Annotated in this window: 56 protein-coding genes, 1 tRNA gene and 1 pseudogene (1 of these 58 cut by a window edge); 31 read left to right on the top strand and 27 right to left on the bottom strand. The window is 56.2% G+C overall.

The window, feature by feature from the left end; translation table 11 throughout:
- Positions 1-569, top strand: partial view of a serine/threonine phosphatase gene (locus tag H6F57_RS15145; RefSeq protein ID WP_190624585.1) — the 3' portion only. Its footprint begins 1192 nt before the window's first position; 569 of the gene's 1761 nt are visible here — the last part of the coding sequence; its start codon lies off the left edge, out of view; the stop codon is at positions 567-569.
- Between the two features lie 27 nt (positions 570-596).
- On the opposite strand, the gene H6F57_RS15140 is transcribed toward H6F57_RS15145, so the two are convergent.
- Positions 597-833, bottom strand: coding sequence for a DUF4327 family protein (locus tag H6F57_RS15140; protein ID WP_073607135.1), 237 nt, complete (start codon positions 831-833; stop codon positions 597-599).
- A gap of 341 nt (positions 834-1174) precedes the next feature.
- Here H6F57_RS15140 and thrS point away from each other — a divergent pair, with 341 nt between their 5' ends.
- Entirely contained in the window at positions 1175-2998 is a 1824-nt protein-coding gene (thrS, locus tag H6F57_RS15135) for a threonine--tRNA ligase (protein ID WP_190624586.1), read from the top strand.
- Positions 2999-3002: 4 nt separating this feature from the next.
- Here thrS and H6F57_RS15130 read toward each other — a convergent pair whose 3' ends face one another.
- A complete protein-coding gene (locus H6F57_RS15130) occupies positions 3003-3443 on the bottom strand; it encodes an S-layer homology domain-containing protein (protein ID WP_190624587.1) in 441 nt (146 codons plus the stop codon).
- Positions 3444-3571: 128 nt separating this feature from the next.
- On the opposite strand from H6F57_RS15130, the gene thrB reads away from it, so the two are divergent.
- From thrB to H6F57_RS15110, 4 genes are all read left to right on the top strand, one after another.
- Complete coding sequence (thrB, locus tag H6F57_RS15125; RefSeq protein WP_190624588.1) at positions 3572-4498, top strand: homoserine kinase; 927 nt, start codon at positions 3572-3574, stop codon at positions 4496-4498.
- Positions 4499-5070: 572 nt separating this feature from the next.
- Complete coding sequence (locus H6F57_RS15120; RefSeq protein ID WP_190624589.1) at positions 5071-6681, top strand: NAD(P)H-quinone oxidoreductase subunit 4; 1611 nt, start codon at positions 5071-5073, stop codon at positions 6679-6681.
- A gap of 263 nt (positions 6682-6944) precedes the next feature.
- The gene (locus H6F57_RS15115) at positions 6945-7097 is read left to right on the top strand and encodes a hypothetical protein (RefSeq protein ID WP_190624590.1); all 153 of its coding nucleotides are present in this window, start codon (positions 6945-6947) and stop codon (positions 7095-7097) included.
- 48 nt (positions 7098-7145) lie between these two features.
- Positions 7146-7742: a sulfite oxidase-like oxidoreductase gene (locus H6F57_RS15110; protein WP_190624591.1), complete on the top strand. Its 597-nt coding sequence runs from the start codon at positions 7146-7148 to the stop codon at positions 7740-7742.
- Positions 7743-7744: 2 nt separating this feature from the next.
- Here H6F57_RS15110 and H6F57_RS15105 read toward each other — a convergent pair whose 3' ends face one another.
- Positions 7745-8005: a hypothetical protein gene (locus H6F57_RS15105; RefSeq protein WP_199289443.1), complete on the bottom strand. Its 261-nt coding sequence runs from the start codon at positions 8003-8005 to the stop codon at positions 7745-7747.
- 160 nt (positions 8006-8165) lie between these two features.
- Positions 8166-9611, bottom strand: coding sequence for a LuxR C-terminal-related transcriptional regulator (locus H6F57_RS28045; protein WP_199289444.1), 1446 nt, complete (start codon positions 9609-9611; stop codon positions 8166-8168).
- Positions 9612-9954: 343 nt separating this feature from the next.
- Between H6F57_RS28045 and H6F57_RS15095 the strand changes: the two genes are divergently transcribed.
- Positions 9955-10596 (top strand): PTPA-CTERM sorting domain-containing protein, encoded by a 642-nt coding sequence (locus tag H6F57_RS15095; RefSeq protein ID WP_190795017.1) that lies wholly within the window; start codon positions 9955-9957, stop codon positions 10594-10596.
- A gap of 15 nt (positions 10597-10611) precedes the next feature.
- On the opposite strand, the gene H6F57_RS15090 is transcribed toward H6F57_RS15095, so the two are convergent.
- From H6F57_RS15090 to purE, 4 genes are all read right to left on the bottom strand, one after another.
- Entirely contained in the window at positions 10612-11913 is a 1302-nt protein-coding gene (locus tag H6F57_RS15090) for a GTPase (protein WP_190624594.1), read from the bottom strand.
- A 105-nt stretch (positions 11914-12018) separates the two neighbouring features.
- A complete protein-coding gene (locus tag H6F57_RS15085) occupies positions 12019-14040 on the bottom strand; it encodes a DICT sensory domain-containing protein (protein ID WP_190624595.1) in 2022 nt (673 codons plus the stop codon).
- Positions 14041-14322: 282 nt separating this feature from the next.
- On the bottom strand, positions 14323-15822 hold the full coding sequence (locus H6F57_RS15080; RefSeq protein ID WP_190624596.1) for an ammonium transporter: 1500 nt from the start codon (positions 15820-15822) through the stop codon (positions 14323-14325).
- Positions 15823-16256: 434 nt separating this feature from the next.
- The gene (gene purE, locus H6F57_RS15075) at positions 16257-16778 is read right to left on the bottom strand and encodes a 5-(carboxyamino)imidazole ribonucleotide mutase (protein WP_190624636.1); all 522 of its coding nucleotides are present in this window, start codon (positions 16776-16778) and stop codon (positions 16257-16259) included.
- 162 nt (positions 16779-16940) lie between these two features.
- On the opposite strand from purE, the gene bchM reads away from it, so the two are divergent.
- The 3 genes from bchM (at position 16941) to H6F57_RS15060 (ending at position 18404) form a co-directional block, all read left to right on the top strand.
- Complete coding sequence (gene bchM / locus H6F57_RS15070; protein WP_190624597.1) at positions 16941-17630, top strand: magnesium protoporphyrin IX methyltransferase; 690 nt, start codon at positions 16941-16943, stop codon at positions 17628-17630.
- A gap of 20 nt (positions 17631-17650) precedes the next feature.
- On the top strand, positions 17651-18043 hold the full coding sequence (locus H6F57_RS15065; RefSeq protein ID WP_190624598.1) for a DUF423 domain-containing protein: 393 nt from the start codon (positions 17651-17653) through the stop codon (positions 18041-18043).
- A gap of 133 nt (positions 18044-18176) precedes the next feature.
- Positions 18177-18404 carry a hypothetical protein gene (locus tag H6F57_RS15060; RefSeq protein WP_190624599.1) on the top strand — a complete coding sequence of 76 codons (228 nt, stop codon included), beginning with the start codon at positions 18177-18179 and terminating at the stop codon, positions 18402-18404.
- A gap of 46 nt (positions 18405-18450) precedes the next feature.
- On the opposite strand, the gene H6F57_RS15055 is transcribed toward H6F57_RS15060, so the two are convergent.
- A complete protein-coding gene (locus H6F57_RS15055) occupies positions 18451-18687 on the bottom strand; it encodes a ferredoxin-thioredoxin reductase variable chain (RefSeq protein WP_190624600.1) in 237 nt (78 codons plus the stop codon).
- 116 nt (positions 18688-18803) lie between these two features.
- Positions 18804-19241, bottom strand: a complete 438-nt coding sequence (locus tag H6F57_RS15050) for a hypothetical protein (RefSeq protein WP_190624601.1) — start codon at positions 19239-19241, stop codon at positions 18804-18806.
- Between the two features lie 146 nt (positions 19242-19387).
- Between H6F57_RS15050 and H6F57_RS15045 the strand changes: the two genes are divergently transcribed.
- Entirely contained in the window at positions 19388-20095 is a 708-nt protein-coding gene (locus tag H6F57_RS15045; RefSeq protein ID WP_190624602.1) for a transporter substrate-binding domain-containing protein, read from the top strand.
- On the opposite strand, the gene H6F57_RS15040 is transcribed toward H6F57_RS15045, so the two are convergent.
- The 3 genes from H6F57_RS15040 to H6F57_RS15030 form a co-directional block, all read right to left on the bottom strand.
- The gene (locus tag H6F57_RS15040; protein WP_190624603.1) at positions 20049-23477 is read right to left on the bottom strand and encodes an EAL domain-containing protein; all 3429 of its coding nucleotides are present in this window, start codon (positions 23475-23477) and stop codon (positions 20049-20051) included. The genes H6F57_RS15045 and H6F57_RS15040 overlap by 47 nt on opposite strands.
- A gap of 89 nt (positions 23478-23566) precedes the next feature.
- Positions 23567-23767 carry a hypothetical protein gene (locus tag H6F57_RS15035; protein ID WP_190624604.1) on the bottom strand — a complete coding sequence of 67 codons (201 nt, stop codon included), beginning with the start codon at positions 23765-23767 and terminating at the stop codon, positions 23567-23569.
- Positions 23742-24248, bottom strand: a complete 507-nt coding sequence (locus tag H6F57_RS15030; RefSeq protein ID WP_347279972.1) for a lysozyme — start codon at positions 24246-24248, stop codon at positions 23742-23744. Before H6F57_RS15030 ends, H6F57_RS15035 begins: the two co-directional genes overlap by 26 nt.
- Before the next feature lie 622 nt (positions 24249-24870).
- Here H6F57_RS15030 and H6F57_RS15025 point away from each other — a divergent pair.
- Together H6F57_RS15025 and H6F57_RS15020 are read left to right on the top strand one after the other, a co-directional pair.
- On the top strand, positions 24871-26190 hold the full coding sequence (locus tag H6F57_RS15025; protein WP_190624606.1) for a pitrilysin family protein: 1320 nt from the start codon (positions 24871-24873) through the stop codon (positions 26188-26190).
- A 12-nt stretch (positions 26191-26202) separates the two neighbouring features.
- Positions 26203-27066 carry a fructosamine kinase family protein gene (locus H6F57_RS15020; protein ID WP_190624607.1) on the top strand — a complete coding sequence of 288 codons (864 nt, stop codon included), beginning with the start codon at positions 26203-26205 and terminating at the stop codon, positions 27064-27066.
- Between the two features lie 81 nt (positions 27067-27147).
- Here the strand turns inward: H6F57_RS15020 and H6F57_RS15015 are convergent, their stop codons facing one another.
- Positions 27148-27732 carry a DNA-3-methyladenine glycosylase I gene (locus tag H6F57_RS15015; RefSeq protein WP_190624608.1) on the bottom strand — a complete coding sequence of 195 codons (585 nt, stop codon included), beginning with the start codon at positions 27730-27732 and terminating at the stop codon, positions 27148-27150.
- A 167-nt stretch (positions 27733-27899) separates the two neighbouring features.
- On the opposite strand from H6F57_RS15015, the gene H6F57_RS15010 reads away from it, so the two are divergent.
- From H6F57_RS15010 to H6F57_RS14990, 5 genes are all read left to right on the top strand, one after another.
- On the top strand, positions 27900-29051 hold the full coding sequence (locus H6F57_RS15010; RefSeq protein WP_242024725.1) for a GTP-binding protein: 1152 nt from the start codon (positions 27900-27902) through the stop codon (positions 29049-29051).
- A 15-nt stretch (positions 29052-29066) separates the two neighbouring features.
- Complete coding sequence (locus H6F57_RS15005) at positions 29067-29495, top strand: Rieske 2Fe-2S domain-containing protein (RefSeq protein ID WP_190624609.1); 429 nt, start codon at positions 29067-29069, stop codon at positions 29493-29495.
- A gap of 105 nt (positions 29496-29600) precedes the next feature.
- Positions 29601-30101, top strand: coding sequence for a diadenosine tetraphosphate hydrolase (locus H6F57_RS15000; RefSeq protein WP_190624610.1), 501 nt, complete (start codon positions 29601-29603; stop codon positions 30099-30101).
- Positions 30089-30541 carry a D-aminoacyl-tRNA deacylase gene (dtd, locus tag H6F57_RS14995; RefSeq protein WP_190624611.1) on the top strand — a complete coding sequence of 151 codons (453 nt, stop codon included), beginning with the start codon at positions 30089-30091 and terminating at the stop codon, positions 30539-30541. The genes H6F57_RS15000 and dtd overlap by 13 nt, the downstream gene beginning before the upstream one ends.
- 535 nt (positions 30542-31076) lie before the next feature.
- On the top strand, positions 31077-31811 hold the full coding sequence (locus H6F57_RS14990) for an HAD hydrolase-like protein (protein WP_190624612.1): 735 nt from the start codon (positions 31077-31079) through the stop codon (positions 31809-31811).
- Positions 31812-31838: 27 nt separating this feature from the next.
- On the opposite strand, the gene H6F57_RS14985 is transcribed toward H6F57_RS14990, so the two are convergent.
- The 4 genes from H6F57_RS14985 to petC form a co-directional block, all read right to left on the bottom strand.
- Positions 31839-33029: a DUF58 domain-containing protein gene (locus H6F57_RS14985; protein ID WP_199289445.1), complete on the bottom strand. Its 1191-nt coding sequence runs from the start codon at positions 33027-33029 to the stop codon at positions 31839-31841.
- Positions 33030-33263: 234 nt separating this feature from the next.
- Positions 33264-35054 (bottom strand): translational GTPase TypA, encoded by a 1791-nt coding sequence (gene typA, locus H6F57_RS14980; protein WP_190624613.1) that lies wholly within the window; start codon positions 35052-35054, stop codon positions 33264-33266.
- Positions 35055-35294: 240 nt separating this feature from the next.
- On the bottom strand, positions 35295-36260 hold the full coding sequence (gene petA, locus H6F57_RS14975) for a cytochrome f (RefSeq protein ID WP_190624614.1): 966 nt from the start codon (positions 36258-36260) through the stop codon (positions 35295-35297).
- 76 nt (positions 36261-36336) lie between these two features.
- On the bottom strand, positions 36337-36879 hold the full coding sequence (gene petC / locus H6F57_RS14970; RefSeq protein ID WP_190624615.1) for a cytochrome b6-f complex iron-sulfur subunit: 543 nt from the start codon (positions 36877-36879) through the stop codon (positions 36337-36339).
- A 461-nt stretch (positions 36880-37340) separates the two neighbouring features.
- On the opposite strand from petC, the gene H6F57_RS14965 reads away from it, so the two are divergent.
- Positions 37341-37658, top strand: a complete 318-nt coding sequence (locus tag H6F57_RS14965) for a DUF3067 family protein (RefSeq protein ID WP_190624616.1) — start codon at positions 37341-37343, stop codon at positions 37656-37658.
- Here the strand turns inward: H6F57_RS14965 and H6F57_RS14960 are convergent, their stop codons facing one another.
- The gene (locus tag H6F57_RS14960) at positions 37659-38048 is read right to left on the bottom strand and encodes a VOC family protein (RefSeq protein ID WP_190624617.1); all 390 of its coding nucleotides are present in this window, start codon (positions 38046-38048) and stop codon (positions 37659-37661) included. It abuts the gene before it with no gap.
- 204 nt (positions 38049-38252) lie between these two features.
- Here H6F57_RS14960 and H6F57_RS14955 point away from each other — a divergent pair, with 204 nt between their 5' ends.
- On the top strand, positions 38253-39224 hold the full coding sequence (locus H6F57_RS14955; protein ID WP_190624618.1) for a ribose-phosphate pyrophosphokinase: 972 nt from the start codon (positions 38253-38255) through the stop codon (positions 39222-39224).
- 173 nt (positions 39225-39397) lie between these two features.
- Here H6F57_RS14955 and H6F57_RS14950 read toward each other — a convergent pair whose 3' ends face one another.
- Together H6F57_RS14950 and H6F57_RS14945 are read right to left on the bottom strand one after the other, a co-directional pair.
- Positions 39398-39850, bottom strand: coding sequence for a DUF3531 family protein (locus H6F57_RS14950; protein WP_190624619.1), 453 nt, complete (start codon positions 39848-39850; stop codon positions 39398-39400).
- A gap of 59 nt (positions 39851-39909) precedes the next feature.
- Entirely contained in the window at positions 39910-40845 is a 936-nt protein-coding gene (locus H6F57_RS14945) for a Sll0314/Alr1548 family TPR repeat-containing protein (RefSeq protein ID WP_199289447.1), read from the bottom strand.
- A 299-nt stretch (positions 40846-41144) separates the two neighbouring features.
- On the opposite strand from H6F57_RS14945, the gene H6F57_RS14940 reads away from it, so the two are divergent.
- Positions 41145-41801, top strand: a complete 657-nt coding sequence (locus H6F57_RS14940; protein WP_190624620.1) for an energy-coupling factor ABC transporter ATP-binding protein — start codon at positions 41145-41147, stop codon at positions 41799-41801.
- A gap of 15 nt (positions 41802-41816) precedes the next feature.
- Entirely contained in the window at positions 41817-42551 is a 735-nt protein-coding gene (gene rsmG / locus H6F57_RS14935; RefSeq protein WP_190624621.1) for a 16S rRNA (guanine(527)-N(7))-methyltransferase RsmG, read from the top strand.
- Between the two features lie 72 nt (positions 42552-42623).
- Here the strand turns inward: rsmG and hisIE are convergent, their stop codons facing one another.
- Positions 42624-43274 (bottom strand): bifunctional phosphoribosyl-AMP cyclohydrolase/phosphoribosyl-ATP diphosphatase HisIE, encoded by a 651-nt coding sequence (hisIE, locus tag H6F57_RS14930; protein ID WP_190624622.1) that lies wholly within the window; start codon positions 43272-43274, stop codon positions 42624-42626.
- Between the two features lie 296 nt (positions 43275-43570).
- Here hisIE and H6F57_RS14925 point away from each other — a divergent pair, with 296 nt between their 5' ends.
- The 4 genes from H6F57_RS14925 to secG all read left to right on the top strand — a co-directional run bounded on the left by H6F57_RS14925 (position 43571) and on the right by secG (position 48141).
- Entirely contained in the window at positions 43571-43987 is a 417-nt protein-coding gene (locus H6F57_RS14925) for a hypothetical protein (protein WP_190624623.1), read from the top strand.
- Positions 43988-44200: 213 nt separating this feature from the next.
- Positions 44201-45910, top strand: coding sequence for an ATP-binding cassette domain-containing protein (locus H6F57_RS14920; protein ID WP_190624624.1), 1710 nt, complete (start codon positions 44201-44203; stop codon positions 45908-45910).
- Between the two features lie 285 nt (positions 45911-46195).
- On the top strand, positions 46196-47794 hold the full coding sequence (gene gpmI / locus H6F57_RS14915; protein ID WP_190624625.1) for a 2,3-bisphosphoglycerate-independent phosphoglycerate mutase: 1599 nt from the start codon (positions 46196-46198) through the stop codon (positions 47792-47794).
- Between the two features lie 92 nt (positions 47795-47886).
- Complete coding sequence (gene secG, locus H6F57_RS14910; RefSeq protein ID WP_190624626.1) at positions 47887-48141, top strand: preprotein translocase subunit SecG; 255 nt, start codon at positions 47887-47889, stop codon at positions 48139-48141.
- Positions 48142-48363: 222 nt separating this feature from the next.
- On the opposite strand, the gene H6F57_RS14905 is transcribed toward secG, so the two are convergent.
- Positions 48364-49104: a hypothetical protein gene (locus H6F57_RS14905; protein ID WP_190624627.1), complete on the bottom strand. Its 741-nt coding sequence runs from the start codon at positions 49102-49104 to the stop codon at positions 48364-48366.
- Between the two features lie 463 nt (positions 49105-49567).
- Positions 49568-51061 carry a DEAD/DEAH box helicase family protein gene (locus H6F57_RS14900; RefSeq protein WP_190624628.1) on the bottom strand — a complete coding sequence of 498 codons (1494 nt, stop codon included), beginning with the start codon at positions 51059-51061 and terminating at the stop codon, positions 49568-49570.
- Between the two features lie 100 nt (positions 51062-51161).
- Here H6F57_RS14900 and H6F57_RS14895 point away from each other — a divergent pair, with 100 nt between their 5' ends.
- Positions 51162-51731: a Uma2 family endonuclease gene (locus tag H6F57_RS14895; RefSeq protein ID WP_190624629.1), complete on the top strand. Its 570-nt coding sequence runs from the start codon at positions 51162-51164 to the stop codon at positions 51729-51731.
- Positions 51732-51767: 36 nt separating this feature from the next.
- Here H6F57_RS14895 and H6F57_RS28390 read toward each other — a convergent pair.
- From H6F57_RS28390 to H6F57_RS14880, 3 genes and pseudogenes are all read right to left on the bottom strand, one after another.
- Positions 51768-52089, bottom strand: a pseudogene (locus H6F57_RS28390) (potassium channel protein); the annotation flags it as partial.
- A 71-nt stretch (positions 52090-52160) separates the two neighbouring features.
- Positions 52161-52391: a hypothetical protein gene (locus tag H6F57_RS14885; RefSeq protein WP_190624631.1), complete on the bottom strand. Its 231-nt coding sequence runs from the start codon at positions 52389-52391 to the stop codon at positions 52161-52163.
- A 9-nt stretch (positions 52392-52400) separates the two neighbouring features.
- Positions 52401-53483 (bottom strand): RuBisCO accumulation factor 1, encoded by a 1083-nt coding sequence (locus H6F57_RS14880; RefSeq protein ID WP_242024726.1) that lies wholly within the window; start codon positions 53481-53483, stop codon positions 52401-52403.
- A 154-nt stretch (positions 53484-53637) separates the two neighbouring features.
- Here H6F57_RS14880 and H6F57_RS14875 point away from each other — a divergent pair.
- The 4 genes from H6F57_RS14875 to H6F57_RS14860 all read left to right on the top strand — a co-directional run bounded on the left by H6F57_RS14875 (position 53638) and on the right by H6F57_RS14860 (position 55884).
- Positions 53638-53710: transfer RNA gene (locus H6F57_RS14875), tRNA-Ala, on the top strand.
- 223 nt (positions 53711-53933) lie between these two features.
- The gene (locus H6F57_RS14870) at positions 53934-54179 is read left to right on the top strand and encodes a hypothetical protein (RefSeq protein ID WP_199289448.1); all 246 of its coding nucleotides are present in this window, start codon (positions 53934-53936) and stop codon (positions 54177-54179) included.
- 247 nt (positions 54180-54426) lie between these two features.
- Positions 54427-54606, top strand: coding sequence for a hypothetical protein (locus tag H6F57_RS14865; protein WP_190624632.1), 180 nt, complete (start codon positions 54427-54429; stop codon positions 54604-54606).
- 591 nt (positions 54607-55197) lie between these two features.
- Positions 55198-55884: a restriction endonuclease subunit S gene (locus H6F57_RS14860; RefSeq protein ID WP_190624633.1), complete on the top strand. Its 687-nt coding sequence runs from the start codon at positions 55198-55200 to the stop codon at positions 55882-55884.
- Positions 55885-55981: the final 97 nt, after the last annotated feature.

Below are 55981 nucleotides of genomic sequence, written 5' to 3'. Positions count from 1 at the left end.
CCCTGGCGCAGGCTGTGCTCACCGCCAACCAAACTATCTTCGACATTAATCAAACCAACGCCACATCTGGAGTGGGGCGCATGGGCACTACCCTTGTCATGGTGCTGCTGCACAATCTCGACATCGCCGTTGTTCATGTGGGTGACAGCCGCCTATACAGCTACAATAAGCGCCTGGGACTACGACAGCTCACTCTCGACCATGAGGTCGGTCAACGCGAAATTAATCGAGGCGTAGAGCCGGCTCTAGCCTATGCTCGCCCTGATGCCTACCAACTAACCCAGGCCTTAGGCCCTAGGGGAAAAGAAGACCTCGTCCCCGGCATTGCCTACCACGAGCTGACAGAAGACACTCTACTGATCCTGTGCTCCGACGGTCTCAGCGACAATGACTTACTGGAGCGCCATGCCGATACCCATATTGCTAGTCTATTGCGATCAAGAGCCAATTTAGACAGTGGCGCAGCTCAGCTTATTGATTTGGCCAACGAAAAAAATGGTCATGACAACATCACGACCATTCTTGTGCGGGTTAAGCTACAGCCCGATATGCTGTCGATGGCGAGTTAACCAACTCGTCATCAACTGGCTATTTCACTAGTCCTCTTCCCAGGATTGCACTGACAGCAAATCTTCAATGGGATCTTGGGTAGAAAAGTCGAATTCTTCCAGTTCTTGCTTCCAATGGGCCCAGTCATCCCCAAACAAGAAGGCAATTTTCCAAATTGGATCGCTGGGGCGAACAACTTTGGACTTTTTCACTAAAGACTCAACTTGGCGCTGAAATTTCACCATTGGGTGAGCGACAACTAAGTCGGCAATTGCTTCAGTCATATTTTCGATTTAAAAAGCTCTTCAGAACGTTGAACTGGGGAAATTCTGCACACCCTTGAAACTTGCGCAGACATTAACCCGAGATTCAGGAACACAGCATAACACAAGACTGCAAGAACGCAATTCTGTCTCAGCTTAATTTCTCTCAAGTGGCTATGGGCCTTGCCCATGCCCCAGAGTGGTGCCCTTGCATCCCATCATAAACCCCAAGCAGATGGATTGCGAAGCTAGATAGTCTCCCCTTGGGGTGAGATAACCGTACCTCATGGACCATCGCTTTGGGTTTACCCAATAGTCGCTAAACTAGAGGCTACATTCTTTTTTGCCTTCAGCGTTGACCAATGGCTCAAACTGATTTGTCTGCACCCGAGTCTACTGTACCCATGCTTCTGCCCCGCACCAGCGAGTCAGAGGCGCTTCAGCGCATTCGCCACACCTTTTCCCACGTTATGGCCATGGCGGTACAGACGTTGTTTCCCAAGACGCAGGTGACCATTGGCCCCTCGATCGACTACGGCTTTTACTACGACTTTGACAGCCCTGAGCCCTTCACTGACCAAGACCTGAAGGCGATTAAAAAGGAGATGATTAAAATCATCAATAAAGGGTTGCCGGTAACTCAGGAAACTGTCACCCGCGAAGAAGCCCAGCGCCGCATTGAGGCCCTGGGCGAACCCTACAAGCTCGAAATCCTACAAGATTTAAAAGACCCGATCACGCTTTATCATCTGGGCGACCAGTGGTGGGATCTCTGCGCGGGGCCTCACGTGGCTAGCACCGCTGACCTGAATCCTAAGGCCTTTGAGCTAGAGAGTGTGGCCGGAGCCTACTGGCGCGGCGATGAAAACCGGGCTCAGCTCCAGCGCATCTACGGCACCGCTTGGGAAAACCCTGAGCAGCTTCAGGAGTACAAGCGCCGCCGCGAGGAAGCCAAGCGCCGCGACCACCGCAAACTGGGTAAAGAGCTGGGGCTGTTTATTTTTGCCGATGATGTTGGGCCGGGTCTGCCTCTATGGACACCTAAGGGCACAGTGCTGCGCTCTACACTAGAAACCTTCCTTAAAGAGGAGCAAACTAAACGGGGATATCTGGGTGTGGTGACCCCCCACATTGCCCGGGTAGACCTATTCAAAACGTCGGGGCACTGGCAGAACTACCGGGAGGACATGTTTCCGCTGATGGCGGACGACGATGCGGCTCGCCTGGCGGAGGAGGGCTTTGTGATGAAGCCGATGAACTGCCCCTTCCATATTCAGATCTATAAGAGTGAGCTCAGGTCGTACCGAGAGTTGCCCCTGCGTCTGGCGGAGTTTGGCACGGTGTATCGCTATGAGCAGTCTGGAGAACTGGGGGGGCTCACTCGCGTGCGGGGCTTTACAGTAGATGATTCGCACCTGTTTGTGCGTCCTGAGCAGCTCGATGACGAGTTCCTCAAGGTGGTGGATCTGATTTTGACCGTGTTCGGTAGCCTAAAGTTAAAGAACTTTAAGGCGCGACTCAGCTTCCGCGACCCCGAGTCGACCAAATATATTGGTGGCGACGATGTGTGGGAAACCTCTCAAAACGCGATTCGCCGAGCTGTGCAGACCCTTGGGATGGACTATTTTGAGGCTCCGGGAGAGGCGGCTTTCTATGGTCCTAAGCTCGACTTTATCTTCCGAGATGCCCTAGAGCGGGAGTGGCAGCTGGGCACGGTGCAGGTTGATTACAACCTACCCGAGCGATTTGATTTGGAGTATGTAGCCGAAGATGGCTCGCGCCAGCGCCCGGTGATGATTCACCGCGCTCCTTTTGGTTCTCTAGAGCGACTGATTGGCATTTTGATTGAGGAATATGCGGGTGACTTTCCGCTGTGGCTGGCTCCGGTGCAGATGCGCCTGCTGCCTGTCACCGAGGAACAGCTGGGTTTTGCTCAGTCTCTAGCTGACCAGCTCTTGGCCAAAGGGGTACGGGTAGAGGTCGATGCCAGCGGCGATCGCCTCGGTAAGATGGTGCGCAACGCCGAAAAGGCCAAGGTGCCGATCATGGCCGTAGTCGGCGCGAAGGAGCTGGAGGCCAACGCCCTCAGTATTCGCACCCGCGCCCAGGGAGAGTTAGGCGCTCTGCCCGTGGCTGAGGTGGTTGATCGGGTGGCGGCGGCGATCGCCGCCCGCGAAGATTTTTAGCCCCCTAGGGAGCTGCGGGTAGATCGGACTCAATTTCGCGCAGGTCGCTGAGCGATTGCTCCATGGCATCGATCAGCGATCGCACCTCTTGGTCGCGGGTCTGCTGCTGTTGCTGCGCCAGATTGGTTAGCACACTTAGGCAGGAGTCCATACCGGCGGCGAACTCGTGGCGGGTGACGGTGTCTTCGCCCCGGAAGGTGCCGTCGGGGTAGCCACTCACGCAGCCGTAGACCCCAGCTAGATTTAACAGAGCCTCGTAGGCCCAGTGGTCGGGCGATACATCGCTAAAGGGTAGAACTAGCTGCTGTTCAGTGCCTTGGGCAACGGGCTCAACAACTGCATCCATGGCGGCGGGTTTTGCCTGGGCAGGGGCGATCGCCGTTAAAATCCCCATGCCAAGTCCTAAAGCCACTACGCCACGTTTAATTCCTGAGTTTGCGTTCATAACAAAAATCTTGGATTCCCCATACTCACGACCTGTTCACCCCCCGGCCTTACTTTCAGTCTGACAGAGGCTTCCCAAAAAGTGATAGTATCCTTGGCCTAAATGTTCCGCGCCTGCCGGAGGCTTTTGTGGTGTCAACGCCTATCTCTGTTACTGTGCCTGCCACCACCGCCAACATTGGCCCCGGCTTCGACTGTCTGGGGGCAGCGCTGAGTCTTTACAACCGCTTTCGCTTTACGGCTCTCGATGAGGCAGCGGGAACAGTTGCGATCGCGGTGAGCGGGTCAGAGGCCGACCGGGTGGTGACGGACGGGTCTAATCTGGTCTACAAAGCTTTTGCCCACTTTTATCAGGAGCAGGGGCTGGCGGTACCAGCGGTAGAGATTGCCATTGAGCTGGCTGTTCCTCTGGCGCGCGGGCTGGGCAGCTCGTCTACCGCAATTGTGGGCGGGTTGCTGGGAGCCAATGCACTGTGCGAACGGCCCCTCGATCAGTCGGCCGTAGTGGAAATGGCGATCGCCCTGGAGGGTCACCCTGACAACGTCGTACCCGCTTTAGTGGGGGGGTGCCAACTAGCAGTCGGCAATGCTGACGGTGCCGCTACCCTATGCCCCATTCCCTGGCACTCCGACATTGTGCCGGTGGTGATTGTGCCCGACTTTGAGCTCTCAACCGCTGCCGCACGCCAAGTCTTACCCACCAGCTACAGCCGGGCCGACGCCATTTTCAATACTGCTCACCTGGGACTCCTGCTGCGAGGGCTAGAGAGTGGTCGGGGTGACTGGCTGAGGGTGGCCTTGGGCGATCGCATTCACCAGCCCTATCGACAATCTCTGATTCCCGGCTATGAGGCTGTCTCTGCCGCCGCTGTTGAGGCCGGAGCCTACGGTCTAGTCATCAGTGGGGCTGGCCCCACGCTGCTAGCCCTCACGCCTGTTGCTCAAAGCGCCGCAGTGGGCGACGCCATGGCCTCTGCCTGGGCCAATGCCGGGCAGTCAACCACGACCCATGTGCTGAGCCTAGAAACCACTGGAGCAAAAGTCAGCCCTGCTTAGCCGCTCTAAACCCTACACTTTCCGGCAGATGGCTTAGTGCTGGGCGACATCCCGACGGACAGCCCAAAAATTAAGACTTCTTGGTGCGCAGGCTCCTAACCATCAGGCTGTGGCAATTCCTGAAACCTGCCCCAAACAGGCAAATGTAACGTTTTAGGTATTGACATATATAAATGTGAGCAATCACTCTAATTAATCCATGCACGTAAAGTGCCTGAAATGCTTGTGCAGTCTTCACTACAAGCCCTTAGATATAAATGTTTTGCGACTTTGGTCGGAAATTAATTATCAAATGTTTATTAAGTTTCCTATACTAAGGACGGGCGCAGAGATAGGTATATTTCTCTATCGATCTCGCAGTCCGGTTTGTTACTTCGTCGTGCCTGTTAGGTCACGGCTCGCTCGCTGAAGTCCTCCGACCTCCTCGCCTAGGGTAGGCCGCCGCGAACAGCATTTGTAGCTCGTCTTATCTAGATGGCTACGCCAAGGGGGTGTGTCCGCCTCGAATCAGACACTAAAACCGGAATCTGAATGCGCTGGCTGTTTCTGTAGTACTACTCACGCGAATTGTCATGCTAACCGAGCAGTTTCCGTGGCTAACGACCCTAGTTTTGTTGCCGTTACTGGCGATTTTGCCGATACCGGTGCTGCCCAATCGCAACGGGCAAACTCTGCGCTGGTACGCCCTGGGCATTGGCTTCATCGAGTTTTCGCTAATTCTCTACACGTTTATTAACTTTTACAATCTCAACCAGCCTGGTCTACAGCTAGTAGAACGCTACAACTGGGTACCCCAGGTGGGCATCACTTGGTCACTGGGTGCCGATGGCCTAGCTATGCCCCTGGTAGTGCTGAGTGGCCTGGTGACGACTCTGGCTATTTTGGCTTCGTGGAATATCACCCACCGTCCTCGCCTCTACTTCAGCCTGCTGCTGGTGATGTACAGCGCCCAGGTTGGGGTCTTTTTGGCCCAGGATTTGGTTATGTTCTTCTTAATGTGGGAATTAGAGCTGGTGCCGGTTTACCTGCTGATTTCCATCTGGGGCGGCAAAAAACGCCTCTACGCCGCAACTAAATTTATTCTCTACACGGCCATCGGTTCTGTCTTCATTTTAGTGGCAGCCCTAGCCATGGCGTTCTATGGCGATACTGTTACCTTTAACCTGACGGAGCTGGCCCAAAAGGACTACAGCCTGACCTTCCAGCTCCTAGTCTACGCGGCCTTTTTGGTTGCCTTCGCAGTTAAGTTGCCGATTTTCCCGCTGCACACCTGGCTGCCCGATGCCCACAGCGAAGCCCCCGCCGCCGTGTCGATGATCCTGGCTGGGGTGCTGCTAAAGATGGCTGGCTATGGTCTGATTCGCATGAATATTGAGATGCTGCCCGAGGCGCATCTCTACTTTGCCCCCGTGCTGGCTATCCTCGGCGTAGTCAACGTAATTTATGCCTCAATGACTGCCTTCGGCCAAGATAACCTCAAGCGCCGCATGGCCTATTCATCGGTAGCCCACATGGGCTTTGTGCTGATTGGCTGCTCGGCTTTCACTACCCTAGGGATGAGCGGCGCTATGCTGCAAATGATTTCCCACGGGCTGATTGCAGCGGTGATGTTCTTTTTGTCTGGGGTGACCTACGAGCGCACCCACACCCTCGACATGGATGAGATGGGTGGTATAGCCCGCAAGATGCCCACGAGCTTCGCGTTCTTTACTGCTGCCTCAATGGCGTCTCTGGCCCTGCCCGGCATGAGCGGGTTTGTCAGCGAGATCGCGGTGTTCCTCGGTATGGCTACCAGCGATGTCTACAGCACGACCTTTAAGACCGTGATCATTGTCGGTGCTGCTGTCGGGGTGGTGCTGTCGCCCATTTATCTGCTCTCTATGCTGCGCCGCATTTTCTACGGTGATGCGGGTAAGGTGGTGGCTAAGGTACCCAACATCATTGATATTCGCCCCCGCGAGGCCTTTGTAGCGGCCTGTCTGCTGGTGCCGATCATTGGGATTGGTCTCTATCCCAAGCTGGCCACCCAGGTTTACGACGCGAAAACGGTTGAGGTAGCGGGCCGCGTGCAGCACACTCGGATAGCATCTGCCCCAACTTCGCCGCTCTACGCCCATGTGCTAGTGGCTCCTCAGGTGACAGTAGCTGAACTGCCCACTGTTCTGTCCTCTCAAATCGACTAGACCAAGACGGGTTAGTGAGTCAATTAGTCGCTGCACTCTGGCCTTAGGGCTAGGGTGCAGCGTTTTTTTGGGGCAATGCAGTTACCAAAGTAGACCCATAGACAATTCAGGCTCTGTCTCTGGGCACTCTGACTGACAAGGGCAAACCGTCACAATAACAACAGGGCGATGGCGCTCCGGGTCAGTCTGTGACCAACGCACCTCCCAGACAAAATCAGTGACCGAATAGACCCACTTTGGTGCAGTTCTTCTCTCAATAAGTTATGGCTCAGCAACACCCCTGTCCTCACTGCAACAATCGCCACCTACTGCGCATTGGGGTGCGCGGTATTCGCCAGTGCTCTAGGTGTAACGCTTACGTAGACGTGCGATCGCGCCACTGGCTGAAGCGCCTGATTCGCGATCGGGCGGCTTAGGTACTCCGATCTGGGTAACAATAGAAGTGCCCTAATTGGCGAGGCACTATGGCCGGCAAGTTTTTCCACAAACCAGGCGCGGAGCTAGCCGATCGCGTCCCCCCCGGACAGCATTTGGCCAAGGGGTTTCCGGTACTCACCTATGGTGAGACGCCCCACGTTGCTCAGAACGACTGGACCTTGAGCATCACGGGCCTGGCCCAGGCTAAAACCTTTACTTGGGACGACATGATGTCGCTGCCCCAGGTAGAGATCACTGCTGATTTTCATTGCGTGACTACCTGGTCAAAGCTGGATGTGACCTGGCGAGGCGTGCGCGTCACCGACTTGATGGCGCAACTGGCGGTGGAGCCTGAGGTGACCCATGTCATGCTGCACTGCTACGGCGGCTACACCACCAACCTAACCCTGGCTGATTTTGTTCGACCCGAAAACTTTTTTGCCCACACCTTAGAAGGTGAACCTTTGCCCGCTGAGCATGGTGGTCCCATGCGCCTAGTGGTACCCCACCTCTACGCCTGGAAAAGCGCCAAATGGATTAACGACGTGGAATTTCTGGCTGCCCCCGCCCTGGGTTTTTGGGAGCGCAATGGCTACCACGAGCGGGGCGAACCTTGGGCGGAGGAGCGCTACAGCGATCGCTAGCCCTACCGATTGCCGTAGCGACCCCAGCTTAAAAACGCTGTGACTATATAGAGCACAATGGTCGAGCCGATGATGGACGGCACCAGCGGTACGCCCTGAAAGCTCCAGGTCAGCCACGGGAGGCTGAAGCTATATTGCTGCAACAGGTAGTCGGCGACCCACTGCCCGACAAACACACCGATCAGGCCAATTAGCACCAGGCCCAATAGCTTGCCGGGCACTTGTCTAGGCACTAGGATGTTGGCTGCAAAGGCGCAGGTCATGGCAATGAGAACTTGAACGAGAAGGCTAATCAGATCATCCACGGGGATCGTGCTCCTATAGCTAGGTATCTGGATCGCTGGTAGAGGTTGTGTAGAGTTACTGTACCCATTTCGCAGCCGCCAAAACCTTTGAAACGTAGGCTTTGGCTACTGTTTGGGGTTAAATCCATCCCTGAATAGCGGCTTGATAGACGGCCTGGTAGCGGTTTTTAGCCTGTAGCTTGGTGAGGCTATTGTTGATGTGGAATTTTACTGTGCTCTCGCTGATGTAGAGGCGGTTGGCAATGTCGCGATCGCGCAGCCCTTGAGCCAGCAGAGCCATGATCTCTCGCTCTCGCTCGGACGGACGCGGGCAGCTAGGGTCGCTGGAGGTTGATTCTGCTGGCTGCCCCTGACTAACCCGCTGAACAATCTGACGCAGCTGGTCAACGTCTATAGTCCAGTCGATCACGGCTTGGGCTGACGGTGGGGGCGAGGCTTTAACCCGCACCCAAATGGCGCGGGCCGCGCTTTGGGCAATGGGTTCGCTGTCAGTAATCACGATCGCGTCTAGATCAAAGGGGTCGCACACCGTCAGCCGAGCTTTGTAGGCCATGCAGGTAAGGGCCACCTGCACCAGGGCCGTGGAACACTGAAGACTGACCTTGGCCCCGAGCAGCCCGCTGGTATAGGGTGTTTGCAGGGTAATTTGCACCATCTGCTGCTGGGGTCCGGGCTGGGTTTGCAGGCTGCCCCCCAGGCAGGTAGCCATAAACCGCAGTTGGTGACAGCGCGATCGCCACTGGGCCGCCGCATCAAAAGCAGCTTGAGCACCATCGGGGGGCGGTATCGCCACGATCGCTTCTAGCACCACATCGGTTGCCCCGTAGACCAGCCGAGCATAATCGCAGTTAAACTCGTCTAGTAGCTCAGCTAACTGCACAAAGACGTGGCTCATCGAAACCGGTAGCGCCGTTTCGGTACCCACCAACGCCATCGTAGTGGTCTTCAAAATTGTCGCTAGTTGGTCAGACAGGGCTGAGCGCTGAGCCGAGCCGACTGTTGGACTCATGGATTTGGCTTCAACGCTCAGCGCCGCGTCAAGGGCAATGGTGGCGGTCATGCAGAGCACCTGCAACACCTCTAAAAACTCTGCGGCCATGGGGCTGCGGCTAAAGGTGGCCAGCACGCCAATGACGCGATCGCCGGTCATCAGTGGGTAGCCTGCAAACCCCTGAATATTGTTGGCGATCGCCCAGTCTCGATCTTTAACCCAGACTTCTTCGGCCAGGCGATTGCTGAGAAAGGGGACTCGGTTTTGGGCAATCTTACCGACCTTGTAGGCCCCCATGGGTACCCGCGCAAAGAAGCCGTTGGTGTGGGTATATAACCCCGAAGAGGCTACTAAACGGAGGGCGGTTTGCTCCGGTTCTACCACCCAGATGCGAGCAAATGCACAGCCAAATTGATCGACCAACCCATTGGTAATAAATCGGGCAATGGTCTCGACCTCAAGGCATCCTGACAGCCGCTGAGCAATTTTATTGACCCGCTGCAAATCGAGCAGCAGCCGAGTTTGGCTGGGCAAATCAACGCTAGGGCTTTCCGACACCTGCGGGAGCAGCACTCACGGGCCTTCTGACATTTTCTGTCTATAGGTTGAATGGAACTCGGTTGATACACTGTATCGGTTGACACGCCTGAGAGTTTTTGTGTCCCATTGCCCAGCCCGATTTCTGACACCTTCGGTTGACTGCCATGGTTTCGCTTTGGGGCGATCGCCGCTAAATACTGATGGGTCTGTCAAGAAACGGTAAACTTTCTGACTTGGCCTCAGTCACGTCTCCGTATTTCTTGCTAGAACGTGAGCAGAGGATGAACCGTGCTAAAGCCGCAGGTTTGCCCGCGAGTCACCCGGATTGTGCATCTGCCTCTCGTAGTTGTTTAAAGCCCCCGTTCTGGAGAAGCAGATGAAGGAGAGACTCATAGGCGTTGGCCTTGGGGTCGGTGTCGCTTTGACTCTAGGTATCTCGTGGACAGACTCTGCTCAAGCGTTCTCACTGAATAGCCAAGTCACTGTCGAGAACTTTCTCGTATTCCCTGGGACATCAACAAAGATTCCCTATGGAGGAAGTGTGCCTATTGAGCAGGGACCTATCGATGTTGTGGTTAGCTCAGATACCACTAACCCTGAATTAAGCCGATTCGGTGGCATTTGGGATATTAATCTGGGTAATAACTCGATCTCGTTTACCCTAAATTCTCTATTTAGCAATGTCACTTCTGGGGATGACATCTATAGATTTAAGGCACCCAGCTTTGGTCTGCCAGGCCAGAACAGAGTGACTGGCTTTACGGTTACGCCTCTCGCAGGCAGCTTGGCTTTTGGTAACAAACCGGTGATTACACGGATGGCAGGCAACTGGATCGATGTGGTTTTTCCAGTGGGTTTTGCCCCAGAGAATCAGCCCAACCTCACCCTAATTCCTGGGCAGCTAGGTTTCAAAATCGATTTGGCGGTGGAACCAACCCCTGTACCGACCCCGGCGCTGCTGCCCGGGCTGGTCGGCCTAGGTTTGGCAGCTCTGCGCCAGCGACGTGAGAACAGTTGAGCAGATTAAACCCAGTTAAGCCTTGGGGTCAGATGAACTGGTTTCTGAAGCGCTGTCCTTGAAGCGATCTTTGGCCGCAGTGAAGGCCTCTTTCATAGCAGACTGAATCTTTTTAGGGTCAGGCTTTTTGCCCCCCATCAAGTCGCCAAAATAGACGCAGGCTCCTTCGCCTAGAGCCCAGGTGTAGGCAAAGGCCCAGGAGGCCGCAATCACGCTGCCAAAGCCGGGGACAAATTTGATCAGCTCGCGCCCGACGGCTTGGGCAAAAAAGCCGCCTGCGATCGCGCTAATTAGCCCTCCGGCCTGGGAAGGGCTCAGGGTTTGGCCGTAGAGCTTGCCCAACAGCACCACCATGGAAACCTGAAGCGCCGTCAGCACCGGCATAGTGGCAAAGGGCAGGGGCACCGCCGCTAGGGTAGCGGCCATGACGGCAAAGGCTGACATGTAGTGCCGTCCAACGTCGCGGTAGAGATTACCCAGCTGGTTGGTGGCCTCGGCCTGCTCGTCCAGCAGTTGGTAAAGCGCCTGGGCCTCAGCCTCGGGCAGCAGGTCGGCCAGGGCGTCACGCATCGCGTCAAGGCCATAGAACACCTGGTCAAAGCCGTCTTCGTCCAGGGTGAAGTCAATCAGCACAGTGCGATCGGCCAATCCCTCAAAATTGGCTTGCACAGCCTGAAAGGGACGCTGCACGGCCTCTAGCTCGGGTGGGTAGGGCGGGTGATTGTCTTGTTCTGGCGGATAGACCTCATGGCTGGAGGTGATCACCAGCAGGCAGGGCACGGCGGGAAACTGCTGACGCAGGCGGGCGGCGATCTGGCGCAGGGTATCGGTGGCAAAATCGTTGATTTTGACCGTTAAAACCAAAATGCGGGCTGTACGAGTTTCACTGTTGAGATCGTTGACCAACTCAGTAATGATGGTCTCGGTGGACTGGGTCACATCCCCTAGCCCTACGGTATCGGTAAAGATCAGCAGGGGCAGATCTTCGGAGGGGTAGGCGTAGCGCTGGGTGTTTTGGGTGTGGGGCTTGAAACCCTGACCGATAATATCGGCTGAAACTCCGGTTAGGCCCCGCACGATGGAGCTTTTGCCGGCCTGGGGTTTGCCAATCAGCAAGGCTTCGGTGGTGGGCAGCTGCTCGCGCACCGCCGCCAAAATTTCGACTACTTTGTCATCGTCGATGTTAAACCAGCGGCTAAGCTGCTGGTCAGGCCGGAGCTGGCCGAGGCGATCGCGTAGCAGCTGCCAAGCCTCCAGTGCTGGAGAGACCCAGGACGAGCTGCCCTTGGAGGGATTAGGTTGTGGAGAGTCGCCCATACCCAGGCTCTAATTTTGCTGATCAGATATGGCCATCATGCCATGCCTTGCCCCCTCAGCTGCCTCAGTGGCTCAATAGCAAGGTACTGAGACCACTGTTCAGCTCTAGTCATCGAGCAGTACAGAGGGGTTGCCCGGTAGGGTGGCGGGCTGCTTTTTGACCCCGGTGGAGCGGTTGCTGCGGCTGTCGAGCTTACCTTGAGCAATGGGGACGGTGAAGTGAAACTGACTGCCCTTGTCTTTGCCCTCTGATTCGGCCCAGATTGTGCCCCCCAGCCCCTCCACGATCTGACGGCACATGGCTAGCCCCAGCCCCGTACCGCCGGTAGTCCGCCGCAGTGCCCCTTCTTCTTGATAAAAGCGATCGAACACCACATGCAGGCGGCTGGGCTCGATGCCGCGCCCAGTGTCGGCCACGGTCACTTGCAGGTGGGTAGGGTTAGAGCGGGTCACCTGAATGGTAATTTTGCCGGTGGTAGGGGTAAATTTTTGGGCGTTGTCGAGCAGTTTAGCCAGCACCTCGACCAGCCACTCGCCGTCGGCACGCACCAGCGGCACCTGCTTAGGAATCTTGACTTTGATGGTGGGCGTTTTGTCGCTGTCTTGGCTGCCGTGGATGCTGCTGAGGGCCAAATCGACACACTCTTGAATAGAGAGCGACTCCAGGTTCCACTCGACGCGACCGCTTTCGAGCCGTGACAGGGTAAGAAAGTCTTGCACCAGCTTGCGCATGCGCTCGGCGTCTTCGAGGGCCGATTGCAGCATAATCTGGCGCAGCTCGTTGGGCATGTCGGGTTCGGTGGCCAGACTTTCGAGGCAGACCTGAATCGTCGAGAGGGGCGTGCGCAGTTCGTGACCGGTGATAGCGATCAGATTGGCCCGGGTGCGATCGAGGGCTTCGAGCTGCTGGTTGAGGTCCTGCAGGTTAGCGTAGGCCTCGGCCTGAATGATGGCTACGCTGAGCTGGGTAGCGATCGCATCCACCAGGGCCGTGTCGTCTTCGCTCCATTCGTAGGGCTGGGGCCGGCAGTGGTGCAGCTCGATCAGGCCCACCAGGCGGTCTTGGTAGGTGAGGGGCACAATCAGCCACGACTGAATCTGCCACCGCTCGATCAGGGGCCGAATGGCCTCTAGCTCATAGTGAAAGGGCGACTCGCGGTCTTGGGTATCGGCGATGGCGACAATTTCTTTCGTGTCTTGAATGTAGTCAAACAGGGGATTCGTTGCCAGGGGCCAGGTTTCGCCCAGCAACGACTCGACCTTGCTGTTGAGGTGCTGGTGAGCAATCACCACCGTGGCATCGGTGGCGCTACAGGGGTAGATCAGGCAGCGGCACACATGCAGGGCCTGACCCAGCTCCTGGGCCGCTTTAGCAAAAATTTCGTCGGCGTTGAGGGACTGCCGCACCACTGAGGTAATGGAATTAACTAAACGCTCGCGTCGCTCTTGAGCGGTAATGGCTTTGTAGGCTTTGAGCAGCTTGTACTGCCCTGCCTGAAGGTAGGTGACCAGACGCTGGGTGAAGGGATCAGGCCCGCCGCTGCCGTCAAGGCGTTCGGTGGGCATCAGAGATGGGTCGATGTAGCGCTGGCGGGCGATCGCCAGTTTGGCAGCCAGATCGGGTCGATATTCAGCAATGCGATCGAGCAGCAGCACCGCTGCCGTTTGACTGACATAGCGATCCTGGGTCCAAATGCCTTCAAAGCGGCGGGTTTGATCCAGGGGCGGACCGTCAATGGCCGGTACGGGCGATCGCTCTCGACAGATCAAGCAGGCGCTGTAGTCGGCTCCCACCACCACCAGATGCCACTCCTGGGTGAGGGCATCGTCGGGTTCAAAGGCAACGGTTTCATAGTTTTCAGAGCGGCTGACAAAACTAGTGCCCAGGGCCGACAGCACATAGACCTGATCGGTTAGCTCGGCAATGCGCAGATAGCGGTTAGCCTCCTGCAAATAAAACCGCTCCTGCTGAAAGCTGGCGATCACTAAAAACTTCGCCGTCCCCGCCAGCACGTGATCTTCCATCGCGTGGGACAACGCGGTCAGAGAGGTCTTGAAGTAGAGGCTAGGTCTCAACTGGGGAATTGCGGTCAGCAATTCTTCCACTACAGACGTGGAATGGCTCATGGTGCAGTTCAGGGAACCGTCGATTCAAAGGTTCTGCCCTGGCGCTCTCTAAAGAACCCCCAGGAGACCCGGTCGCATCGGCAGCAGTTACTCCCACCTAGACTACCAGCTGCCCCCTTTCCCGATAGATATATTGTAACCATTTGCCAAAAACGGCCCTTGTCAGGTCAGAATGCCGGTTCAATCCGCCGTATCAGCAACAAAAAAACACCTGCGCAAGCTGCGCAGGTGCCCTCAATATATGGTTCTAACCCACGGCAAAAACCAACGCTTTAGTGAAAGCTACATCACACCAGTCATATCGCTGGTGTCTTTGAGAAAGCCACTGTAGGCCTCCATGCCGTGCTCGCCGATGTCCAGCCCTTTCATCTCTTCTTCGGCACTCACCCGCAGGCCTAGAACAGATTTAACAACCAACCAGAATATGGTGGACAGCACTACTGTAAACAGACCAATGGTCAAAACGCCTAGGATTTGAACCCCTAGCTGACCTAAGCCGCCACCGTAGAACAGCCCAGCAATGCCCTCACCCCCCTGGGTGAAGTTATTAGGGTTGGCAAACAAGCCTACGGCTAGAGTGCCCCAGATGCCGCAGACCAGGTGCACAGAGGTAGCGCCCACCGGATCGTCAATTTTGATGCTATCAAAGAAGCCGACTGCAAACACCACAATGATGCCGCCAATCAAACCGGCAAAGAAAGCCCCCGCATAACCAAAGACAAAGCAGCCAGCGGTGACCGATACCAGACCAGCCAGAATACCGTTGATAGTCATCGACAGGTCAGGCTTGCCGCTCATTGCCCAAGAGACAGCGGTAGCGGCTACGCCACCGGCAGCAGCACCCAGGTTAGTCGTAACGGCAATGTAGGCTACCGCTGAATCAGCTGCTAGCTGAGAACCGGGGTTAAACCCAAACCAGCCTAGCCAAAGAATTAAGCAACCCAGGGTTGCAATGCTCAGGTTGTGACCCGGCAGAGCATTTACCCGGCCATCGGCGTTGTACTTACCCATGCGAGGGCCGAGAAATGCCGCCCCCATAAGAGCTGCCCAGCCGCCTACAGAGTGAACAATGGTAGACCCAGCAAAGTCATGGAAGCCAAGCTCAGCGAGCCAGCCACCACCCCAGAGCCAGTGGCCTGTGATGGGGTAGGCAACGGCGGTCAACAACACGCTGAAGATGAGGAAGTCGACAAACTTGATGCGCTCGGCCACAGCCCCCGACACGATGGTGGCAGCAGTGCCAGCAAAGGCAGCCTGAAATAGGAAGAACGTATCCTTGGTCAGATTGATGCCATCGGGACCTAGACCGTATAGCTCAGGGGCACCACCGAGGAAGAAACTCCCCCAACCTACCCAGCCGTTGCCATTGGTGCCAAACATCAGCGAAAAGCCGATGAACCAATAGGCTAGGGTGGCTAGAGCAAACACAATCAGGTTTTTGGTCAACACGTTGACGGCATTCTTTTGCCGACAAAAGCCAGTCTCCACCATGGCGAAGCCAGCATTCATGAAAATGACCAAGAAGGCACAGACCAACACCCAAATATTGTTGAGGGTGACTTGCACATCGGCAGCAGTTAACTCTTCCTGAGCGTGAACCGCTACTCCCCAGGTGGCCAGAATAATCAACGACAAAGGGACACAGGCTACCCAAGCCCAGCCACCAATGCGGCCAAACAGACGCTTAAACGCCGCGTCAAAGGGTGGCACGCTGGCGTTCCAAAAGCTGGGTTTAGACCGCCTCCGGAACTTAGAACGATTACGCAACACTAAATTAGACATCTCAACAGACGTTCCTTCAACACAATCAGACAGTGAACACGGCCTACCGCTTTTCGGGTCTATGCTCTCAGCCGCCTAGCGCTGAGACAAATCCCCATGGGAGATAGGGCCCACAGAATAGATGCATTCTGCGAGCCACATGCAAAGTTGCAGGTTTCTAATGGCAGCTACGTCAATCGAAAAATACCGTTAGAAACCCACACCGATCTGCCTAAACATTTTTGACATTACGGGCAGAGGAATTTGCGTGTAAATAGAACAAGTTGATTCCATCAATTCTGAGGCAAGCAATCTGTATCAAGCGATACACAACACCCTGCAAGGCTGCTACATTCCTCATGTAGTCCTTAAAACATAGGGTTAATTAACTACAAATTAATTGTTTGTCAAAGACGTTTTAAGGAACATTGCCGTCAAAAAGGTGCTGGCATCTTCTAAAGTTGACTCGCTAAGTAGCCTTGGGGTCCAAGCTGGTCGAGTTTTTGCTGTTTGGCGAGTACCGAAGTTTCAAGATCGCGGCGATATTGGGCGACCTGATCGAGTAGGGCTGGGCGATCGGTGGCCAAAATCTGCACCGCCAGCAGCCCAGCATTCGTGGCGTTGCCGATGGCGACTGTGGCCACCGGAATGCCCGCTGGCATTTGCACAATCGAGTAGAGCGAATCGAGCCCCTGCATGGTGCGGCTGACGACAGGAACGCCAATCACGGGCAGTGGGGTGAGGGCGGCGACCATGCCGGGCAGGTGGGCCGCCCCTCCAGCCCCGGCGATGATCACCTTGAGGCCGCGATCGCGCGCAGTCTGGGCATAGGTAACCATGCGCTCGGGGGTGCGGTGGGCCGACACAATGGCCACTTCATGGGCAACCCCAAACTCAGTACAGACCTCAATGGCAGCGGCCATGGTGGGCAAGTCTGAGTCGCTGCCCATAATGATGCCAATTTCAGGAGTAGTCATCGCCTTTGCTGCCGTCGAAAAGTGCCTTCCCATCATGCCACTGGCGGGTTCTAGCCATTGCTCTCTGGACGTTGAGGAAGGTTGAGTTTCGTTGCGGGCCGTTTTGGCGCAGCAAAACATCATAGAATTTTACAGAAATTAGCAAACCCCAAAGCTCTCCCCATGACTGCCACTGACGATAAAACCGTAGTTCGCGAATACTTTAATGCCACCGGCTTTGACCGCTGGCAGCGTATCTACGGCGATGGCGAGGTCAATAAGGTGCAGCTCGACATTCGCAAGGGGCACCAGCGCACGGTAGACACGCTGATGGGCTGGCTAGAGGCCGACGGCAATCTGGACGGGCTCAGCTGCTGCGATGCAGGCTGCGGCGTAGGCAGCCTGACCATTCCCCTAGCTCAGGCAGGGGCTCAAGTCTATGCCAGCGACATCTCCGCCAAAATGGTCGAGGAGGCCCGCCAACGGGCTGAGATCGCTCTAGAGGGCAAAAACTTGCCCACTTTTGAGGTTAAAGACCTGGAGGAATTGGCCGGTCGCTATCACACAGTAGTTTGCTTAGACGTCCTGATTCACTATCCCCAGAACCAGATGCAGAGCATGATCAGCCACCTGGGCTCGCTGGCCGAGTCGCGCCTGATCATGAGTTTTGCACCTAAGACCGTGTTTTATAGCGCTCTGAAGAAGGTGGGCGAATTTTTCCCAGGGCCGAGCAAAGCGACTCGGGCCTACTTGCACCGGGAGGCTGATATTGTGAAGGCTCTAGAGGCCGATGGCTGGCGCATCGAGCGGCGGGCGATGACCAAGTCTCAGTTTTATTTTTCCCGTCTGCTAGAAGCAGTTAAGGACAAGTAAACCGGCAACATCAGGCAGTTATGACCGTGGAACGGCTATTCATTGCGATCGCAGCGGTGCTGGGCGGCACTGCTGTAACTGCTGGGGCCTTTGCTACCCACGCCCTTAAACCTCAGCTCAGCGATCGCCTGCTGACGGTGTTTGAAACCGCAGCCCGCTACCAGATGTATCATGCCCTAGCTCTGCTGCTGGTGGCCCTGGTGCGTCACCAACAGCTAGGGGCTCCTGGTTTGCTCACCGCCTCGGGGTGGGCCTTGATCGCCGGTACGGTCGTGTTTTCGGGCAGCCTCTACGCCCTGGCTCTGACGGGTCAGAGCATGCTGGGAGCCGTGGCCCCCATCGGCGGCGCGGCTCTGATGGTGGGCTGGGGTTGTTTGGCCGCTGCTGGGATGCTGGGGACTGGCGAGGGTTAGGGGGAAGAAGGTGTAGGGAATGGATGACTTGCTGCGCTGACCATGCTCCCGCTGGAGCGCTATCTCTATCCAGAGTCCACCCACTCACCCCAGGTAGGCAGGCTATGATAACCCTGTGTCATGCCGGGCCGCTATGTTTGAATACCTATCGCCGCGATCGCTGGCTACGCCCCAGGAGGTAATTGAGTACCTGGAACTCCAGCAGGCTGCCCAAGACTTTCGCCTGGAGGTCGAGCATCGGGTCAATCTGGACGCCTACTATCAGTGGTATGACCAGGTAGCCGCAGAGAACCGGCGCGATCTAGAGCAGATGCGATCGGAGGTCAATGTATTGGCCTGGCTGAGCCGTCGCTCTACTTAAAAAAATAGCCAAGCAGTAATTCAATCGATTTTGAGAAACCCTAGGGCTAAAGGGCTTCGAGCTCATCTTGCTTTAGGTGGGCGCGCATGGGCCGTTTTGCTCCCTCAACCTCAAACTCTACCTGAACCGGGAAGTTTGGGCTGATGGGGCGACCTTTGTAGTCGCTAAGAATATTCAAAACGACCCCCTCCAGACCTTTGCCGTCGAAGGCTTCGTTGCGGTGCAGCGGGTGGTGATAAAAGATAACTGATTCTTTGATTCGGACGCGATCGCCAATATTCATAACACACACTCGCTCTTACTCAATCCGCCCTAACGCCTGGCACCCAGGCGGGAACCTGCTTTTTGCAGTCTTATTATCTTTGCACAGGATGGGCGCTTGCACGTAGACGCTGCCGATTAGGTCGGGCTGTTGTCTGGCTGAGGGCCGTAGGGCTGCATGATTTCATCCAGGCGCTGGGCCATGGCGGCCATTTCGGGGTCGTGGCGGGCGACCAGCTGGGTGCGATCTTGAAACGCCTGGCCAATCTCGGTGTCGTGCAGCAGGTGGCGGGCCTGGCTGAGCAGCTCGGGGGCGCGCTCTAGGGGCTGGGGCTGTTTTGACATCAGCACCTCGTCGATCTGCACAATCAGCTGGGAGATGGGCCGCAGCCAGCTAAACTGCTCATGGTTGAGCACCAGGCGCAGGTAGTCGCCTTTGTTGGCGATCGCACCGTGTTTGGCCTCGTAGCGGTCTTTCTCAGCATCCATCAAAATTTTGTGGGCCTTCAGCAGCAGCGGGCGAAACTGGCGCAGGGGTTCAAAGGCCGGATCAGAAGCAGGATTACCAACAGTCATGGGACTCTCGCGCAGGCGTGCAGTACTCCCTATCACCATTCCACGAATAGAGAGCGATTTCAAGCGCTATAGCTCTGGGGGGCGAGCGCCCTTATGGGGCGACTGGGTTTGGTGTCACAATAGCCCTACATTCCTTTTACATGGTCATGGACTTTACCACCGTTCAGCCGGGGCAGCTTTCCATTATTGCCAACGATTTTGATGCCCGGCCGATGAGCTTTGTGCAAGATGGCGATCGCCAGGGCTACGAACCTGCCGTGGCACGGGCTGTGGGCGAGCTGCTGGGGCTAGAGCTGGTGTGGTTTGACTGCCCACCCGAAGCGTTTTATCCCACCCTCAGCACCGGCGATTATGACGTGGTGTGGTTTAGCCAGGCCATTACCCAAGATCGCCGAGCATGGGCCGATTTCACCCGCCCCTACGGTCGCTTCGACGAGGCTGTGCTGGTGCGCGAAGATAGCTCTATCCAAACGCTGGAAGACCTGGCGGGCAAGCGGCTCGGCTCTCTGGCGGGCAGCAGTCCCCTGATTCTCACCGAGGCTTTGCCGGATCTGGAATGGGTGCCATTTGAAGGGGCAGACCACAATCGGCCCGCCCTGCTAACGGCCCTGGCTCAGGGTGCGATCGATGCCCTGGTGGGTGATGCCCTGCTGCTGCTCACCGCCGAGGCCGACACCACCAGCCTGCGGGTGGCCTTTCAGCTGCCCACCCAGATTCCCTTTGGTGTTGGGGTGCTGCCAGGCAACCGGGAACTGCTAGAGGCCATCAACCAGGCGATTAATCAGCTGATTATGAACGGCACCCTGGCTAAGCTGTGGGCCCAGTGGATTCCCTACAAGCCGTTTCCGTTTTAGTGGGGCCAGGTCTGGGGGGCGGCAGCTGGGTGATGAACGCTGTTGCCTCCTCCACAGAGAGGGGCCGAGAAAAGTGGTAGCCCTGCCCTCCCTGACACTGATGGGTCTGAAGATAGACGGCCTGCTCGATGGTCTCAATACCCTCGGCCACCACGGTTAGGTTGAGATTGGTGGCCAGGCTGATGATGGCCTTGACGATTTCGTAGTCGCCCGTGCTGGGGCCGACGCGATGCAGGTTGGTAATAAACGACTTGTCGATTTTGAGCACATCGATAGGAAACCGATGTAGGTAGCTGAGGGATGAATAGCCGGTGCCAAAGTCATCCATGCAGATCTGAATCTGGCGCTGGCGCAGCTGCTTAAGCAAGTCAATGGCCATCTGAGCATTTTGAATCAGCACGCTTTCGGTGATTTCGACCTTCAGGTGCTGCCCCCGCAGGCCGTTGCGGCTCAGGGCGTCATCGATTTGCTGAACCAGGTCAGGGCGCACAAATTGCTTGCCGGAAAGGTTGACGCTGACGGTGAGGTTATGACTGTGAGGCAGCTTTTGATGCCAGTCATTCAGCTGACGGCAGGCCTCGTTTAGGGTCCACAGGTCGAGGATAGTAATCAGCCCAGTATTTTCGGCAATGGGAATGAACTCTAGGGGTGGCACTAGCCCCCGGCGGGGATGCTGCCACCGCACCAGCGCCTCAAACCCCTGTAGGGTGCCGGTGGCCAAATTGATGATGGGCTGATAGTAAAGCCGCAGTTCACACCGCTCTAGGGCGCGGCGTAGGTCGTTTTCCAGCTCCATCTGCTGCATCACCAGGGTGTGCATGGGGGCGTCAAAGATGGCGTACTCGCGGTTGCTGCCCTTGGCTTTGTACATGGCGATATCAGCATCGCGCAGCACTTGGTTGGGGTCGGTGTAGGTGGTGGCGCTGAGGGCGATACCGATGCTGGCGTGGATAAAGACCTCGTGCCCTTCAAGCAGCACCGGGCTTTCGAGAATAGTGTGAATGCGTTGGGTCATGCTGATGGCGACGGCGGCATCGCTGAGGTTAGTCAGCAGCACCACAAATTCGTCACCTCCCAAACGGGCGGCCACATCCGCCGGGCGCAGGCAAGTTTGCAGTCGCTGGGCCACCACCTGAAGCAGCCGATCGCCCATGGCGTGGCCCAGACTGTCGTTGATCACTTTGAAGCGGTCGAGGTCGAGAAACAGCAGGGCAAACTGGCGATTCGCGCAGCGTTCGGGAACCGACTCGGAGCGAATATCCGTCCCGGAATCGCAGCAGCGATCGGGCACACATTCTAAGGTAGATGCCTGAGGTCGGTGGTTGGTGCAGTGGTGCAGCTGATCGAGCGCCTGGGCCAGCTGTTCTAGGAACAACGTTCGGTTGGGCAGCCCAGTGAGGCGATCGTGGGAGGCATCGTAGCGCAGCTGGGCCTCTAAACGTTTGCGCTCAGCCAGCTCGCTCTGGGCCTGGGCGTAGAGCTCGGCCTGGTGAATGGCGATCGCCAAATGGTCGGCCAACCGCTTGATGAGCTTGATCTCGGCCTCGCTCCAGCAGCGGGGGCCAGGGCACTGATGAACGCTCAAGATGCCCTTGACCACGCCCCGATAGCGAATGGAGACCGCCAGAATCGCCCCGATCTTTAGCTTTTGAGCCAGGGCCAAGCTGGGCAGCAGCAGCGGTTCTAGGCTGATATCGTCTACAACCACCGGCTGCTCCTCGGCTAGCACCCGCTGGGCGTGGGGGTTGCCCTCAAGGGGAATGATCTGCCCCTGTAAACTATCAAAACCGGGCGTACTGGCAGTGTTGGTATGCACCAGTACCGAGTCGGTCGCCTGACAGAGCACCACCAAGCCGCGACTGACCTTGAAAGTGTGCAGCATTTCAGTCGCCGCCCGCTGAAGCAGCGTCTCTAGCTCCAGACTGTCGCTAATGGCACTGATGATGTTGTTGAGCAACGTTTCTTGCTGGGCCAGGGTGCTGGTCTGAGCCAGCAGCTGGCTCTGCTGAAGGGCGATCGCCACCTGGTCAGCCAGCTGCGCCAGCAGGGCGCGCTCCCTGGGCTGCCAATCGCGCGGCCCTCGGCAGTGATGCACGCACAGCAGCCCCCACAGGTGGCTGCCACAGTTGATCGGCACTACTAGATTGGCCTGCACCTGAAAGCGCGTCAGCAGCGCACGGTAGCAGGGGGCAATGTCGGCCTCAGCCACATTGTCGATGTGGTGGGTGCGGCCTCGACGGTAGCGGCGGGCCAAACCTGGCTTGGCAAAGCAGGTGTCTTTGACGGTGATGCCCAGGGTTGCATCCCAAGGGGGCAGCACCGCTTCGACCACCATCGTGCCGCTGAGGTCAGGATTGAAGCGGTAGATGAGCACCCGGTCGGTCTGCAAAAACTGCCGCACCTCGGTGACTGTGGTCTGCAAGATCTGCTCGACCTCTAGCGATTGGTGAATGTGTTGGGTAATTGTGCGAATCAGGCGCTCTTCTTCGGCCTGGCGGCGCAGCGCCTCCTGGGCCCGGGCTAGGGGCGTAATGTCGGTGGCCATAGCCCCCAGAATGGGGGTGCCATCGGCCTCCAGACTAACGGGGAATAGCACCGAGCTAAACACCCGCTGCTCCCCCTCCAGGTGCAGTGTATCTTCTACGGTCAGGGGGGTTTGGGTGGTGACGATCTGCTGCACCCGCTTCATAAAAACACTTAGCACCGAGGGCGGCAGCAGATCGGCAAAGGAACGCCCTACCACCTCCTCAGGACGCAGCCCAAATTGGGCTGCGGTGGCCTGATGGACCCGCCGATAGTGCCCGGTGGCGTCAAAGATGCTGACCAGAGCCGGAGAATTGTCGATAAACGCCTGCATCTGCTGGTTAGCGATGTCGAGCGCCTCTTCAGTTTGCTGGCGTTCAGCGTCAAGCTGCGCCCTTTCGCTGATATCGACCACCACAATATCCCAGGCAATGTCACCGTTGGCCAGGCGTTCTGGGCAACCCATGCCCTGGAGCCAGGTCTGATGCCCCGAGGGAGTCAGCAGACGCCACTCGCCAACCCACGGAGTGAGGGTAGCGCCAGACTGCTGGAGCAGCCCCTGCACAGTGCTGCGATCGTTGGGATGAATGGTCAGCCACAGCTGCTGGGGCTGGCCGCGCAGCTGATCGGGCTCTAGCTCCCAGATTTCGATACAGCCGGGGCTGACGTAGGTGATAGCGTCGGTTCCAGCGGGGTGGCGCACGTAGCGCAGCACACATCCCGCCAGGGCCATGGTTTCGATCACCGCCTGAAAATGCCGCTCTGACGCCTGTAGATCGCCGGCTTGGCCAACTCCTGATCGGGCATCGGGGGTACCCATTGGGGGATTGAGGTCAGGCACAGTGCAATCATCGGTCATATAAGACGTGTTTAGGGGCGAAAGCAGCCCACAAGGGGGTTAAGCAAACTAGAGGCATTCCCAGCTCATTTTGCCCACCCCGCAACCATTTACTGGGGTAACCGTTCATAGGTCTTAACGGTTATATGGTAGCTAACCCCAGATGACTCTGGTGGCCCCAGGGTTGGGCCACCGTCAGCATAGAGCAGCCCTGGGTGCGATCGCACCCAGGGCCACAATCCCACTACCTTTACCGATGGCTGGGGCAGACCGCCCAGGTGCAGGCTAGAGAAACTGCTGCCAGTTCTCACTGCGAAACAGGGCACGCTCAGCCTTGCGGCGGCGCTCCAGGCCCGGCATCACATTGCCTCCGGCATAGATCCACTTAGCAAACTCCTCCGATGCTCCGGCCACGTCTCCGGCGTTGAGCTTCTTTAGCAGAGTAGACGACTGCAAATTGCCGGGGCCGACGTTAAAAGTAAATGACACCAGCGCCGAAAACTGGTCGCTGGTCAGCGTCCGAGTTACGGCATCGGAAACGGCCTTTTCATACTTTTTGAGGTCGCGCCTGAGAATCTCTTCGGCCTCGGCACGGGTGATGGTGAGCCCTCGGGAGACCTGCGGTGCCCCTGCCGAGGAGGTGTGGCCGTAGCCAATAGTCCAAGGTTCGCCCCCGGTGCCGGGGTCGGGGTAGGCGCTGAGGCTGAGGCCCTCGAACCCTTTGACAATCGCTAGACCCGCCGCGTTGATGGCGTTCCCTGGCGGCGGTGGGGGTGGCGGCGCAGGCGGCATGGGCTGGGGCTCCGGCCCTCCAGCACCAGTCGACACCGTCATGGCACGGGGGTAATCATCCCGCTGAAACCATGTCTTGATGCTGCCGATGTTGACCACCTGCTCCTTTGGGTTATTACTCGACGGGTATTTGGTAATACGAGAAATCCAGTAGCCCCCCTGCATCAGGTAGATTGCAATGTCTGTTTCTTTAATCCAGGTTCCCATTTGACCTCCCCGGAGCAGTCCGCATAGCAGGAATTTACAATACTTTCGGAAGAATGGGCCATTGAGTTTTGACCAAGTTCTACCATTTTGCCCGCCAGGGGACGTAATTTAACCCGGCAGCCCTGCCGACCTACCATAGCTGAGTTCGAGATTAGCGAGAAACCGGATGGAGCGGTTTGAGGCGGCACACCTGAACGTCTTAACTGGTAGAGGTCTCAACCTGTGACCCAGCCCGCTAACTCGCAAGTTGCCGTCACTACGAGCTGACGTTGCAATTTGCCATTGGCGAGGCTGAGCTAACGCAGCCCTGACAAACGCAGCAGAACGTTTTTCGCAGGCGGACAATTCAGTCGTTAAGATATTCAAAGCTTAGTATCGTTAAGCGTAGTGTTTTTTCTGGTGGCTTGTTGTCTCTATGGCTTTGCTCTCAGCAACCGCAGATTTGCCCTCCCGCCTAGTCTCACCCACCATTCGTCGCCTCCCCAACGGGCTGACGGTCATCGCTGAGCAAATGCCCCTAGAGGTTGTCAACCTGAGCCTATGGCTGCGGGTAGGCTCAGCGGTAGAAAGCGACGCCATCAACGGCATGGCCCACTTTTTAGAGCACATGATTTTTAAGGGCACTCAGCAGCTGCAATGCGGTGAGTTTGAGCGCCAGGTGGAAGAGCGCGGGGCCTTGACCAATGCCGCCACTAGCCAAGACTACACCAAGTACTACATCACCACAGCGCCCCAAGACTTCGCCGCTCTAGCCCCGCTGCAAATTCAGATGGTGATGGCCCCGCGCCTCAGCGACCATGATTTTGAGCGCGAGCGCCCGGTAATTTTAGAGGAAATTCGCCGCGCCGACGACAACCCCCGCCGCCGCACCTATTCCCGCACCATGGAGCTGGTCTTTGACCGGCTGCCCTACCGCCGCCCCGTGCTGGGGCCAACCGCTGTGGTCGGGGGGCTCACCCCGGCCCAAATGCGCGAGTTTCACAGCACCTGGTACCAGCCCCAGAACATGACGGCGGTGGCGGTGGGCAATCTACCAGTCGAGACTCTAATCGCTACGGTGGCTGAAGGCTTTGAGCAGGTCATGGCCCAGCGCCATACACCGCTAGATACCGCCAACTCCATCGAGCGGTTTAAGCCGCTGCTGCCCGATGATCTAGAGCCCCCCTTTGCGACCGTGCGGCGGGCGACGCATACCGATCCGGCCATGGCCCAGGCGCGCTTGGTGATGGCCTGGCGCGTGCCGGGGGTAGCCCAGCTAGAGGATACCTACGGCCTCGACATCTTGGCCTCGATTTTGGGGCGGGGGCTAACCTCGCGCCTGGTGCGCGACCTGCGGGAAGAGCGCAAGCTGGTGACCAGCATTAGCTGTAGCAACATGACTTTGGCCCACCAGGGGGCATTTATGATGTCGGCTCAGCTACCCGCTGAAAATTTAGGCTCAGTAGAGGAGGCGATCGCCCAGCACATTGCCACTGTGATGGATGAGCCCGTAAGCTCCGCAGAACTGAGCCGGATGCAAACCCAGGTGGCTAACCGGTTTATTTTTGCCAACGAAACGCCGAGCGATCGCGCTGGGCTTTACGGCTACTACCACACCCTAACGGGCGATATCACTGAAGGGCTTAACTACCCGGCCTACATTCAAAAGCTGGGCGTCAAGGATGTATTGCAGTCGGCCCAGCGCCACCTCTCTAGCGAGGCCTATGGGGTGGTTACTCTCCAGCCAGCGGCTTAGGACGGGCGGCTTATGTGGACTGCGATCGCCCAGCACATTAGCGCTAAAACCGGCACCGCCTTCACCATTGCCGACCGGCGATCGGTGGGGGGCGGCTGCATCAACCAGGCCTATCAGGTCAGCGACGGCAGCCAGTCATATTTTCTCAAGCTCAACCAGGCGTCGCAGGTGGCGATGTTTGAGGCCGAGGCTCTGGGCCTCAAGGATATGTACGACAGCCAGACGATTCGAGTGCCTAAGCCAATCTGTTGGGGCACGGTAGATGGGTCGGCCTACATTGCCATGGAGTGGCTAGAACTGGGCAGTGGCGGCGGCGATGCCTGGAGCCGCATGGGCGAGGCCCTGGCGGCGATGCACCGAGTCACCAGCGAGAAAGGTTTCGGCTGGCACCAGAGCAACACTATTGGTGCGACCCCCCAGCCCAACCCCTGGACGGCGACCTGGCTAGAGTTTTACCGCGAGCACCGGCTGCGTCACCAGTTTCGCCTAGCGGGGCGGCGGGGTGGTCGGTTTCCGCGTCAGCACGAGCTGCTGATGGCGCTGCCAGATTTGCTGGCGGGCTACGACCCAGTCCCCAGTCTGGTACACGGCGATCTGTGGTCGGGCAATGCGGCGGTGACGAAGGACGGCGAGCCGGTGATTTTGGATCCCGCGACGTACTATGGCGATCGCGAGGTCGATATTGCTATGACCGAGTTATTTGGCCGCTTCCCCGCTGCGTTTTATGAGGCGTATAATGCGGCCTATCCCCTAGGCCAGGGCTACAAAACCCGCAAAACGCTCTACAACCTGTACCACATCCTCAACCACTTCACTCTGTTTGGCGGTAGCTATGAATCGCAGGCCAACCGCATGATCGACCAGCTACTGCGGTGAATCATAAGAACCCTGGCGCAGCGAATTTTCCGCAGCCGTTTGCTGTGTGGGAAAGACCTCGAAAACCTCTGACCAGGAATGTTAGGCCAATTCTCGATGGCGAAAACAATCTGTGGTGTGGTCGTTGACCATGCCCGCTGCTTGCATGTAGGCGTAGCAAATGGTGGTGCCGACGAACTTAAAGCCGCGTTGCTTCAGGTCTTTGCTCATCGCATCGGAGACGGTAGTGCGGGTAGGTACCTCGGCCATGGTGGGCCAGGTATTCTGCACGGTTTCGCCATCGACAAACTGCCAGATGTAGCGATCGAAGCTACCGAAGGCCTCCTGCATTTCGAGAAACGCCCGAGCATTGAGGGTGGCGGCGGCAATTTTGAGGCGGTTGCGCACAATGCCCACGTTTTGCAAAAGTTCTTGGTGCTTGGCCTCATCGTAGCCAGCGACGACTTGAGGGTCAAAGTCATCAAAGGCGGCGCGGAAGTTTTCGCGCTTGCGCAGAATAGTAATCCAGCTCAGCCCAGCCTGAAAGCCATCGAGAATGATGAACTCAAAGTGTTTGCGATCGCAGTGCAGTGGCACCCCCCACTCGGTGTCGTGATAGGCAATTTCAATCGGGTCGTTGTGATGCACCCAGCCGCAGCGGGGTAGAGCGTCTGGGATAAAGGGCATGGGCCATGGCCAAGAACAAAATCAATGCAATTGTACTGGTTTGGGCGGCACCATGGTCAAAGACTGGCCGGGGCCATACTTCCTTACCTAAACAATCCCAACCCTAACCGCCACGACTCCAGATTCATCGCTAGTATGGAAAATGTCCTTGCGTTCAGAGAGCACCCATGTCTACCGCTGCGCCCCCCATCCAGCCCCAGGCCATGGATGACATCAAACACGGTCTGCCCGTCACCATCATTACCGGCTTTTTGGGCAGCGGCAAAACCACTCTGCTCAACCACATTTTGGCCAACCAGGAAGGGCTCAAAACCGCCGTGCTGGTGAATGAGTTTGGCGAAATCGGCATCGACAACGACCTGCTGATCGCCACAGAAAACAGCGACGACACCATGGTCGAGCTCAGCAACGGCTGTATCTGCTGCACCATCAACAATGACCTGATGGAAGCAGTGTATAAAGTGCTGGAGCGCCAGGACAAAATTGATTACTTAGTGGTGGAAACCACGGGACTAGCTGATCCGTTGCCCATTGCCCTGACCTTTTTAGGCACCGAACTGCGCGATATGACCCGGCTCGACTCTATTGTCACCGTGGTGGATGCCGAAAACTACAGCCTGGATCTCTTCAACAGCCAGGCGGCCCACAACCAAATTGCCTACGGCGACATTATTCTGCTCAACAAGACCGACCTGGTCGATGACGCTGATCTTGATCTATTGGAGGTCAAAATTCGCGACGTCAAAGAGGGCGCCAGAATTCTCCGCACCACCAAATCGCAGGTGCCCCTACCGCTGATTCTCAGCGTGGGACTGTTTGAGTCGGATAAATACTTTGGCAGCGACAGCGCCGGGGCCGATCACGACCACGATCATCACGGGCACGAGCACCACGACCACGAGGCCCACGACCACGACAATTGTGACCATGACCATGGCCACTGTGAGCACGACCACGATGATCATGGTCATGCCCACGGGCACCACTCTGACCACTTGGCCATCGATGGGTTTACGTCGCTGTCGTTTGCCAGCGATCGCCCCTTTGCCATTCGCAAGTTTCAGAACTTTCTCGACAACCTGCTTCCCGAGTCGGTTTTTCGGGCCAAGGGCATTCTCTGGTTTGACGAAAGCCCCAAGCGCCACATCTTTCACCTCAGCGGCAAGCGCTTTTCGCTAGACGATGACCAGTGGAAGGGCGAGCCCAAAAATCAGCTGGTGCTGATTGGCCAGGGGCTAGACCACGATACTCTGCGCGAACAGCTCAACGCCTGCCTAGGGATTTCTTCGCCAAAGCGGGGCCAGGGGTTTGGCAAATAGAGGAAAACAGAGCCTATGAAGCGTCGAGAGTTTAACAATCTGCTGGCGCTAGGGTTGCTGGCTACCTCGCTGCCAGTGGCGATCGCAGCCTGTCAGTCTGACTTAACCTCTGAAGGGGGTTCGGAAGCCGCCGGTGAATTTGTTCCCCTCGGCTCCGTAGCTGACCTAGATGCCCAGGGCAGCCTTGCCAATGAGAATTTGCAGGGCAAAAATCTGGCGGTCATCCGTGACCCCAACACTCCAGATGCTCTGATTGCCGTGAGTGCGGCCTGCACCCATGCTGGCTGCACCGTGACCTGGAATGGTGAACAAAATTTGTTTGCTTGCCCCTGCCACGGCAGCAACTTTAACTCAGACGGCACCGTTGACTCTGGCCCGGCGCGGGAGCCTCTAGAAACCTTTGAGGCCAAGGTTGAAGGCGACCAGGTGCTAGTAAAGGTCTAGGTCGTCTGGGTGAGGATTTAGGGTTTAGGGTCTAACCCAAACTTTGAACCCTCACCCGCCTTTCTACGTTGCCTCATCGTCCCTCGTCAGCAAGAGGCTTAGGCTATGACCGACAAAGGAATGCAACTACATATCGACTGTCTCGCCTGCCAAATTTTGGCAGGTGCTCAGGCAGTGCCTGGCGGTACCATCGCCGAGAACCCCTGGTGGGTGGCTGACCACTGCGTTGGACCCTACGGTTTGGGGTCGGTGGTGATCAAAACCCGCACCCATCGCGAAAATCTGTGGGATTTGTCGATGGCTGAGTCGGCGTCGATGGGGCCGTTTTTGCAGCAGATGTCGGAGGCGATCGCCCTAGCAATGGAGGCTGAGCGGGTCTACGTCAGCCTTTGGGTTGACCAACCGCCCTATCACGTTCACTTTGTGCTGCAACCCCGCTACCCTGACCACTACAACCCCCAAGAGCTAGGCCTGAAGGGGCTAGAGCTTCAGGTGTTTCGCACCCTGGGCCAGCCGCCCAAAGAAGCAGAGATGGTGGAAGCCGCCGATCGCATTCGCAAAGTGTGGCAGCAAAAATTTGCTCCCCAGGCGTCGTGCGAGTCGTAGTGCAGCGGGTGACGGCCTCTAGCGTCACCGTAGACGGGCAGATAGTGGGGAAAATTGGCCCAGGGCTCAACCTCCTGGTGGGCATTGCGCCTACCGACACCGCTGCCGAACTGACCTGGATGGCACGCAAATGTTTGGATTTACGGCTGTTCCCGTCACCAGGTAGCGAGCGCTGGGATTTGTCCGTTCAAGAGATTCAGGGCGAGATTCTGGTGGTGAGCCAGTTCACCCTCTACGGCGACTGCCGCAAGGGGAGACGGCCCTCTTTTGATGGAGCCGCCCCACCAGCCCAGGCAGAAGCGCTGTACAACGACTTTGTGGCTCTGCTCAAAACCAACAACCTACGGGTAGAAACCGGCGAATTCGGCGCGATGATGCAAGTCGAAATCCACAACGACGGCCCTGTCACCCTAGTCTTGGAACGGGACGCCTCTGGGTAAGCACCCTAGGGATAAATAACGCCTATCCTAATTAGCTCATTGTCTGCAAGAGTAGCGGCTGATGGCGGTGATATTCGAAGCGCCAGCGTTTTTGTATAGGGGAGAGTCAGCGCGTCACTGCCATCTGGTACAGGCATGGCATTGGCATCGCCCATGCTGCTAATCAGCAAGATATCAACCGCTAGCTCAGCACTGCCCAAGACCTAGGCAATCAGCAGATTCCGTTGCTTGTAACCCAGGCCCATGGTGTCGTGGGAATAGAGCACAATCCGCGATCGCTGCCTCCAAGCTAGAGCGGATAGCGCTGAGGTACGCTCCGCGATCGCAGGCGATGCTGATACCAGGGCATAAAGTTCTATGAGACCTTTCTCATGAACGAGAAGACCAACTTTTCCGAGTTAGAGCAGTGGTCGTTTTGAGCCAGGGTTGCTAAAGTAAACATGCTTTGCTTTTTGTAAAGAAATTATTAACAAAACTGATGTCAGGTTGTACTTAACGCGAATTCGCCGGTAGCGGTGAGGAGTCTCTGTAGTCTATGTCTGCGATCACCATTTTTTGCGATTTTGACGGCCCCATTGCCGATGTCTCTGAGCGCTACTACGCTACCTACCGCCAGGGTTTAACGTGGGTGCAGGCGAATGCCCAGGCCCAAGGCAATCCAGTCACCGTGCGTTATTTGTCAAAATCACAGTTTTGGACTTTCAAGCAAAACCGAGTGCCCGATCGGCAGATCGCCCATTGGTCTGGGCTAAATGGGGCCAACATTGACGCTTTTTTGGCGCAGGTGAGCCGCATCGTCAACCAATCTGCTCTGCTCGACCACGACCAGGTGCAACCCCAGGCGCGAGCCGGTTTAGATCTCCTGCGCCAGTTCCAGGTACGGGTGGTGCTCGTTACCCTACGCCCTCCCGATCAGGTGATGGATTTTCTAGACCAGCACGATCTCCGCTGGGCCATTAGCGATCTCTACGGCATGCCCCAAGTCGACGCCGCCTACACCAACCAGGTCAACCACAAGGTAGAACGGCTGCAGGCGGCGATCGCCACCCAGCAGCGCCAGGGCTACGACCTCCGCCAAAGCTGGATGGTTGGCGACACCGAAGCCGACATCATGGCTGGCCAAACCCTTGGCCTAGAGACAGTGGCCGTTACCTGCGGCATTCGCAGCAGCAGCTATCTCCAAGGGTTTCGTCCTACTCATCTGCTGCCTGACCTGTGGACAGCTTGCCAAAAACTCCAGCAGCGAGTCACTCTCGGCGGGCGCGCTTAGGCAATTTATATACAATCTAAGCAGGTTCTATCGAGCTAAATTAGCCTGAAGCTGCGGTTCTAAAGGAAGGCTTGAATCCATTTGAAGCGTGATTGGCATGTCTGCTGAGGTAGGAGGGCCCTCGCCGCTGCTCCAAACCAGTTGTCGACTGCCAGCCGCGAGGGCAACGGACTGGGCACCAGCAGCGGTGAGCCAGATCGTCGCTACTTGGGGTAACGAAAGGGTGCGATTCTGGCCTGGATACTCGTTCCAGGTCGGTTCTTGCAAGCTGCGCAAATCGCGGCCTGGGTCAGGGTTTATCTCAGCCAAAGCGTGCATCACTCGGGCTGAGTCCCGCAGAGTGTCTGCTTGGGAAACCCACAGGGCTGCGGCAAAACCCTGCTTCAGGGCGTAGGTGTAGAGTGACGCCGCCGCCACTACCGCCTGCTCAAAGCTCTCCTCACTCCAGCGCGCGGTGGTATTGAGGGCAATTAGAATTTCTCGACTGGTGGTGATGCTCTCTAGCTCGCGCACTCGCAGTTCGCCGTAGCGGGCGCTGGTGCGCCAGTGGATCAGCCGGGTCGGATCACCCCAGCGATAGGGGCGCAGCGATCGCGTCACCCCCTGAGTATCAGCCTTGGCTAAGGGGCTATAGCGCCAGTGCTGACCCTGACGCTGACCGATGGTATCTAGTAGGGGGCAACGCTTTAGGGGCAACACCTGGGGATAGACCACGGCTGTGGCAGGAGCGGGCATTGTGCGCCGGCACCAGAACAAACCCAGGGGGGCCGCGGTGCGCAGATCGATCGTTGACCAGCGATAGACGCCCCGTCGCGTAGTCGGCACAGGATAGCGCCAGGTGTGGCTTTGCCCTGAGGGCAAAGCGCCCACGGCATGTACCGCTATAGCCCCCAGCCGCGAGGGCACGGGGTCGATGATCTGAAACAGCCCTTTACTCTGACGCTGGGCGTTGCGAACCCGCAGCTCGACATCCAATGGTGCCCCGGCAGTAACTGGTGCAACGGGCGATCGCGTTACCACAAGTCCTTGCAGGTTCCGGGGCGGCAGCACCGCCGCAATCAGCAGCAGCGCCAACATCACTCCGCTAATCACGTATAGCCAGCCTGCTAGGGTGTTAGTCGCCGCCGCAAAAAAGAACAGCGCCAGCCCCAACAGTATCCAACCTACATAGGCTGGGTTAACCCAGCGATGCTCTAGCCACTGCGTAAACCGTTTCAAACCTGTTTCCTCTATAGCGCCGCTGGCGACTCTGCTTCAGCGTACCCAGCCACTGCGACGACCCAGCCAGCGTTTTTACAAACTAAAAGCGTCTACATCCTAGCGCTCTGCCAGAGAGGGCCAGCGAGATGTAGACGCTTTGGCGAGGCTAAGCGAGGACCTAGCTCAGCTAGGGTATCCGTTCAGCTCTCTCAACTTTTAAGCAGCTCCATTGCGAGCTGTCGCAACACCGACTTAGCGCTTAGCCAGCTTCTTAGACAGCTTGCGCAGCCGGATAGACTCGGGCGTGATTTCCACCAGCTCGTCTTGGCCAATGTACTCTAGAGCTCGCTCCAGGCTCATGTCTATGGGGGTTTGCAGCTGCACCAGTTCGTCGCCGCCAGCGGCTCGGTGGTTAGTGAGCTGCTTGCTCTTGCAGATGTTGAGGTCGAGATCCTGGTTGCGGTTGTGTTCGCCGACAATCATGCCCTTGTAAACCTTCGTACCAGGGGTAATGAAAAATATCCCTCGGTCTTCAGCATTCTTAAGGGCATAGAAGGTAGCCACCCCTTCTTCAAAGGCGATCAGCACCCCATTGCGGCGCGCCTCAATCTCACCACAGAGGGGGCGATAGTCTGAGAAGCTGTGGTTCATAATGCCTGCACCGCGAGTCAGACGCATGAACTCACCGCGGAAGCCAATTAGGCCCCGCGCTGGAATCACAAACTCCATCGTGGCGCGACCATCGCCCATGACCCGCATATCTTGCAGCTCACCCCGGCGCTGGCCAATCCGCTCCATGCAGCCGCCCACACCCTCTTCGGGCACGTCGAGCATCAGTAATTCGTAGGGTTCACAGGGCTGGCCGTTGACTTCACGGTAAATCACCTGAGGCTGGGTGACCTGAAACTCATACCCCTCACGGCGCATAGTCTCAATCAAAATGCCCAGGTGTAACTCACCTCGGCCCGCCACTGAAAAGCGATCGGGAGAGTCGGTCGGCTCGACCCGCAGCGCCACGTTAGTCTCAAGCTCACGCATGAGGCGATCGCGCAGCTGCCGTGAGGTGACAAAGGTCCCCTCTTGCCCCGCAAAGGGGGAGTCGTTGACCACAAAGGTCATCTGTAGGGTCGGCTCGTCGACCTTGATTAGCGGCAGTGCCTGGGGGTTGGTGGGGCAAGTGATGGTCTCACCAATGTTGGCATCGGCAAAGCCCGCCACCGCCACAATGTGACCCGCCGAGGCGGTTTCAATCTCAATACGCCGTAGGCCATCAAAGCCCAGCAGCTTAGAGATTTTAGACTTTACTAAGCTGCCGTCTTCTCTCACCAAAGCAGCCTGCTGCCCGGCGTTGATTACCCCATTGTGAATTTTGCCAATTACAATACGGCCTAGGTACTCAGAGTAATCGAGGGTTGTCACCTGAATTTGCAGAGGCTTTTCAGGATCGCCAATCGGAGGCGGCACATGGTCGAGAATAGCCTCAAACATCGGCTTCATGTCTGTGCCTTCGTCTTCGATCTTGGTCTTGGCGTAGCCCGATATCCCTGAGGCAAACAGGTAGGGAAATTCGCACTGATCGTCGTCGGCCCCCAGCTCTAGAAATAAATCCAGCACCTTATCAACCGAACCATGGGGATCGGCCTGGGGACGGTCGATCTTATTAACTACAACAATGGGGCGCAGCCCTTTCTCCAGTGCTTTCTTGAGCACAAACCGAGTTTGGGGCATGGGGCCTTCGTTGGCATCTACAATCAGAATGCAGCCGTCAACCATGCCCAGCACCCGCTCCACCTCGCCACCAAAGTCGGCGTGGCCAGGGGTGTCGATGATGTTGATCAACGTCTCACCGTAGTGAACGGCGGTATTCTTAGACAGAATGGTGATGCCCCGCTCACGCTCTAGGTCGTTGGAGTCCATCACGCAGTCAATTACGGCTTCCCCTTCGCGAAAAATGCCGGACTGCCTTAGCAGGGCATCTACCAGAGTGGTTTTGCCGTGGTCAACGTGGGCAATAATTGCAACGTTGCGAATGGGAAGCGTCATAACTGTGTAAAACCTTGGCGATAATAAGCGGGCGACGAAACTACCCCGGAGCGCCAAACGTGAGGAAGCTCAAGACGAGTTTCGAATATGCAAAAATACTTAACAATTGTAGCTTATTCAACAGACTCCTGACGACAGCTATCCGCCTAAATTCAGGCCGTAAAAAAGGGACGCCACTGACGTCCCTTTTTCCTATCGTCGAGAAACTCGATGACGTTTAGCAACCAGGCTGTAAGTGGTCTACATGGTCATGCCAGCAGCCTGAACTTTCTCAACCTGCTTCTTCTTCAGTACCAGCATGATCTGGGTCAGCATCACCGCAGCCACAAAGGCCACTAGACCTTTGATGCGGTTGGGGCTTTGCAGCACAATTTCGGCATCCATCTGGCCAAAGCCGCCCACGTTGGGGTTGGTGGTCAGGGGTTTGCCGGCTTCCACTGCGTCACCCTCAGCCACAAGCAGCTCAGGGCCAGCGGGAATGGTCTCGGTCACGGTGTTGCCTGCGTCTGCCTGGATGGTGACCTGGTAGCCACCGGCAGCCTGGGGCTCAACGTCTGTGACGGTGCCGGTCACAGTGGCGTTGTAAACGGTATTATTGCTGGCCTGGCCGGTGGGGTAGACCTGGCCACGACCGCGGTTGCCGCCAACATGAATTTGATACTTGCCAAAGGCAACCGACTTGTCTTGACCGGGGTCGGGGGCCAGCACGGGGAACACAATTTCCTGGTACTGCTCGCCAGGCAGCGGGCCGACCAGAACAATGTTTTCCTGGGTGTCGCTGTAGGGCAGGAAGTAGGTGTTGCCAACTTCTTCCTTGAGCTCCTCAGAGATGCGATCGGCGGGAGCGATCTTGAAGCCCTCGGGGAGAACCACCACAGCACCGACGTTGAGGCCGCCCCGGCTACCGTCGCCCAACACCTGCTGGGTGCTGAGGTCGTAGGGAATTTCCACCTTGAGCTTAAATACAGAATCGGGTAGAACGGCCTGGGGCACTTCTACTTTGGTGGGCTTGGCCGCTAGGTGACAGTTGGCGCACACAATCCGGCCGGTGGCCTCACGCGGGACGGCGTAATTTTCTTGGGCCCAGAAGGGATACGCCTCGGCGGCCTGAGGAACCGCCAGCCAGCCCGCAAACACCGTCAGCACGGCGGCGCAGGTAATAGCGAGGGGGCGCAGGCCGTTGATTAACGAAGTGAGTCTATTCATGCGTTCAAAAGTTATGTCAACTGGGGTGATGTCAACGGGTGTATGGCGCTGCAGTTGGCCAAAGCACGGGCTCAGTCTAGGCCCACCAGGGCGAGTCGCCAGTGCGGAAGTCGGTTTCAGTCCAATTGCTGAGGGTAACTTTGTCGTCATCAGTGACGTCGGCGTGGGCCAAGGCCAAAGACAGCGGTGCTGGGCCTCGTACGACCTTGCCTGTGGCATCGTACTGAGATCCGTGGCACGGACACATGAACTTGTTTTCGCTGGCGTTCCAGGGTACTACACAGCCCAGGTGGGTGCAGATAGAGCTGATTCCGTAGCTCTCTAGGGAACCACTTTCCTGAATTACCAGGTAGGTGGGGTCGCCTTTGAGGCCTTGCACCAGAACGCGATCGCCGGGGTTGTGAGTCGACACAAACTGGCTGGCAATCACATCATTGCCCAGCTCGTTTTTGGCGGTTACCCCACCACCGCCGCCACCACTAGAGGGAGGAATGAAATATTTAATAACGGGATAGAGCATGCCCCCAACGGCCCCAGAGGCGGCCCCCAGCAGCAGCAGGTTCATAAATTGGCGGCGCCCCAAATCAGGGACATCGGAGGTTCCAGAAACTTGAGTCATAATCCAGACTGGTATACCTGTTTCAAATGAATAACAGCTATTAACGGCGGTAGCTGAGCAGGGATCAGCAAGCGGATGCATGATCCGTTACGCTAGCCCGGCAAACCCTTTACGGGGCACCAATGTGGAGCAGTCCCGATGTCGCTGACCACGCCTTTAGCTTTACCAATCGTATTATTGCACCTTGCTGTTCTCAGAAAATCCCTGCTGAAAGTAAAAGCAAAGGGGCGATCGCCCGGTCCTGCTCCCTAAACCGCAGAGAAAGAAGGTATAAACTAGAAAAAGCGATACGAAAACACTTTAGGTGGTTAAAAGAGCCTCAAAATCCAAGAGCGCTCGTTTATTCCTGCTATTATGCCCATTTTTGGCTGCTGAAGCCTCGACATAGGGGAGGTTGACCGATAGGGCGTATCGTAAAGAAATGTATATGTGGCAACGGTAGCTAAAGCAGAGGTGGGGGCGTGACGGGGGCAGATTTACAAGCGTTATTGATAGACAAGTGGGGCTACTCCTTTGATATTCAGTTTCGGCGCACCCAGGGCAAGATTTTTCTCCAGGTGATGTGGCGATACCTCGAACAGGTATCGTTTCCCCTTAGCGAAGAGGAGTATCTGGCCCACCTCAATCAGGTCATCCTCTATCTACACGAGTGGGGACAGGTGGAGTATGTGCAGCAGCAGATTGCCGAAACGCGCGATCGCCCTCGTCTCGGCAAAGCCGTCAGCATTCTCCTCCCCCTGGGGGAACGCGCCTCAGAGTGGCTGACCGACGAGTTTTAGTTAGCGCTCATACAGCTCGATGGGTAGTTGGTCAGGGTCTTGAAAAAAGACAAAGCGTTTGCCCGTTAATTCATCTAGCCGGATTTCTTCTGTTGTCACCTGACAAGCGTGAAGGTACTCAATAGCCGCCTCTAAATCCTCAACGACTAGGGCTAGATGCCTCAGACCTCGGGCCTCTGGCTGTGACGGACGAGGCGGCGGGTGGGGAAAGGAAAACAGCTCAATCTGAATTCCATCGGCTAGGCGCAGGTCAAGCTTGTAGGACTGGCGCTCGGCTCGATAGGTTTCTCGTACCACAGCGCAGCCTAGCACCTGGGTATAAAACTGCTTAGACTGGGCGTAGTCGCTACAGATGATCGCAATGTGGTGAATCCCCTGACAAAATGCCATCACTCATTAAGATATTTGAGTGCCATGCGCTTCAGGATAGCGGTTTGCCCTGCGAGGGAACGCTGGCCTTAGGGCATGCTCAAGCGGCATGGCACAACAGCATTTTCAGGATAATTGCTCAGAAGCTTCTGAGACTGGAATGCTACGATTTCCTAGGTGAACATGCTCAGAGGGCCTGATGTGATCCGTTCCGCCACTTTGCCGATGCAAACTCCGTCGCTGCCGCACTTTGGAGATAACAACCGACTCAAACTTTTTTCCGGTTCGGCCAACGTCGACTTGGCGCGCGAAGTGGCCCGCTACCTAGGGCTAGACCTTGGACCTATGGTGCGTAAGCGCTTTGCCGATGGCGAAGTCTATATTCAGATTCAAGAGTCGATTCGCGGCTGTGATGTGTATCTGATTCAGCCCACCTGCTCTCCGGTGAATGATCACCTGATGGAGCTGCTAATTATGATCGACGCCTGTAGACGGGCTTCGGCGCGGCAGATCACGGCAGTGATTCCTTACTATGGCTATGCGCGGGCCGATCGCAAGACAGCCGGGCGTGAGTCAATTACTGCCAAACTTGTGGCCAACCTGATGACCAAGGCCGGGGCTAGCCGAATCTTGGCGATCGATCTACACTCCGCTCAAATTCAGGGCTACTTCGATATTCCCTGCGATCATGTCTACGGCACCCCGGTGCTAATCGACTACATCTCCAGCAAGAAACTAGAAGATTTGGTGGTGGTCTCCCCTGACGTGGGTGGAGTAGCCCGCGCCCGCGCCTTTGCCAAAAAGCTCAACGACGCACCTCTAGCGATTATCGACAAACGTCGTCAGGCCCACAACGTGGCAGAAGTGATGAACGTGGTGGGCGACGTGCGGGGCAAAACGGCCGTGCTGGTTGACGACATGATCGACACCGCTGGCACCATCTGTGAGGGGGCCCGCCTGCTCAAACGGGAAGGGGCTCGCCAGGTATATGCCTGCGCCACCCATGCGGTGTTTTCTCCCCCGGCGGTGGAGCGTCTATCGGCGGGGCTGTTTGAAGAAGTGATTGTCACCAATACGATCCCGATGACGGCCGCGCGGCAGTTTCCGCAGCTGACGGTGCTGTCGATGGCAAATCTGCTGGGCGAAGCTATCTGGCGCATTCACGAAGAAAGCTCCGTTAGCAGCATGTTTCGCTAGGGGCTAAACTGGGCGATTCTGGAACGAATACTCGTTCCGAGTCGGTTCCCGTTTCTAGAATGCCGTAGGCTATACGCTGCGAGAATCGCAGCCATCGTGCTGCAAAAAAGGGGATGCCATCAGGTATCCCCTTTTTACTGGTTATTGGGTACTGCCAAGGTCAGAGCGATGGGCTAGGCGTCGTCGTCAACAAACTCAGGCTGCCCACTGCCCGGAATCGGCCAGTCAGAGTTTTCACCGCCGATGTAGCAGGTCTCAATCACCACATACTCACGGCTAAACTGCTGTAGGGTGTTGATCAAAACATCGACTGCCAAGGCATCGCTGGTGCCCAGATCGAGCCAGCAGCGGGCCCAAAGCCCTTGATACTCGACTTCTCCCATGTTGTGCATCACCGAGAGCATGCTGTTGCTTAGCTGCTCTTCGTTGTAGGGGAGGTAGCTGATATCAAGGCCCGTATCTTGCACCTGAAGGTTTTCGGCGTTAAACCCCCCCAGCTTGCCCAAAAAGAACCACGACGAAAAGACTTCGTCGATGTACTGCTGCTCCATGGTGGAGGGCACGGTTTCAAATTTGAGCCAGATCCAAAGGTTAAAGAAGTCGCACTCGCGAAATTCAACCTGCATAGTAAAGCCCCATACTGCATTACTCAGCATAGGGCTTAAGTTACCCGAAGTCGTGGGGGCTAGAGCTCGGGATTGCGCGATCGCTCGACGCAGACCTCTCCAGGGATTCCCTCAGCCTGGCAGGCCTCAAGGGCAATTTGCTGCACAGTCGAGGCTGGCAGCTGATCCGCGTAGGTCAACGCCGACTTATATAGGGGCAGGCTGGCGTCATACTTCTGCTGCAAAAACAGGATTTGAGCCTTGAGATAGATCAAATCAGGATTGTTGGGGGCGGCGGTTAGCGCCTTATCGACTTCGGCCAGTGCTTCGTCATAGCGCCCTAGGTCACGCATGCCAATGGCAACACCCCGGTGGGAGAGATAAGCAGGGCTGCCGTTTTGCAATCGGGCGATCGCCTGATCAGGGTTAGCAAAGGGCAGGTTGACCGCTAACAGCAAATCCATAAAGCCTTTGAGCAGGCTGAGTTCTGGGTCGTTGGCGTCAATGCGTTCGGCGGCCGCTAGCTCGCTAAAGACGCGCTGCAGCAGGCGCAGGGCCGAGGGCGTGCCGCGAGCGATCCCCTGAGTTTGGAGAACATGGGCACCTTCCATAAAAATGCCTACAGAGGTGTAGAGGTGGCCACGCAGGGGGTCTGTTTCTTTGAGGACGGTGGCAGTTTGCTGAGTGAGGCGGGCCTGTTCGGCCAGCTTGTCTAAATCTTGGTTGAGGTAGCCAAGCGCCGCCGCGATGGCGTAGTTCATCGGCTCATCGGGCTCAGCCGCGATCGCCTGCCCAACCAAAGACTGGGCTGCGGTGTAGTTGCCTTCATAGAAGAGCGCGTTAAAAACGGCCTCAGTCTTGTCGCCAATTTCGTGGGGATCGTTGGGGCGAAACGGATCCCCAGCATGGGCTGACAGGGGAGCAAGCGCTAAAAAGGCTGTGGTGAGAGCACCAGCAGACAGTGCTTTTAGGCGCGAACTCAATCGAGGTGGAGCCAGGCGAACGTGAAAAACCATGAATAAATTACCCCTTACGACCTGAACATCAAAACGGAACAGTATGACTCGGAGGGAGAGATGCCTGCTCAATCAAACATCGTGATACCTGCTGGCCCAATTGTGGCGAATTGCTTGGGGGTTGGCAGCGGTAATGTTACAGAAGCTACACTGGCCCAGCTCTCGTCAAACTGGCCTCGGCCTCTACCAATGGCAACCCAGTAAGGCACACTGGAGAAGGTATTGGCTATCAGCCATGGTAGCCGTACCGGGTTTCGCAGCATCTGGTTAACTTGTCTGCTGTTTTCTGTGCGGGTGGAATGCTCTATCTTCGCCAACTGACCTATCACCCCCCGGCCAGCCCCAGGGCCATTTTGCAGGATATTTCCCTGGAGCTAGCGCCCCAGCAGCTAGGGTTGATCTACGGACCGAGCGGGTCGGGCAAGAGCACGCTGCTAGAGCTGATGGCGGGCTTTGCCCAGCCTACTCAGGGCACGATTCAGTGGCGGCAGCAAGACCTTGACCCGGAGGCACTGCGGCAGCTGGCCGGGCTGGTGTTTCAGTTTCCTGAACGCCACTTTTGCGGGCACAGCCTGCTGGAAGAACTGCGCTTGGGTCATCCAGAAATGGCCCGTAACCAGATTGAGCAAGCGTTGCAGGCGGTGGGGTTAGAGCAGCTTCCTCTCAAGGCAGCGCCCCATGCCCTCAGCGGCGGGCAGCAGCGCCGCCTGGCTCTAGCCGTACAGCTGATTCGCAAGCCCTATCTGCTGCTGCTTGATGAGCCCACCGCCGGCCTAGACTGGTCGATGCGTCAGCAAATTATTGCGCTGCTCAAGCAGCTCAAACAGAACTGGACGCTGCTGGTGGTGTCTCACGATGCTGATGAGCTGGCCGATCTCGCCGATCGCTGCTGGCATCTCGACCATGGCCGTCTGGCTCCGGTGCCGACGACAACCCTTTCGACCACCGCCGGATAGGTAATTTAGGAATTTATGGACGTGTTACCTTCCTACAGCGATCGCTGGCAGAGCACGCTGCACTGGCAGCCCAGCGATCGCCAGCAGCAGAATTTCCAGCTGCTCTACGACGCCATTCTGACGGCCAACCAGCAGGTCAACTTGACCCGCATCACCACCCCTGAGGATTTTTGGGAAAAGCACCTGTGGGATTCGCTTCAGGGTGTAGCCCCGTGGCTAAGCGAGGGATCCAGTGCCAGCGCGCTGAAGGTGGTTGACGTTGGCACCGGTGGCGGCTTCCCTGGCCTGCCAGTGGCGCTGGTATTTCCTCACTGGGCGATCGCCCTGCTCGATGCCACCCGCAAAAAGCTCGCCGCCCTAGAAACCGTCTGTGAGGGGCTGGGGATCGCCAACGTTAGCTTTTTGCCCCAGCGAGCCGAACAGGTGGCCCACCAGCCCACTCACCGCGAAGCCTATAACCTCGCTCTGCTGCGGGCCGTTGGCCCCGTCAACACCTGTGCCGAGTATGCCCTGCCTTTGTTAACTCTGGGAGGCCAAGCCATCCTCTACCGAGGCCAGTGGTCGGCAGAAGAAGAGGCTGGCTTGACAGCCATCCTGCCGCGTCTGGGTGGCAAGATGGTGGAGGTGCGATCGCAGACCACACCTATCACCCAGGGCGTTCGCCACAACGTCATTCTCACCAAGACAGAGCGCACGCCAGACAAGTTTCCGCGCCTGCCGGGGATCCCGTCGAAGACGCCACTGGTTTAGGGAAGCTTTGAATTTTGAGTTTTGAATTAAAGCTGTACGTCAGGAACTAAGAACTCAAAACCTTCCCCTTCTTCACCGCCTCCGCTCCTGAAGCTTGCGGTACACGTCCTTAATATCAACCCCATGGTGGGCCAGGGCAACTAGGGTGTGATACATCAGATCGGCGGCTTCTCCGGCGATCGCATCGGCGTCATCATCCTTACAGGCCATCACCACCTCAGCGGCTTCTTCGCCAATCTTTTTGAGAATTTTGTTGTCGCCTCCGGCCAGCAGCTTGCAGGTGTAGGAATCGGGGTTAGGGTGGTCGCGGCGATCGCAGATCACCCCAAACACTTGAGACAGCGTATCGGCGGGAGGGGCAACTTTGTGGTCATCTACCTGGTGAAAGCAGCTGCGCTCGCCCGTGTGGCAGGCAATATTGCCTAGCTGTTCCACGGTGATCAGCAGGGCATCACTGTCGCAGTCGTAGCGGATAGCCTTGACCCGCTGCACATGGCCCGAGGTCGCGCCCTTGTGCCAAAATTCTTGGCGCGATCGGCTCCAGAACCAGGTTTCGCCGCTATCTAGAGTGCGCTGGAGCGATTCGGCATTCATCCAGGCCATCATTAGCACAGTGCCGTCGAGGTGGTCTTGCACAATGGCAGGCACTAACCCCTGGTCATTGTAGCGAATGCGATCGACGGGCACAGCGGCGGCAAAGGGCGAAGACGGAGAAGTGACCATAGCAAGTGGGTAAAACATCCTTACCCACTCTAGTATTTCTTCGCCTTGGCCCTGCTTCCATGCTCTAGAAATTGCTAGGCGCTGCGGCTTACCTCAGGAACCGCTCTCATAAACGCCCAACCTGATGCAAAACGCGGATTAGACCAATTTGCTACCAGTTTTTCCGCCAACAAAAGTTAACATAGTAATAACAAACCTTCAGCTAAGTCCAGTCTGGCCATTTGCCCTGCTCAGGGGCGCTTTGCCCGCGGGCTTGGCTCACTCGACCCTACTATTTACAGACGCAGGAGAGCTTCATGACTGGATTTATTCGCGGGCTGTTTGGCGGCAAAGCTAAGAACCCTGGAGAAGCAGACCGCCCCGTGCGACAGCCCGCTCCTCAACAGCCCACCATCAAGCAGGTGGGGGGGGCTTATTTCTTGAGCGATGACGACGCCAAGAGCTATGGCAACATCGAGTACATGCGCTCGTCTAAAACCGTGCGGCGCACCTTCGCCAAAAAGCGGGGTGAAACTGTAGAAATAGAAAGCGTTCGGCAAATTTCCGCTCTAGAGGCCAAACGACTGCAAGAACAGGGCGCGTCTGTGCAAAAGATTGCCTCGTCTGAAGTTTCTGTTCAACCCGCTGTTAAGAAGGATGCTAGCGCCGAGCGCCGCAAGGTCGATACCAACCTCGACATGTTCCGCAAAATGGCCAAGGACATGAAGAAGTAGTCAGTAGTTACTTTGGGGGCTAAAGCCCTACCGATGAAGCAACGAGGACGCAGCTAGGCTGCGTCCTTTTTTTATCTTTTTCCACAAGCACAGCAACGGACTGATTTTTCTCTGAAAGATGAATTAGCCAGATAGCGCAAGAGTCGACAACCTGGGCCCATTTTTCGTTACCTTTGGTAAAGATTCGTTTACTCCCTGCCTTTGGAGCCGCCCATGCTGCGTTTAGAGCACATCAGCAAGATTTACCCCACTGGGGAGGTTCTCAAGGACGTGAACTGGGAGGTGAAGCCGGGCGATCGCATCGGTCTCGTCGGCGTCAACGGTGCCGGCAAATCGACCCAGCTCAAAATCATTACCGGTAAGATCGAGCCCACTACGGGTACCATCATTCGTCCCGCTGACCTCAAAATCGCCTACCTCTCCCAGGAGTTTGAGGTTGACCCCAGTCACACAGTGCGCGACGAATTTTGGACAGTATTTAAAGAGGCCAACGACGTACAGTCAAAACTGCACCACATCCCGACGCTGATGGAGACCGCCGATCCTGACGAGCTCGATCGCTTAATCCATGAACTCGACAAGCAGCAGCGGCGATTCGATGCCTTGGGCGGCTATGGGCTAGAGTCGAAAATTGAGAAAATTTTGCCCGAGATGGGCTTTGAGGCCAGCGACGGCGATCGCTACGTCAGTGAGTTTAGCGGCGGCTGGCAGATGCGCATGGGCTTGGGCAAAATCTTGCTGCAGGCTCCCGACGTGCTGCTGCTCGACGAGCCTACCAACCACCTTGACCTCGACACCATTGAGTGGCTCGAGGGCTACCTCAAAAAGCTCACCACTCCCATGGTGATTGTCTCCCACGACCGCGAGTTTCTCGATCGCCTCTGCACTCAGATCGTTGAGACCGAGCGCGGTGTTTCCACCACCTATCTGGGCAATTACACCGCCTACCTCACTCAGAAAGAAGAAAGCCTAGCCGCCCAGCTCAGTACCTTTGAGCGCCAGCAAAAAGAAATTGCCAAGCAGCAGGCCTTTGTCGATCGCTTTCGGGCTAGCGCCACCCGCAGCACCCAGGCCAAAAGCCGCGAGAAACAGCTGGATAAAGTCGAGCGCATTGAGGCCCCCACTGGCAGCGTGCGCACCCTGCACTTCCGCTTTCCCCCCGCGCCTCGCAGCGGCCGCGAGGTGGTCACCATCAGCGATCTCACCCACAGCTACGACGAGAAGATCCTGTTTTTAGGGACAAATTTATTGATTGAGCGGGGCGATCGCATCGCTTTCCTCGGCCACAACGGCTCAGGCAAATCGACCCTGCTACGGATGATCGCCGGGCTTGAAACCCCCACGGACGGTCAGGTCGAAGTGGGTAACCACAACGTGATCCCCAGCTATTTTGAGCAAAACCAGGCCGAAGCTCTCGATCTCGAAAAAACCGTCATCGCCACCATCCACGACGAAGTGCCCGACTGGACCAACGAAGAAGTGCGCACTCTTCTGGGGCGCTTTCTGTTCACGGGCGACATGGCCTTTAAGCAGGTCAAGGCCCTCAGCGGCGGCGAAAAAGCTCGCTTGGCCCTGGCCAAAATGCTGCTGCGCCCTGCCAACCTGATGATGCTCGACGAGCCCACCAACCACCTGGATATTCCCGCCAAAGAGATGTTGGAAGAGGCCCTCCAGCACTACGACGGCACGGTGCTGTTGGTCTCCCACGATCGCTACTTTATCTCCCGAGTGGCCACCAAAATTGTAGAAATTCGCGATGGCGAGCTGCGGTTATACCGGGGAGATTATCACTACTATCTCGATAAAGTGGCTGAAGAGGCCGAAGCCAAAAAGCGGGCTGCCCTTGAGGCTGAGAAGAAGGCCAAGGCCGATGCCAAGCGTCAGCAACAGCAGACCAAGCGCAAAGCAGGCGCTACAAAATGACGCAGATGTAGAGTAATATGCAATTTATAAAAAAGTTCTTAAATTGCACTTTGGCCTGGCCGTATGCCTATAGAACGTGACTAGGCTGGGTCTAGAGTACAGTTGCTAGCTTTCTGTGTTGTGAGCATGTTCTTGCAGCACTGAGCGAACGCATCTGCCCAGCGCGATCGCCTGTAAGTGAGTCTTTAGAGAGCTATTCCAGCACCGTCCCAGCTCAGATTGGGGCCAAATTTCTGGATAGTATGATTGCTGAGACGTTAGTCCAACTCCCAAGGATTCTTACCTATGAGTCAAGCGTCAATCCCGCCGATGGTTTTAATCATTCTCGACGGCTGGGGATATCGGGAAAACACCGACGGTAACGCTATCGCTGCCGCAAAGACTCCGGTTATGGACAGCCTGTGGGCGGCTTATCCCCACACCCTGATTCGTACCTCAGGCAAGGATGTAGGGCTGCCTGACGGTCAGATGGGCAACTCCGAAGTTGGTCACCTCAACATTGGTGCAGGGCGCATTGTGCCTCAAGAATTGGTGCGTATCTCTGACGCCGTAGAAGACGGCACTCTGCAAGAAAATGAGGCCCTGCTAGAGGTGTGTCAGGCGGTGCGCTACCGCAACAGCAAGCTGCACCTAGTGGGGCTGTGTTCTGAGGGGGGGGTACATTCTCACCTCTCGCACCTGTTTGGTCTGCTGGAAATGGCCAAGGCCCAAGACATTCACGAAGTTTGCGTTCATGTCATCACTGACGGCCGTGATACCAAGCCTACCGAAGCCCAGGTGGCAGTACAAAAAATTCAAGACTACGTTGATCAGCTAGGTCTAGGTCGCCTGGTCACCCTTAGCGGTCGTTACTACGCCATGGACCGCGACAACCGCTGGGATCGCGTCGAGAAGGCCTACCGGGTGATGACCGATCCCGGTGAGGGCAGCGGCAAAACCGCCATGGAAGCTCTACTGGAATCCTACGACCAGGAGATCAACGACGAATTTGTCGAGCCAGTGCGGCTGGCTCCGGGGGCGATCGCCCCAGAGGACGGCGTGATCTTCTTTAACTTCCGCCCCGATCGTGCTCGCCAACTGACCCAGGCTCTAGTTGACCCCAACTTTAAAGGCTTTGAGCGGGAGCTAATCGCTCCGCCTAACTTCGTCACTATGACCCAGTACGACCCAGAGATGCCGGTAAAGGTGGCCTTTCAGCCTCAAAACCTGAGCAACATTTTGGGCGAAGTAGTGGCCAACAACGGGCTCAAGCAGTTTCGCACTTCCGAAACCGAAAAGTACGCCCATGTCACCTACTTCTTTAACGGCGGTCTGGAAGAACCCCTAAAGGGCGAAGACCGGGAGCTGGTATCTAGCCCCATGGTAGCGACCTACGATAAGGCTCCAGCCATGTCGGCGGAGGCGGTAACCAACACCGCCCTAGCTGCTATTAAAAAGGGGATTTATTCTCTAGTGGTGATCAACTACGCCAACCCCGACATGGTGGGTCACACCGGCAAAATGGACTCCACGATCACGGCTCTCCAGGCCGTTGACTACGAGCTGGGCCGCCTAATTGGCGGCATTGGCAAGGCTGGCGGCACCGCCATTATCATTGCTGATCACGGCAACGCCGAGCTGATGTGGGACGAAAACCACAAGCCCTGGACTGCCCACACCACCAACCCGGTGCCGTTTATTTTGGTTGAAGGCGAGAAGCTCAAGGTGCCTGCCTACGGTGGTGATGTTAACCTGCGTGAGGATGGGCGGCTGTCTGACATTGCCCCCACCATTCTGCAAATTTTGGGTCTGCCCCAGCCCCAGGAAATGACCGGGCGATCAATGTTTCTGCCCGCCGATATGGAAATTCGCAACAACCGCACCCCGGTCAAGCTCTCCCTCTAGTGCTGGCCTAAGGGGAATTTAGAAGGGCTGGGAGGCTTGGGGTATAGTAAAAAGAGTGGGCGTTATTTTGAGCAGGTTAGTCTAGGAACGCGATGATAGTCACCACAATTTTGAAAGTTATCTGGATGGTTGCTGCCGTGGGCCTCACGGGCATGGTGCTGCTGCACAGCCCCAAGGGCGATGGTTTGGGTGGCCTAGGCGGTCAGGCCCAGCTATTTACCAGCACCAAAAGCGCTGAAACTACCCTCAACCGCGTCACTTGGACATTAACCGTGCTATTTATGGGCCTGACGGTAGTGCTGAGTGCGGGCTGGCTCAATGTGGCCGCCGCTCCTCCCGCCCTCTAGAACTTTTGAATTTTTGGCTCTAGGAACGATCCTCATTCCATGCTCGACTTAATAGTCTTGATTCAAAAACGAGCCACTTTGTAGGAGCAAACGTCGTTTTCCCCAATCCAACCGAGAGGCTCAGGGAACTAACGGATTCGGCTAGAGCCCGTAAAGAATAGGAGAAAGCCCCCGATTCAATTGAGTTGGGGGCTTTCTCCTATATACATGTATCGGTGGGGATCACCAATCGCCAGACATTACCGCCAGAGCCTGACCTGTGGTGGAGACAATGCTCAGAGGCAAAGTCTGGCCGCTCTCGCGGCGGGGAAACTGCACCAGTTGTAGACCAGTGCCAATGGGCTCAACGGTGACCAAGTACTGATTGTCTTGCCATTCTAGGTCGACTAGGCGGTGATGCAACAGCCACATTTCTGCTAGCTCACCCTGGTTAATCTGCTCGGGCTGATCGCCGCTGTAGCAGTCCCACATGTCATCCATCGCCGTCCACACTCCAGAGAGGTAAAGGGGATCGGTGCGGGCGCTGAGTCCGTAGGTGGTAAACACAAAGATCTCGTGACTCCACCAGGCTTTGGCCAGCTCGACCATGGGATCGGTATCGAGTATTTCACCGTAGTAAGGTATGGCTTCTAGCTGCTTGGATTGAGCGATCGCCGAAGGGCGCTCCCACTGCGGTAGGTTGGCGCAAATTGTGGCGGCGATCGCATCTAAAGGCTGGCCTTGCTCACTAGCAGAGGCAGCTCCAGTCTCTGCGATCCCCGCTTCTACTGCTAGGGGCGTCTCTACTTGAGCCAGGTAGTTGTCGAGAGCTGGCACCGCAGAACTGGTGCCCATCAGTCCGGTTTGCAAGGGGCCAAAGGAGTTAAAAGCCTGGGCCTGGGTCGGCTGGGCAGAGACGGTCAACAGCCCCGCTGAACCAATACCAAGAGTAAGGAGCAAAGCCGTAGCAAACAGGTGACTCATCGAAGGATAGGTGGGGATTAAGAAAGCAGGAATGCTTGGCGCTGGGGCAAGCGCCAAAGCGATGAAACAGGTGCAGCTACGCTGCTAAGAGTTTGAGAAACCAAGCGAGCTGGTTCCCAAGTTAATGGGAGTTAAGGCTCAAATCTGGCAGTAAGAGGCGGGTTGCTGGCCTGCTCTATCACTACAGCGGGCCAAACAACTCGACCACCAGGCTTACCTAGCTCGTTACTTAACTCTCGTTAACTAGGGCAAAACCCGACACGTAGGGCTGTGGGGGGAAGCCCAAGGTCAACAAACGCGGTATTAAGCCGTGGGCAAAGCTCCGATGTGAGGTTGGGGCGCGATCGCCGATAACCCTCTTCCAGCAAGACTTTAGCTTACTACTAAGATAGCGTTTGAGGAGCTTTCTGAGCACACCTGTGTCCACTATCTTTGGGATTATTTTTGTGGCATAGAGCAGGGTTTAAGCTGGCTCGGGGGGAGGTAGGGGTGGTGCTTCTGCTGCTCGCGGCACGGCCGGTAGGGGATCAGCGCTATAGACCGGCTTCACCGGCACTAGCTCTAGCTGGCGAGGACCAGCTGGCGACGCTTGTACCCCCTGACGGCGACGGCTAGAAATGGCTTCTTCGGTGGTTTCTTCGGCCACAACTTCGTATAGCATCGCCTGCTTGTTGCCGCTGCCCTTGCGTAAAATGCGCCCCAGCCGCTGCACATACTCGCGGGTGGAGCCGCTGCCCGACAGCAAGATAGCCACCCGCGCCTCGGGCACATCTACCCCTTCGTTGAGTACGTGGCTGACTACCAGGGTAGGGTACTGGCCATTGCGGAAATCTTGGAGGATGGCGTGGCGCTCTTTGACTGGAGTTTGGTGGGTAATAGCGGGGATCAAAAAGGTCTCGGAGATGTGGTAAACAGTGGCATTGTCGTTTGTAAATATGATCGTGCGATCGGGGTGATGCTGAGCTAGCAGGTCGGCGAGCACTCGCAGCTTGCCTTCGGTGCCCAGGGCGATCGCCCTCGCCTCTCGGTGGGCCAGCATCGCCCGCCGCCCGCTTGGGGATTGGGCACTGGCTCGGACAAATCGCTGCCACCCCTGGGCTGAACTGAGCCAGATGTTGGCTTCCTGCAAAAAGCAGTTGCGCTGGGCGATTAGCTGGTCGTAGCGCGATCGCTCCTGGTTCGAAAGCTTCACTCTAATCGGCACAATCTGAAACGGGGCTAGGGCATCCCCCGACAGATCCGCTGCTGACTTGGCATAAACCACTGGCCCCAGCAGATGATTGAGATCGTCGTGGCGACCATCGGCGCGATCGGGGGTGGCGGTGAGCCCCAGCCGGTAGGGCGCGATGGAATATTCAGCAATCACCCGGTTAAAGTCGCTGGGTAGGTGATGGCACTCGTCGCAGATCAGCAGGGCATATTGGTTGCCTAGGCTCTCGGCGTGAATGGCGGCGCTGTCGTAGGTGGCTACTAAGATCGGTGTGCGATCCTTTGATCCCCCGCCTAAAAGCCCCACCTCCACATCGGGAAAGGCCGCTTCTAAATGGGCATACCATTGGTGCATGAGATCGAGCGTCGGCACGGTAATTAGCGTGGGTCGAGGCGTGGCCTGCATGGCCATCTGGGCTAGGAAGGTTTTGCCGCTGGCGGTAGGCAGCACCACCACACCACGCCAGCGCTGGTCGATCCAGGCCTGGAGGGCTTCGGTTTGATGAGGATAGGGTTTCAAGCTTAGTTGGGGATCAAGCTCTAGCGGCTTAAAGGTGTGGGCCTGATCGTTGAAGGGCACTTGCTCGGCTCGCAGGGTTTCGACCAGAGCGCGGTACTGCTGAGCAGGGATGCGGAATTTCTCAATGCGATCGTCCCAGTGGGCGAAGTCTACCCAGCTTTTGCCTCGCGGTGGTGGATGCAGGATCAGGGTGCCGCGATCGTAGGTAAGGGTGGGTGTGCGCCCCATGGTGGTCGATAGTTAATGGGAATATTGTAGCGGGCGGCTAAACGTGAGGATTTCAGAAAGCTACAATTCAGGCAGTTGACGGTTAGCGAGGGCCATCGTCATGACTGTTGCCTTACCTCAACGGTTGACCCTAGAGCAGTTTTTAACGCTGCCTTATATTGAAGAGTCGCCAGCGTGGGAATTTGTGCAGGGAGAGGTTACCCAGAAACCGATGCCCGGTGGAAAACACAGTCGAATTCAATCGCGGTTGGTTAGCGTCATCAATAACGCTGTTGATTCGCCCTATGAAGCCCTTACCGAACTACGCTGTACTGTTGGTGGGCGCTCCATCGTGCCAGACATTGCTGTGCTAAAACACAGCCAGCTCCCTGCTGACGAGAATGGTGAAATTGTCAGCACTGGCGTTAGCATTGCCCCAAATTGGATTATTGAGATTCTTTCCCCCCAGCAGAGCCAGATGAAGGTGACGCGCAAGATTTTGCACAGCCTACGCCACGGGGGGCAACTGGGCTGGCTGATCGATCCTGAAGAACGGGTGGTGCTGGTCTACCACCCCGATCGCTTACCCGAGGAATGGGCTGAAGATGCTGGGCTACCAGTCTTACCAGGACTGTCGTTATCGCTGACCCCGGAGCAACTCTTTAGCTGGCTCCGGATCAACCGTTGCTGAGACCTTAGAAATTAGGCGATCGCTTCTCCCTCGGTTTCACCCTCTCATCTCCTCTGTGACTGCGGTCGGGGTGTATTGCAGGCAGTCCATCGGTTGGCGGGCATGGTCAGGTAGAGCACGTCGCCGTCGGTCAGGGTCACGTTGAGCAGGTTGTAGCCGTGGAGCGTACGATGGGCTACTCGATGTATAGGAGCACCAGCTGCGCCGTCTGAGCTATGGTCTGGATAGGCTGGTTGTAGAAGGGATGGTGATAGGTGATCAGCGTTGCGATCGCTACCCCTAGCAGATCCCCAGATATGCCGTTGCCGAGAATTCTTCCTCCAAGGGCCGCCGCAGTAAAGGTGGGCGCGGCTAGATCCGGAAAGTCACTGTGCGTTGACATCCCTTTGCCTCTTCATCCCCTCATCTTCCCCATCTCCCCTACCTTCCTCAGCTTCTCTCGCCGTCCGCTTCACCCGGCGCGTCCCCAATCTCCTCACTCTTGCCCCGCACTGGCGGCAGCTTGTCTACCAGGCCCATCTCAAAGGCGGTGTCGGGCAGATCGCCCGCGATATATTTGCCCGGTTCAAACACGCGACCGGGGGTAAAGCACATCTGCCGCAGCTCCACGATCTCGGTATTCAAGAACATGGTGCGAGATAAACGTCGTTCGAGGCCCATAGCTGTCTCCTATTCGTCTAGCTGCCAGAGTTCGCGGTTGTAGTTTTCATCCAAAATGCGCTTGGGCCGCAGAATGAGAATCATTTTGCCCAAGATGGGGGTTTCAAGCGGGCTGGGTGACCAAGACAGGGTCAGCTGATCGTCCTCGGCGGTGAGAACGTAGCCGTCGTCGTCCCAGGTGCGATCGCTGCGATCGACCACCACCAGCACCGTGTCATCGGCTCCATCGGCGGGATAGTTGGGCAACTGCCGGGCCTGAATGAGAATGCCCACCGGGTCTTCGGCCCGAAAGATCACCTGCCAGCCGGGTACCGCAATCCAAGCACTGGCTCCGTTGGCACTGACCATGCTGAAGGGTTCTTCCGATACCACCACGGGCACGGCTTTGAGGTCATCCACCGTCAGCGGCATCTGCCCCACCACGGGGATCATGCGCGGCAGCTCGCTTTCGGTTTCGAGTCGGTAGAGGGGCAGCCGAGGGGCGGGGCGGTCTTTGACGACAGTAAAGTCAGTCAGCAACTTTTCGATGTGCTGGCGAGCGGTGGGGCTTTGGGCAAAGCGCAGCCCCTGGGCAATCAGGCGCGATCGGTCTTGCAGATCGTCTTTTTGACGGGCCAGTTTCCAAAAGTGGTAGGCGATCGCATCTCCCGGCCCATCGTCAAAGCCCTGGGGTTTGTCTTTACGATAGGCATATTCTTTGATCGGCTTCACCAGATCGCGCACTTCTTCAGAGTCGAGGCCGTGCTGGAAAATAAAGTCGGCGGTGGCAGCGCGATCGCCTTGGGAGAGCACCCGCAGCTCATAGAGTGCATCACTGCCCCGCTCGGTAAAGTGGGCCACAGTCGCCTCGGTCACCCCCGCCTTGAGAATGGATTGGTAGACCTGCTCCGCCACCATAATCTGGTTTTGGTGGATGGGCTCAAAGCCGGTTTCTTCAAAAATTTGCTGGGGGGTGAACCGCGCCTTTTGCAACGCCTGGCAGCCCTGGGCCCAGTGCACCCAGGTGCCCGTTTTACGCCGCAGCTGCAGCAAAACATCCTGCACCGCATCGGCATCGGGGGGAGACGAAGAACCAGGATAAACCATTGCCATTGCCACGTGAATACTACAGTCTTCCTGACTCTATCGCGGATGGCAGCCCTTCACCGCTACCGTCGAATAAAACTCAGCGAAAATTTGGGGTTGACGACGGTACCCCCCTTAGGTCACTATTGTTGATGCGCTCAGCGAAAAAGTTGACGCATGAGGGGCTATAGCTCAGTTGGTAGAGCACTTGCATGGCATGCAAGGGGTCAGCGGTTCGAATCCGCTTAGCTCCATATTATTCTCTTAAGTAGGTCAAGCCTGGCGCATGTGCGTTTACCCATAAGCGTACCTGTTTGGTAAGGATATGCTTCCAAAGCTGCATGGTACGCTTATGCTTCCCATGTTTTGGTAAGGATATGGTTCCAATGCCGTGGGGAGAATTGCCAAAAATAATTCGTTAGTACTACATATACCAAGCTGTACTATGCTCACACTGATAGTTAAGGGTTAAACCCCATGAGCGTTCCAGTGGCAGAATTAACGACTGAGAAGGTCAACGCAGCCACTGCTATCATCTTTGAGATTCTAGGAGAGCCTGAGACCGACCTCCACCGTCAAGCACTCCAATCGTTTCAGCAAGGCGATTACCAGACGGTAAAGCGCCTGTTCCTAGAAGAACCTAAGCGACTACTACTGCAAAGCTCTGGGCTACCTTGGCGGGGCGCTAAAACTTACCCCCAATACAGACACTATTTTGGCTGAGTCTGCGAGAGCTGCGGCTGACCATGCTCGCCAAAAGACACTAGAGCATTTGGGTGCTCAGATTTCACAAGCCTTAAACTAGAGGCTTGTAGGGCTTAGGCGACTTGGATTAGACAGCGCCACCTGACGGACTCACATTTTATGTATGCAAAGGCTGCACACTAAACCACTAACTCAAGGCTTAATCAGCACCCGGGAGCTGAAAGCTGAGGTATTCGAGCTTTGGAACTGGATGCATGAGTCGAACTTGGCGCAGGTTCAGGTTGAGAACTTTAAGCCCGAGGTTCGCCGCCTGTTTGGCGACCTACGACTAAAGCACACTTGGGAAAAGGCCTATAGCCACTTCTTTGTGGGCTGGCTCATCGCCTGTATCTTTGATGGCGACACCTACTTCAAGGTCTTAGACCCCAGTAAGTGGACTGACTAGGAGAGGGCATTACGGTTCTTGACCTATGAGGCCCTATCCGCCCACCCTGGCACCAAGTCGTTAACCTCAAACTCCTACTCATACCTGGTTTCCATCTGAAGAGAACACCTAGCCAATGGGTTTTTTGGATTGGCTAGAGAGGCGATCAAGCGTCAGCCGCAGTACTCAATCAGTAGGACCATAGGAACATTGAAGGCTGAACCCCAACCCGATAAAGCCGCCCAGTCTGTACAAAGGGAGTCGGTCTGTTGCAACAATGCCTGAGTCGCCTTTTCCTGTTATCGGCGGATAACCATACTTCTTCGGCACGGAATTTAGAGAAGGTGTTTTCTGTTTCAAGAGCAATGAAAATCATCGGCTAAGCCATAAAAAGAATACCAAATTTTACAGGAGCCAAAACTTGATATTACTGGAATATGGGATAAACTAATTCATGACTATTTCAACACAGATATAGACATCATTTGAATGGCGATTTTGAAAGATGCAGCACGATAAAAAGTAATGATCATTAAGTTTTTCAGATTTTTCTGAGACTTGAAGAGATGATTTTGATTTCAATGTTGTTGAAAATACAAACCGTAAATGGCTATGAATGAGGCAAATCATCTTAAAAAAGATCCTGATAATGATTTTGCCAATTCATGGGTATCTGCCAAGTTTGGAGACATCTTTAGATTTGAATATGGGAAAGCATTAACAAAGACTTACAGAAATGAATCAGGTCAATATCCAGTTTTGGGCTCAAGTGGCATAATTGGCCACCACGATGAATATTTAGTTGAGGGGCCTGCTTTAATCGTCGGCCGTAAGGGTTCTGTTGGTGAAGTCTATGCCTCTGAAAAGAATTTTTGGGCAATTGACACTACATATTTTGTGCGAGTTCCTAGCGAAATAAACTTTAAGTTTGCATATCATCTGCTTATTTCCTTAAATTTGTCAAAATTAGATAAATCTACAGCCATTCCTGGTCTTAATAGAGATGATGTTTATAAGCTGAATATTCAGATACCGTCACTTAATGAACAAAGAAAAATTGTAGATAAAATCGAGGAACTATTCTCTGAAATCGACAAAGGTGTCGAATATTTGCAAGTAGCTAAAGAGCAGCTCAAGGTGTATCGTCAGTCAGTTTTAAAATCTGCTTTTGAAGGCAAGCTAACTGAAAAATGGCGGGAGACTTACACTGATCAATTAGAAACAGCTGATAGATTTCTGGAGCGTATTCGGCAGGAACGTAATGATCGCTATCAACAGCAGCTGGCACTGGTTCGTTAAGAGGAGATGTATCGAAACCCTCTCATGCAGAGGATTTCCTGGGTTGATAAGGGGCGAGAGCAGAGACCTATCGCCATTGCCGGAGTCGTCCGTTTCC

Source organism: Leptolyngbya sp. FACHB-60 (assembly GCF_014695775.1).
Classification (GTDB): domain Bacteria; phylum Cyanobacteriota; class Cyanobacteriia; order Phormidesmidales; family Phormidesmidaceae; genus Nodosilinea.
Note: the sequence above shows the minus strand (reverse complement) of the source record. Positions and strands in the feature narration are given on the sequence as shown.

Bases quoted from the DNA above. Each gene is read 5' to 3' on its own strand.
- H6F57_RS15140 (WP_073607135.1), bottom strand. From the start codon at position 833: ATGACTGAAGCAATTGCCGACTTAGTTGTCGCTCACCCAATGGTGAAA.
- H6F57_RS14895 (WP_190624629.1), top strand. From the start codon at position 51,162: ATGACTGTTGCCTTACCTCAACGGTTGACCCTAGAGCAGTTTTTAACG.
- H6F57_RS15110 (WP_190624591.1), top strand. From the start codon at position 7,146: ATGGCCGGCAAGTTTTTCCACAAACCAGGCGCGGAGCTAGCCGATCGC.
- H6F57_RS15080 (WP_190624596.1), bottom strand. From the start codon at position 15,822: ATGTCTAATTTAGTGTTGCGTAATCGTTCTAAGTTCCGGAGGCGGTCT.
- secG (WP_190624626.1), top strand. From the start codon at position 47,887: ATGATAGTCACCACAATTTTGAAAGTTATCTGGATGGTTGCTGCCGTG.
- H6F57_RS15025 (WP_190624606.1), top strand. From the start codon at position 24,871: ATGGCTTTGCTCTCAGCAACCGCAGATTTGCCCTCCCGCCTAGTCTCA.
- H6F57_RS15005 (WP_190624609.1), top strand. From the start codon at position 29,067: ATGAAGCGTCGAGAGTTTAACAATCTGCTGGCGCTAGGGTTGCTGGCT.
- H6F57_RS14900 (WP_190624628.1), bottom strand. From the start codon at position 51,061: ATGGGGCGCACACCCACCCTTACCTACGATCGCGGCACCCTGATCCTG.
- H6F57_RS14945 (WP_199289447.1), bottom strand. From the start codon at position 40,845: ATGGTTTTTCACGTTCGCCTGGCTCCACCTCGATTGAGTTCGCGCCTA.
- H6F57_RS15115 (WP_190624590.1), top strand. From the start codon at position 6,945: ATGGCTCAGCAACACCCCTGTCCTCACTGCAACAATCGCCACCTACTG.
- H6F57_RS15010 (WP_242024725.1), top strand. From the start codon at position 27,900: ATGTCTACCGCTGCGCCCCCCATCCAGCCCCAGGCCATGGATGACATC.
- H6F57_RS14990 (WP_190624612.1), top strand. From the start codon at position 31,077: ATGTCTGCGATCACCATTTTTTGCGATTTTGACGGCCCCATTGCCGAT.
- thrS (WP_190624586.1), top strand. From the start codon at position 1,175: ATGGCTCAAACTGATTTGTCTGCACCCGAGTCTACTGTACCCATGCTT.
- H6F57_RS15015 (WP_190624608.1), bottom strand. From the start codon at position 27,732: ATGCCCTTTATCCCAGACGCTCTACCCCGCTGCGGCTGGGTGCATCAC.
- H6F57_RS15040 (WP_190624603.1), bottom strand. From the start codon at position 23,477: ATGACCGATGATTGCACTGTGCCTGACCTCAATCCCCCAATGGGTACC.
- H6F57_RS14880 (WP_242024726.1), bottom strand. From the start codon at position 53,483: ATGGCAATGGTTTATCCTGGTTCTTCGTCTCCCCCCGATGCCGATGCG.
- petA (WP_190624614.1), bottom strand. From the start codon at position 36,260: ATGAATAGACTCACTTCGTTAATCAACGGCCTGCGCCCCCTCGCTATT.
- H6F57_RS15105 (WP_199289443.1), bottom strand. From the start codon at position 8,005: ATGACCTGCGCCTTTGCAGCCAACATCCTAGTGCCTAGACAAGTGCCC.
- H6F57_RS15050 (WP_190624601.1), bottom strand. From the start codon at position 19,241: ATGACTGTTGGTAATCCTGCTTCTGATCCGGCCTTTGAACCCCTGCGC.
- rsmG (WP_190624621.1), top strand. From the start codon at position 41,817: ATGGACGTGTTACCTTCCTACAGCGATCGCTGGCAGAGCACGCTGCAC.
- H6F57_RS15090 (WP_190624594.1), bottom strand. From the start codon at position 11,913: ATGGGCGACTCTCCACAACCTAATCCCTCCAAGGGCAGCTCGTCCTGG.
- H6F57_RS15085 (WP_190624595.1), bottom strand. From the start codon at position 14,040: ATGAGCCATTCCACGTCTGTAGTGGAAGAATTGCTGACCGCAATTCCC.
- H6F57_RS14940 (WP_190624620.1), top strand. From the start codon at position 41,145: ATGCTCTATCTTCGCCAACTGACCTATCACCCCCCGGCCAGCCCCAGG.
- H6F57_RS14950 (WP_190624619.1), bottom strand. From the start codon at position 39,850: ATGCAGGTTGAATTTCGCGAGTGCGACTTCTTTAACCTTTGGATCTGG.
- purE (WP_190624636.1), bottom strand. From the start codon at position 16,778: ATGACTACTCCTGAAATTGGCATCATTATGGGCAGCGACTCAGACTTG.
- H6F57_RS14960 (WP_190624617.1), bottom strand. From the start codon at position 38,048: ATGGCATTTTGTCAGGGGATTCACCACATTGCGATCATCTGTAGCGAC.
- typA (WP_190624613.1), bottom strand. From the start codon at position 35,054: ATGACGCTTCCCATTCGCAACGTTGCAATTATTGCCCACGTTGACCAC.
- petC (WP_190624615.1), bottom strand. From the start codon at position 36,879: ATGACTCAAGTTTCTGGAACCTCCGATGTCCCTGATTTGGGGCGCCGC.
- H6F57_RS15030 (WP_347279972.1), bottom strand. From the start codon at position 24,248: ATGCCGCCTGCGCCGCCACCCCCACCGCCGCCAGGGAACGCCATCAAC.
- H6F57_RS14905 (WP_190624627.1), bottom strand. From the start codon at position 49,104: ATGAGTCACCTGTTTGCTACGGCTTTGCTCCTTACTCTTGGTATTGGT.
- H6F57_RS15020 (WP_190624607.1), top strand. From the start codon at position 26,203: ATGTGGACTGCGATCGCCCAGCACATTAGCGCTAAAACCGGCACCGCC.
- hisIE (WP_190624622.1), bottom strand. From the start codon at position 43,274: ATGGTCACTTCTCCGTCTTCGCCCTTTGCCGCCGCTGTGCCCGTCGAT.
- H6F57_RS14885 (WP_190624631.1), bottom strand. From the start codon at position 52,391: ATGGGCCTCGAACGACGTTTATCTCGCACCATGTTCTTGAATACCGAG.
- H6F57_RS15130 (WP_190624587.1), bottom strand. From the start codon at position 3,443: ATGAACGCAAACTCAGGAATTAAACGTGGCGTAGTGGCTTTAGGACTT.
- H6F57_RS14870 (WP_199289448.1), top strand. From the start codon at position 53,934: ATGAGCGTTCCAGTGGCAGAATTAACGACTGAGAAGGTCAACGCAGCC.
- H6F57_RS15045 (WP_190624602.1), top strand. From the start codon at position 19,388: ATGGACTTTACCACCGTTCAGCCGGGGCAGCTTTCCATTATTGCCAAC.
- H6F57_RS14925 (WP_190624623.1), top strand. From the start codon at position 43,571: ATGACTGGATTTATTCGCGGGCTGTTTGGCGGCAAAGCTAAGAACCCT.
- gpmI (WP_190624625.1), top strand. From the start codon at position 46,196: ATGAGTCAAGCGTCAATCCCGCCGATGGTTTTAATCATTCTCGACGGC.
- H6F57_RS15120 (WP_190624589.1), top strand. From the start codon at position 5,071: ATGCTAACCGAGCAGTTTCCGTGGCTAACGACCCTAGTTTTGTTGCCG.
- H6F57_RS15000 (WP_190624610.1), top strand. From the start codon at position 29,601: ATGACCGACAAAGGAATGCAACTACATATCGACTGTCTCGCCTGCCAA.
- H6F57_RS14920 (WP_190624624.1), top strand. From the start codon at position 44,201: ATGCTGCGTTTAGAGCACATCAGCAAGATTTACCCCACTGGGGAGGTT.
- H6F57_RS15055 (WP_190624600.1), bottom strand. From the start codon at position 18,687: ATGAATATTGGCGATCGCGTCCGAATCAAAGAATCAGTTATCTTTTAT.
- H6F57_RS15060 (WP_190624599.1), top strand. From the start codon at position 18,177: ATGTTTGAATACCTATCGCCGCGATCGCTGGCTACGCCCCAGGAGGTA.
- bchM (WP_190624597.1), top strand. From the start codon at position 16,941: ATGACTGCCACTGACGATAAAACCGTAGTTCGCGAATACTTTAATGCC.
- H6F57_RS15065 (WP_190624598.1), top strand. From the start codon at position 17,651: ATGACCGTGGAACGGCTATTCATTGCGATCGCAGCGGTGCTGGGCGGC.
- H6F57_RS15095 (WP_190795017.1), top strand. From the start codon at position 9,955: ATGAAGGAGAGACTCATAGGCGTTGGCCTTGGGGTCGGTGTCGCTTTG.
- H6F57_RS14860 (WP_190624633.1), top strand. From the start codon at position 55,198: ATGAATGAGGCAAATCATCTTAAAAAAGATCCTGATAATGATTTTGCC.
- H6F57_RS14955 (WP_190624618.1), top strand. From the start codon at position 38,253: ATGCAAACTCCGTCGCTGCCGCACTTTGGAGATAACAACCGACTCAAA.